Origin of the sequence: Paenibacillus xylanexedens, assembly GCF_017874615.1 — a bacterium.
Taxonomy (GTDB): Bacteria; Bacillota; Bacilli; order Paenibacillales; family Paenibacillaceae; genus Paenibacillus; species Paenibacillus xylanexedens.
This window is the reverse complement of record NZ_JAGIKV010000023.1, coordinates 1-57,671: the sequence shown is the minus strand read 5'-3', so window position 1 is coordinate 57,671 and position 57,671 is coordinate 1. Positions and strand designations below refer to the sequence as shown.

The following is a 57,671-nucleotide window of genomic DNA, read 5'->3' as shown; positions in this document are numbered from 1 at the left end:
CGGAACTAACGGAGACACTTGTGCGTGAGATGAGACTTACTACATTGATGGTGACGCACAATATGGAGCAGGCCATTCGTCTGGGTAACCGTCTGATCATGATGGACAAAGGACGAATTATTCTGGATGTCAGCGAAGAGCGCAAGCGTACGTTGACTGTCCCTGAGTTGCTTGGTGAATTCGAACGGATTAGCGGCAAAAAAATGGCAGATGATCGTGTCGTGCTGGGTTAAGAAAAGGGAACGATTGTTCGTTTTTGCGGGAATCGGACAACATTTTTAATCATCCATCTACAATATAAAGAACAGCCGCTTTCGGTACTCATCCGAAGGCGGCTGTTTGCACGTGGCCTTTGTTATACATCGTTGAACGAATCACACTTCCCACCAAGCAAAATAAGCAGTGGAGGCCATCAGTCCACCAACCGAGAGTGATCCGCTGACAGACAGGTTAATGGCCTGACCTGGAGGAATCACATAACGACCGAACTCATTGGATAGAAACGGCCCTGCTTGAAGGGGCATTGCCATCAATGGGGTCGCACCTGAAGGCGCAGCAGCAGAGAATCGAACCGTGGCTACACTGGTATTGCTGCTGGAAAGGTTGCTATTCACCGGTGTAAGTGTACTTGGGGAAGTGAGCGTTCCATTCGCAGTCAGATTCATGGAACCGCTGAAGGAAGACAACAGGTTAAGTGCCACTGTAATTCCGCCGGAGAGCCGTGATACGTATAGCGTTTTTCCACTCCCCGCTGGATTGGCTAATTGTACGGTGGCGATTACCGTTCCTCCCAGCAATCCCAGTGTTGTGGAGTTGGTGGAACCTGCATTGTACAGATTGCCTGTGTTGCCGGCATCGTTCTCCGGTGGGGCAACAATGCCGGGAGAGGTATATGTGTTGGTATTTGACGTATAGACGGGCTGGCTTAACGGGTTGAATACATTATTGTTTGGCACTGTATACACCACCTTCTTCTACTATTATCAAACTCAGAATTCCCACCAGAACAGGTTAATGGCTCCCGTCTGACTCCCTGTGCCTACACTAATGGATAAAGTTTGTCCCGGTGGAACAATAATCGAACCGTTCAAATCCAGTGAATACATACCTGCGGTAAGCGGAATACTTGCGATGCTCGTGAAGGTTCCCCCAAGAGTACCCGTGTTTTGTCTCGTTGTGACGACACTGGCGTTGGTGTTTCCAAGTAGCGTATTGACGGGCACTGGTGTGCTCCCGGCAGTCACCGTTCCTCCCGAATAGATCACAAGTGTGGCTGCTGCTGTTGTGCCTCCCGTGAGGCTGGATATGCGTAATGTTCTGCCACTACCGGCTCCATTCAGGATCTGTAGAAGAAGGTTTTGGCTGGCAGGAATTGCGGTATTGTTGGTCGTTAAGGCAAAAAAACTGCCTGCAGCAGCTGCACCACTGTCTGGTGACGCTTCAATGCCTGGGGCCGAGAAGGTATTGGTCAGTTGAGTAAACAGGGGACCATTCGATTGGTTGAATATATTGTAGTTGGTGATCTCATCCACCTCCCATAGACCAGTTCATTTGAGCAACATTCCGATTGATTCGCATTTCATTGTACTTGCAGTGTATGTGAAAACAAGCAAAATGGATTGGGGACTGCGCCACAAATCCGGAAATAACGGCAGATGCCGTGCCCGTATTTCCGATCCGGGCATACGATGCGTAAGCACATTTTTTAAGGGGAAATCGAGATGAGTCGAACAGCGAAGCGAAGCAAGAAGAGAACGAAGCAACCAACTAAATATGTTAGCCGTCGTCGCTCCCGTCATTCCTGCCGCGCTAAATTGCTGAAACCCCCTTGTTCCCGGATCACTCGTCCCCGGTTCAAGCAGGGTGCTTCCTCACGTACGAAACTCCCTGGTGCTATTCATTGTTTTACAGAGCATACGTATGTCGGAGCCGAGACCAGTAGCAGCATACACTCACTCCCGGCACAAGACACCTCATCACTCAGTATGTATACCTATGGCGTTGTGAATCGGGGAAAACATCCGGCTCTTGTACAGATCCAGATCAGCCCAAATGCCGTGGATTATGCTGTGGACAGCCAGGAGGTGGTCGCGGGAGGACAGACCAAAGCGCTGGTACCTTTGCGATTTTTGCATTATACCCGGCTTGCAATTCGATCCGTTGAACCGGATCAACCGACCCGGCTCGATGTTTACTTTCAGGCACAGCGTATGCCGTAAGGGAGTATGATCACACAGATTTGACCAGGGAGGAGGACGAGGCACATGCCTAACTTTACAACGTTTAATACGAATCCGGATAATCTGAGGACGTTGATTTTCGGTCAGGATAGTACAGGCACAGTCCAGCCGGTCAGAACCGATACGAGCGGGAACGTGGTTGGCATTATTTTGGACGGAACGATCAGTAACATCTCAGGTCTGACGACCGTTACGATTAACGCCGGAACCATTACCAACATTCTGAACGGAACGATCACGAGTGTACTTGGAGCGACGATCACGGCAGGTACGATCAACAGTGTGCTCGGAGCCACAGTTACCGCAGGTACGTTGACGAACTTGCTGAATGGTACGATCACAAGTGTATTGGGAGCAACGATCACGGCGGGAACCATCACGAGTGTGCTTGGTGCAACCGTGACCGCAGGTACATTGACGAACCTGCTGAATGGTACGATAACCAGTGTGCTCGGAGCCACAGTGACAGCGGGGACGCTGACAAACTTGCTGAATGGTACGATTACGAGTGTACTTGGAGCGACGATTACAGCCGGTACAATTACCAGTGTGCTCGGAGCTACGGTGACAGCGGGAACGCTGACAAACTTACTGAATGGTACGATTACGAGTGTATTGGGAGCAACGATTACAGCGGGAACGATTACCAGTGTGCTCGGAGCTACAGTGACAGCGGGGACGCTGACGAACTTACTGAATGGTACGATCACAAGTGTATTGGGAGCAACAATCACGGCCGGAACGATCACCAGCGTGCTTGGAGCGACCATTACAGCGGGTACCATCACAGGTATACTCGGAGCAACGATTACCGCAGGTACGATCACCAGTGTACTTGGAGCGACCATCACCGCAGGAACGCTGACGAACTTATTAAACGGAACGATTACCAGCGTGCTCGGCGCAACGGTAACAGCGGGTACGTTGACGAATTTGCTGAACGGTACGATTACGAGTGTACTTGGGGCAACGATCACTGCCGGAACCCTGACGAACCTGTTGAACGGAACGATTACCAGTGTGCTCGGAGCAACGGTAACAGCGGGTACGTTGACGAATTTGCTGAATGGTACGATCACGAGTGTGCTTGGAGCAACGATCACAGCCGGAACCCTGACGAACCTGTTAAACGGAACGATCACCAGTGTGCTCGGCGCTACAATTACGGCGGGAACGCTCAGCAGCGTGACGTCCATATCCCAGAAGAGTTTTCAGGAGTCACAGCTCATTAGCACCCCGACGGCTAACACCTTTACACCGCTTCCAGCTGTGACAACCAGTGTATTTGGTACGTATTCTTTCTTTGTATATAACAGGGGACCTGGTGTAAACCGGGTAGATGCGCGCGTTGAGATCAGTGCGAACGGATCGAACTGGTACACGGATGTAACGACGGTGACGGGCATTTTGTCCGGCTCAGTGGATGTATTGGTTCCGCAGCGTTTTCTCAAATATACACGTCTATCTTACCGCTCCAGCCTAGTTGGTGCACCAAGTACGATTGATGTGTTCTTCAATGGACAAGGCACATAACCCATTCACTTGTCATATAGGTACATGGAGTTCCTTTGGTGGACTTCATGTACTTTTTTTGTATTGGAGGTGGTTGCATTTGAAGAACCGTTTACTTGGAATCCATATGATTGTGCAAAATGAAGAACGTCACCTGCCCCGCTGTCTTGACAGCTTGAAGCATATCGGAATGGAATTTTTTATCACCGATACCGGCTCATCTGACCGCACACTCGAGATCGCCAGAATGCACGGAGCAACGTTATTGCACGCCCGCTGGCAAGATGACTTTGCCAATGCACGAAATATCAGTCTGCCTCTGGCAAGCACGGAATGGGTCCTGTGTTTGGATGCCGATGAGTACGTTCCGCAGGGATTGGAAGAACTGCTGAATTATTTACCTAAAGTCCATAAAAGCATTTCCAGATTACGTATTACCATAGAGAATCGATACGGCGAAGGGGTAGAAGAGAGCGTTATCTCTCAGCCAGTGAGGCTGTTCCGTGCTCATCAGGGATATCGATATGCGGGACGCATCCATGAGCAGTTGGTACGTAGCGGCCCAAGCGAGCTTGCCCAGGAAGAGGCTGGTGATATGGATAAGAGCGAGACTTATACAGATGAACAAAGCCAATTGATCGAAACTGAACCGCTTGCTCCACTATGTCTGATTCATGATGGATATCTGGCCTCCACGATTGCGAAGGAACATAAACCAAGACGTAATTTAAAGCTGATTGAGCGGGAACTCGCAGATGAGCCTGCACAGCCTTTTCACCTGTACAATCTGGGAGTAACGTATTGCCAGCTTGGTCAGATCGAACAGGCAACTGAAGCGTTCAGTGAATCATTGCGCCTGACAGAGCTGCTCGCGCCATATCGTTCTACACTGGTTAGAGATTATGCAAAGACCCTTGTAGGATCAGAACGTTATGACGAGGCACATGCAATTCTGGCTGTGGAAAGACAACGTTATCCATCTTATGCCGATCTGCACCTGTTGTATGGGGAGACATTGGAGCTGCAAGGTTTGGAGGAGCGTGCATATCAATCGTATGCCCGAGCAACGGACTGCCGGGAGGGAATGGACCGTGTTGGACACAGTGATGGCGGTAGCACGTTAGACGCGTCATATGTAACGGAAGCGGGTTCTAACAGTTACAGAGCCTATACCGCCATGGCAAGACTTGCACAGAAACGGGGATTCCTGAATGAGTCTGCACATCTGTACGGGCTGGCTCTGGACGGCATGTTCACATATGCTCCGGCATGGACGGGGTTGGCAGATGTGCTGCAGCAATCCGGTGAAACGGATGAGAATATAGCAGAAGCATTGCTTGCCAGATGCCGAAGAATCGAGGAATCGGGCCACGGTGATTCGATTCGTGGTGAAATGCCCCATTCATATGAAGTTACAAATGAGGATCATCTGGTGCAAGTGATTTATGTTCTAGCAGGATGTGGGGCATATAAGCAGGCAACGAAAATGCTGGATACAGATGCGCGTACTGATCGTATCCATGTAGCGGATCGAATACATTGGATGTTGTGTGCGAATAGGGTTTCCGAAGCGCTGCAACTGGCAGAAGAACACTGGAGCGCAGGGTGTGTAAATGAAGCCAATCTGCTGGCTGAGCACAGAATGGATTGGGCACTGGCTTGTTGGGCCAAGGGATTACGATTATCCGAGGCGTTCCTCGCAACTACGCTTCCACAAGAAAAGAACGTATGGAAGGTCATGGATCGACTGCTGAATCAGTTAACTAAAGAGCCACGAAGCATGAAACCTGCTTCACAAGAACAAAAGCTTATGCAATGGGGTCCGCAGGCAGAGATGGTAGCAGAAAAGATTGTGCAGCAAGCCGTAAAGACAGGACAGCTTACACTTGCTGAGCAACTACATGAGTTGCGGGCAATGATGATGTGTGACCATTGGGGAACGGCTGTAACTTTACGGCGGGAGTTTGCAAGTCTGCTGTATCGTCAGGGGTATACCATGGTAGCCGCGAACATCCTGATTCAGTGCATGACCGAGAGTGAGCTGGATGCTGAAGGGTTATTCTGGCTGGGTGAAACGCTGTATGCCAAAGGATATTATGATCAGGCGCTGTCTCTGTTCGAGCAGGCTCTGGAGCTGGAGCCTGATATGCGGCAGGCTCGAGCTGGAGCAGCTGCATGTTACTTGCGAATAGCAATGGAGGCACTTCGACAGGAGTTGGTTCGCTCCTCGTCGGCAGGGGCACTTGCGGCACAACATGCTGCACTGGAACAAAGGCTGCGAACGGCCGAAGGCATCCCATGGCGTACGCTTTTCCATGCGAAGGAAAGGAGGAATCAGCTTGCGAGCGGAACGAATTTCCCTATGCATGATCGTGAAGGATGAGGAAGAGTTACTGCCTCATTGTCTTGCCAGTGTCCAGGGAGCGGTGGACGAAATTATTGTAGTGGACACCGGTTCATCGGATCGCAGCGCGGAGATTGCACAGCAATATGGCGCGTTGGTTGTGCGATTTGAGTGGTGCGAAGATTTTGCCGCAGCACGTAATGCTGGCCTGGAGCGCGCTTCCGGCGACTGGATTCTCTTTCTTGATGCGGACGAGGCACTCGATAGGGCTGCGCGGGAGCAGATCAGGAGCTGGACGGCGGTCAGCGGATGTGACGGATTGTTTTTAAACATTCACAACTATACAGGTACGGGTCAGCAGGGGGTTACCGTGAATCCGGTTTTGCGTCTCTTCCGTAATGCTCCGGAGCATCGGTTCGAAGGTCGAATTCATGAGCAGATTGCGGCGGCGATTTGCCGTAGGAACCCAGAGGCTGCTTTTCATGTGACGGACATGGTCATCCATCATTATGGGTATCAGACGGCGATTGTGGAGCGCAAAGATAAGGTGAACCGCAATGTCCGCCTGCTGCAACAGGCAGTGGAGGAAGAACCGGATCAGCCGTTCCATCACTATAATCTGGGTGTCGAGTATCTGCGTGTGGGGGAATCGGAGCGGGCTTTGGAGACGTTTGGTGTTGCCCGGATGGGGATTGATCCTGCGGTGACCAGTTACGCGCATTTGCTGTTCAAATATGAAGTTCGTTGTCTCCAGCATCTGAATTGCTGGCAGGAGGCATTGGATCGAATCGATGCTGCGCTTGAACTCTTTCCAGAGTACACGGATCTGATGCATCATCGCGGGGTGTGTGCAGACGCATTGGGTGATGCAGATCGGGCAGAATATTCGCTGCGTGAAGCTGTCCGTATGGGACCACCTCCACCCATATATCATACGGAGGAAGGCATCGGCACCTATCAGACGTGCTATACGTTAGGGCGATTGCTGGAAGGAAGGGCAGATCTGGAGGGTGCGGTGGATGCTTACGTGGAAGCGGTGCGCGCCAAATCCAGTCTGTTACCGCCGCTCTATCGGATATTCCGAATTATGCGAGTTTCCGGGCAGGAACATCAGATTCCAGAGCTGGTGAGGGAGCGTTTTGCACTCGGATCGGAAGAGGCTACACACAAAGTATTGGGCATTCTGGAGCAATCTCGTTGTTATGAAGCGGCTCTGCAATTGTTATCGGGTACATCCTCACAACCTTCCGCAGAGATGAGGGAGCGTTTATCTGTGGCGGAGGCGATGCTCCAAATCCAACAGGGAAGATGGAATAAGGCGCGTCTGAAACTGGAACCTGTGCAGCGGAAAAAGGGGTTGCTCGCGATCTCGTCTGCCCGATGGCTCGAACGTTTGGAGTGGATAGAAGGGAAGGAAGTCAACGGAGATGATCCCTTGACCTTGTGGTTGAAGCGTAGTTCTCAGGTAGGTGCAGCAGTAACTAATGATGAGGAACCTGCTGTGCAGACAGGACGAATTGCTGGTCTGAGAGCGACAAAGAAGAAGGACACGGACTCCGGTACGGACGGAACGTATGTGGCAGCAGAGTATGATGGCTGGCAGGCGCTAGGACTGATGATGGAAGGATGTGTACAGTCAGGGAGATGGAAAGAGCTCCATAGCCTGATTCAGATGTGTCGACAGCAATTGGCGGGAGAGAAGGAGAAAGAGATGGAAGGGAAAAAGGAAAACGGGAAGGTGAGTGACATTGATTCGTTCCCTGGGGCTTCGGATACCCTGACGGGAACCAGCTGGCTGGTGAAAGGATTGGTCAGTGCTGCGGACCATCATCTGGAGGTGTTCGCTCAGCATGCAGATGGACAGCGGCACCGTTGTTGGCCTGTCGTTCAGCATATTCGGCTGGAGTTGCCGGGAGCGGACGGGTTTGAGAGCTGAGAGGGATCAGGCAGCGGGAGTTCAACTTAATTCAGTGGGCTAATGGGTGGGGCTGAACTCCGGTGAGGGGTGGTGATGAATATGGGCATAGGGATTAGTTTGTGCATGATCGTGAAGGATGAAGCCGGTTCACTCCAGCGGTGCTTGAATGCAGTCAAGGATGTTGTGGATGAGATTATCGTTGTGGACACAGGTTCGATAGATGATACAACTGAAATTGCGCGTCTCCATGGTGCCGTTGTAATTCGTACGGAATGGAACGGAGATTTCAGTGAAGCCCGTAATCTCTCGCTGGCTGCTGCTACGAAACCGTGGATTCTGGTGCTTGATGCGGATGAGGTATGGGTACAGACCCCTCAGATGAAGACAGAACTCATGCGGTTGTTAGCGGCAAGTAGGGATGACGTGTGGGGGTACTGGATACAGGTCACAAGTCTGTTGGGTGTTTCCGGTGAAGAGCGTGTGACGGATGCGGTATGTCGATTGTTCCGAGCTGATCCCCGAATTGCCTTTCAGGGCAGAATTCATGAAGAGATTGCTTCTTCCATCATGGCACTGATTCCGCAAGGTGTGCTTCATTCTAGACTTGAGGTCATTCATTACGGCTATATGGAGCAGGTGATTACCGCCAAAAATAAAGGTGCACGGAACATGCAGTTGATCCGTTTCGCGTTGAATCAGGAGGGAGATCAACCGGAGCTGTTATATGCTCTGGCAACCGAATGGTTTCAGCAAGCGAAGTATGATGAAGCACTCCGGTTGTTACAGCCATTATTGGCACAGCTTACACCGGAGTGTGGATATCACTCGGATCTGGTGCTGAAAACGGCTTACGCTTGGCGAGAGAGTGGTAGCCCGGAGAGGGCGCTTGCTGTGGTGGAAGCATGGGCGCCCGTGTATGAGGATTTTCCGGATTTGTTGGAGCTTGGTGCTGTACTTGAACTGGATCAAGGGAGAGAGGACGTGGCCTTGAATTGGTTAAAACAGGCTAAATCAGCTGCTTCCACGGCCAGCAGGTATACATCAGTCTCTGGTGCTGGGACCTATCGCAGCCTGACGCTGGAAGGCATGGCATATGAGCGGGCTGGCCGCTGGGCAGAGGCAGAAGCCGCATACACGGCGGCGCTGGGCCTGCAACCCGGTAGCTTGCCTGCATGGCAGCGGCTGTTGTTGCTGGCCGCAGCTACAGGGCGGCCGCATGCCATTGCCAGCGTTGCGGCTCGGGTAAGCTTGCCTCCTGCGGCATGGCAAGCGCTGATCCCGGCGGCGCTTGCCGCGCATCGGCCGGAGTGGCTGCTGCGCCATGCGGCGGCGCTTGCTGGCCCGCTGCGGGCACAGCCGCTGGCCGCCGGGCTTGCGCTGGCCCAGCTGGGCGAGGACGCCGCAGCTCGGGCGGCTTTGCAGCCCTGGGCGGCGCATGCGCAGCGCGGGCCAGAGGCGGCCCTGGCGCTGTGGGCGCTGGGCCACAAGCAGCCCGGCGTGCGCAACGCCCGAGCGGCGGCTCGCCAGCAGGCAGCGCTGCCTGCCGCGGCCCACGCCGCCGAGGCGCTGCTGCTGCGCGGGGCCACGGCCCGCAGCAGCGGCCTGGCGTGCAGTCCGCCCCGCGGCGCAACGCCAGGCCTAGCCGCGCCCGCGCCTAGCGGCGTGCTCGCGGCTGCGCAAGCGCTCGCCGGCGTAGGCGCCTGGGCCGCATGGCTGCGCCTGCTGCAAGCCCTGCCGCCTCGCGGCGCGCTGGCGTTGCTCGCAGCGCTTCCGCCTGCGGCACGCTGCGGGCTGCTGCGCGTACCCGCGAGCGTCCGCGAAGGGCTGCTTGCGCTATGCGGCACGCCTGACGGCGCGCAGCAGCCCCACGCGGACGAAGTGCCCGCCCCGGAGCGCACCGCTCACGCAGTCCTCGCGGGCACGCTCGCGCTGCTCGCCGGGCGGCAGAACCTGGCGCGTGAATGGGCCAAATCGGCCCAACTCACTGCGCGGCAACCTGCCGCCACAGGTCGCCCGGCGAAGACAATCCCGCCGGGCCTGCACACCCTGTTGCGCCTGACAGCACCTGGCGCAGCCTCTGCTGATGAATACACCAACCAGTGCAACATGTTACTGGTACACCTATAATTTCCTTTAATCCTTAATCCTTAATCCTTAATCTTTAATCACTAATCTCTAATCTCTAATCTCTTATTTCTAGTCTCTAGTCCCGAACCTCCAACCCCTGTACATCCCCACATATTCCCGCACTAGCCCATCCAATTGAAATTGCAAAAGCAACGGAGCTACCGGTAATCGGAGCATTGCCCGAACCGTGTATTGTTCCGTTGCTAATGGGTCGAGCCCTTAAGCCCTCAATTTTCCCCCTCTGCATTTAACTCGACGTAACCCAATTCGTCTCAACCTTTGCATATCACTGCTCGAAAACAGCGGATCGGCGTGCCATACATGTCAGACCAGATGGCATCGTCCGGCTCGTTCACGTTCAGCTTATCTTCAATGGTTAATCCGGTGACAGCCATGATTGTCTCCAGCAGATCAGGCCGCATCTCGGGCACATCGAAGGTAGCGATTAACTGTCCGTTTGGTTTCAGCACCCGAGCGAATTCACGAAACGCCCGCAGCATCGTGCCTGTATCCAGATGCTCCAGTACAGAGATACAGAACACCCGATCAAACTTACCCGACTCGTACGGAAGCTGTGCCAGATTAGCCTGTGCACGGTGCAATCGGACGAGAGTTGATTCTGGCAGATCCTGAGCGGCTTGCTCGCCAAAATCAGAAACAATATCCAGTCTTATCGCCTCTTCAGACAAAATACGTTCATCCCAGTCACAGGCGTGAACTTCGCGGCAGTGTTCTGCAAGCCAGAATTTGAACGGATGGGAGATGCCGCAGGCTGCATCAAGGACGACATCATCTGGACGTGCAAACCGCCGGGCCCATTCATATTCGTAGGGACGGCTCCACCATGCCGGATGCAGCGGGAAGACCAATGTGTCCGTTTTAGGGTCACTTTGCCGAATGTATCTTGATTCCATGAATTCCGTTGCCTTGGGCGTATCCATCATCCCCGAATTCCCTCCTTCAATCCTGTCTCTGCCAAAAAAGATTCCAACACCGTGCTCCACCGGCTCCGCCACCTGGTAAGATCATAGGACAGTGCAGTCTCGCGCGCATAGATTCCCAGTCGTTCTCGCTCAGCCCGATCCTGTACAAGGCGTACCAGTGCGGCGGTTAGTTCCTGCTCACCAGGAGGTACCAGGAGTCCATTAAAACCATCTTGAATTAGATCATTCAATCCGCCAACATTGGAGGCAATTACCGGAAGTCCACAGCTCATCGCTTCCAGACAGGCATAGGAGGTGCCTTCCGAGAACACAGTTGGAATCACAGCGATATCTGCCTGATGGTAGGCCTCCCGAATATCCCGGAAATCATACGTGCGCTGGTTAATTCGCTCCGCATGTGGATGAGTACGATGCCAGTAACGAAAGGCTCTCCCGACCGTGCTGCCTTCGACCAGTTCCCCGGCAAATTCAACCTCCAGATCTGGAAAGGCTCCTAGTAGTTTATCCGCTGCCAGCATCATTGGAATAATACCCCGCTCCATGCTGATGCGGCGTGGATAGATAATGCGAATTGGGCGGGGAGAGGTCACACGGGCATCCACAGTTTTCTTTTCAACCTGTCCCTGAATCGGACCATTAACCTGATACTCAGCATCTGCTTCTACTAGAATCTCCGTAGCCCAATCCTTTGAATTCCGGTGATTACGAGCAAACCTATACGTTACGCCATCTGCCTCGACTTCTTCCCGTTTCGATAACTGTAAATGGAAATCTACCGTTTCTTTCCCCTCTCGTTCTTGATCGCTATCTGTATCTCCACCTCCATCTCTGTTAGCCTTACCACTGTTCGCTCCATCACCACTCGTTCCATCCTTGCCTTCTACAGCTTGCACTCCTGATATAACTGCACCAACACTTTCTTCATGACTCGCCAGATCATTCTTCCATGCGGCAAGCCATTCGTCTTCCTGTTCTTGCACGAAGGTACGTGTTGGCGGAGCTGGTGTGAAATAGGACGTATCCACCGCATTGGGAATCAGGACAACCTGCCTTGGATCGGTATAGGTGCACGCAGCTCGGCAAAAGGTCTGAAAATGAGAATCCACGGATACAATGCGCACGAGTCCATCCAGAGCCAGTTGAATATGTTCCGCGACTTGTTGTTTGGTCTCCAATGGCAGTCCGGGACGATCCCAGTTAATGCCGTGACAGATGCCAAGGCTGCCGGGTTTGTAGGTGATGGGTTGCCACAGACAGCTGGCATAGATCACTGGGCCGCGCGCTGCTGCTGCCATCCGGTCAAAGGCTTCCGGTACATTATCCATGTCGTACGAATAACCAAATACGTCAATCTGCTCCGTCCGAGTCTGGAATTCTTCAAAATAAGAGAGCTGATGAACCTCGGGAATATGCCCGAGTCCTCGGATGACACTGCACAGATCCAGAATATAGCGTTCCAGTCCACCACCAAATACACGACCGAATTCCCGATTGTACCCGTCGGTGAAACTATGCGTCAGAATACTCACCACGCCCATCTCACGGTCCCTCCTTCCAGGGAATCAGCCGAGGTTCCGGATCGAGAATCGACTCGTAGTGTGCAAGATTGCCCCATTCACCGCTAGGATCAATGCGTTTGTAGCGCAAATATTTACGAACCCGATCCTCCAGGCTGCCGGCCCAGCCGAGATGCTGAACCTTCAGTTCCGTGCTGACCCCAGGCAATACCGTACAGGACAAGGGAAGACGGGGAACGTGATGATTCTGTTGTGGATAAAAATAAGGATATCCAGGCATATATCGTACAAGTGAAGCGGTATGCCGTTTGTGCAGAGACCAGAGATCATCTTCCCGGTAGTGGGTCCGGCCACCCCACATATCGTAGAATCGGAATGCAAACCAGTCCGCATACTCCTGATTAATCAGAGTGCGTATGGCTTTCTTGGCCTCTGAGCTGTACAGCTCATCCGCATCAACCGAGAGCAACCAGTCGGGACATGTTCCCGCAGCCGCTTGCCATAAGGTGTTGCGAAGCCGCCATTCCTCGGCGAACAGCGGTTTCTCCAATACCTCCAGACGGACTAACTTTGGATAGGCTTTGCATAGATCTGGGGTTCCGTCCGTGCTGGCATCGTCCACAATGACGATCTCATCCACGAACTCACTCAGATCATGCAATACTTCTTCAAGGTATCGGCCACGTTCATTGCGAACCTGCAGCATTGCGGTCAGCTTGTTGCCTTTGCTTTTGCGAACCCGACGAATGGAGAAGGGCTCTTTGAATACACTTGTTTCCTCTAGTGTTATAGCAACACTCTGTTCTGCCTGACCTTGTGAATCATTCCAGTGATGCACTTGGCTTCGGATGTCCTGCGTTGGTTGTGCATGATCCAGGGTGTGATCTCCATTTTCCAATGCGTCTGTATGAGTTCGATCGACTGTTTCGGTTGGCGTGTAAGTGGTTTCGGTTCGGATATTCCTGTGCACCATTGGCCCATTCAACTGTTGTCTACGCTTCTTCGGGTCCAGCATCATGGCACCTCCCCAAGCAATTGCTGTACGGCATGATCCAACAGCTCCAGCTCCACAATCCGGGCGAGCGCATTTTCATCCTCCAGTGCTGTCTCAAGGAAATGTCGGACTGCCCCATGTCGTTCCCCCCGCAGTGCCAGCGCACTGCCGGATAATTGCTGATAATCCCGGCGACTGGCATCATCCTGAATATCGACTGCATGCACCAGAGCCAGTGCTTCTTCCACACGTCCAGTCTCCTGGTAAATGCGGAATTTCCAATGTCTCGCCGTTTCTCCGCCAAGTTCGTCAAGGATACGCAGGGCGTTTCCGTAATCATCATTCATACGCAGTAGTTCCGCTCGTACAAGTTGATCTTCTCCTGCCTCAAACCAGCGACAGAGCTGTTCATAATGATGGCGTTCCTGTTCGTCGGCTGCACTGATTCCATACACCAGCAGGGCGTCTTCCAACTTGCCGGACCGGGCATGAATGGCAGACAGGAATCTATAGTGTGAGACTACACAGTCACTGCGACCATTCAAGACCGCATGGGAGAATGCCTCTTGAAGTGAATTGATAGCCCGAGGATCTTCAAGCAAGTACTCATAGGCTGCCAGCAAAAAGGATATCGTCTCATGAGCACCTGCTTTGGCACGAAGCTGACGGTAGAAGTCGGCACGTACACTGCATTGAAGCAGGGTGACGCTATCTGGAGTACCTGACAGGATCTGCCGCAGCGCATGCAGGAAGAGCAGTTCGAAGTCCCGAAGAGGGACTTCAAAATCATCCTTTTGCATCGTACCTGCAGGTGCAGGGTCTTCGCCGCCCAGCCAGATAGCACGTACGCCTTGGAATAACAGCTTCATATATCGTGTTTCGGAGGATGTGCCTACCAGATCGGCGATGCCTACCAGTTTGGAAATACTGCTCTCCCATAGCGGAGATTCTGCTTCGTTTCCAGCAGGCTCAGGGAGCAGGACAATACATAGCTCAGGCTCCAGCGAAGCTGTAGCCATTAGCCAGTAGGGATGGGCGACCACGGCTACGGTGCGAGGTTCCAGCAATAGCTGCTCGGCCTCAGGGAAGGAGATGACGGTAATGACCGGAGGTACATCCTCTGTTTGCGTCAGGCTACTGACATAGTAGACCTCTCCCTCGATCGATAGCAGCGCAGCAATATCGGGATAGGGAAAGGATGACCAGCCTCCTTTGCGAGGGAAGAGAACATACCGAACAGGGGACTGCGCTGTATTGGCCCCATCCGGGCTGACTTCGGGGGCTGTATCCGGTAACGGCGCAGGATTTTCCATGAATTATTCACCTCACCTTGACTGAATTATGGTGTTTCATTTTCTTTGCATGTGCTTCATGCTTTCACTTCATATGTAAAGCCCTCACGGTACTTCGCATGATATGCCTGAGACTAACATATGGGCATTCCGTCCCAAACATGAGTATCTTCCATGAATAGATGAAGTTGGCAAGCTGTGATAATAGGCTGAATTTTATCTTTTGTGTGACCAGGATCACTTTTTTTTGCTCTAGAGACGAAGATTGTGATAATTCTCACATGTATAAAATAGGTAATCTGGCACAATACGTTCATCAACGTATTTGGCGAACAGACAGCGAAGGTGCAGCTTCAATGCCAAATACGCATACTGCGAAGTGAACAGAAAGAAGGGGTAACGGTATGGATCCGATTATGTTATCGCGTATCCAATATGCACTTACAACGATTTTCCATTTCTTTTTTGTCCCGCTATCCATCGGTCTTGTACTGTTGGTTGCAATCATGGAGACGTTGTACGTTGTTAAGGGTAAGGAGATTTACAAAACGATGGCCAAGTTCTGGGGCAAACTGTTCCTGATTAACTTTGCCGTCGGGGTTGTCACAGGTATTTTGCAAGAGTTCCAGTTCGGCATGAACTGGTCCGAGTACTCCCGATTTGTCGGGGACGTGTTCGGTGCGCCACTGGCTATTGAAGCGCTACTGGCGTTTTTTATGGAGTCTACATTTATTGGGTTGTGGATATTTGGATGGGATCGTTTGTCCAAAAAAGTGCATCTGGCCTGTATCTGGCTGGTGTTTGTCGGCACATTCCTGTCCGCGCTGTGGATTCTGGCGGCCAATTCATTTATGCAGCATCCTGTCGGGTTTGAGATTAACAACGGCCGAGCCGAGATGAATGATTTCTTTGCACTTATCACAAATGGTCAGCTTCTCGTTGAGTTCCCACATACAGTCTTTGGGGCATTGATGACAGGGGCCTTCGTCGTAACCGGGATCAGTGCCTACAAGTTGATGAAAAAGCAGGATGTGGAGATCTTCCGCAAATCGTTTAATATCGCGATCATTATCGCTCTTGTTTCTTCATTTGGTGTAGCTTTCTCGGGGCATTTCCAGGCGCAATATCTGGTGGAGACACAGCCGATGAAGATGGCAGCCAGTGAGGGCACATGGACAACGACAGAAGATCCGGCGCCATGGACGGTAGTCGCTTTTATTGACCCGGATAAACAGGAGAGTACAGGTGAGATCAAAATCCCCGGATTGCTCAGTTATCTGTCCTACAGCAAGTTCTCCGGTAGTGTCAAAGGCATGAAGGAACTGAATGCTGAGTATCAGCAGACGTATGGACCGGGGGACTACATCCCGCCGGTACGGACAACGTTCTGGAGTTTCCGCATTATGATCGCAGCGGGTGGTTTGATGATTGTGCTGGCTCTGTACGGTACGTTTTTGGCTATGCGCAAGAAGCTGGAGGTCGCTGGAAAGTGGTTTATGCGTCTGATGGTGTTCGCCATATCTTTGCCGTTTATCGCCAATACGTCAGGTTGGATTATGACCGAGGTAGGAAGACAGCCATGGACAGTATTTGGCTATATGACAACCGAAGCCGGGGTCTCACCGAACGTATCCGCAGGAATGATCCTGTTCTCGACCATCGCTTTTACCGCTGCGTATACGGTTCTCGGAATCGTGATGGTATACCTGTTCGTACGTGAGATCAAGGCAGGGCCGTTTGCGGTCGAGAAGCCAGAAGATCACGATGAATCGGCCGATCCGTTCGGCGTGGATGGAGGTTATTCCGTTGTCACTAAGTGAGTTGTGGTTTTTGCTGATCGCCGTATTGTTTGTCGGTTTCTTCTTTTTGGAAGGTTTTGATTTTGGTGTGGGGATGTCTACAGGCATTATCGCCAAAACAGACCGTGAACGTCGGACCCTGATCAACTCGATCGGTCCGTTCTGGGATGGTAATGAAGTATGGCTGATTACGGCAGGGGGCGCGATGTTTGCTGCCTTCCCGCACTGGTATGCCACGTTGTTCAGTGGTTTTTACCTGCCACTTGTGGTGGTGTTGCTCGCCTTGATTGGTCGCGGTGTTGCTTTCGAATTCCGCAGTAAAATGAAACAGCAGCGCTGGCGCAAAACATGGGACATCATCATTGTTGTCTCCAGCGCGCTTTTACCGTTCCTGTTCGGGGTTGTTTTTGCCACTTTGATGAAAGGTCTGCCCATTGATGGGGAGATGCAGTTGCGTGCAGGATTCCTCGATATTGTTAATCCGTACACCGTGATTGGTGGCTTGAGCGTAACGCTACTGTGTCTGGTTCATGGATTGCTGTTTGCAACGCTACGAACAGTAGGTGATCTCAGAGCGCGTGCCTTGAAGACAGCGCAAAAATTGATGCTGCCGCTGGCTGCACTGCTCGCCGTTTACGCGTTAATGACGTATTTCATGACGGATGTGTTCGCCGTACGCGGCTGGGCCCTCTGGATTATGGTTGTACTTGGCGCAGTCTCGCTTGCCCTTGCGGCATACTTTGTTCGTCAGAAGCGTGAAGGCTGGGCTTTTGGTATGACAGGTGCAGTGATTGCAATTGCCTTTTCCTCGGTCTTTATTGGACTTTTCCCAAGAGTGATGGTGAGTTCCTTTGGGGCGGCGTATGACCTGACTGTATACAATGCCGCATCGGGTGCATATTCATTGAAAGTAATGACCATTGTAGCTTGCACATTGCTGCCGTTTGTTCTTGGCTATCAGATCTGGAGTTATTATATCTTCCGCAAACGTCTGAACGAGCAGCACCACCTGGAGTACTGATATGGGACGGGGGCTGATGAAGCTGCCGGGCATCCGGCCGGTACTTGCGCTGGCCTCGACGCTGGTGATGCTACAGGCGATGACGATCATTATGCAGGCTAAATGGCTGGCACAGGCCATCACGGCATTGTTTGAAGGTTCATCCGTAACGGAGCAGTACCCGGTACTGCTGCTGTTCCTGGCTGCTTTTGCCGCCCGCTACGCCCTATCCTTCTGGTTACAACTCGTGACTTCACGATATGCGGAGAAGACAGGGACTGATCTGCGTAGACAGATGGTGGAGCAGTGGTTCAGACTTGGACCGCGTTATGCCAAGACGGAGGGCACAGGCCATCTGGTCACACTGGCACGTGAAGGGACAGCCCAATACAAGACGTATCTGGAACTATTCATTCCTCGCATGCTGGGCATGGGGTTCACCCCCATCGTCATTTTGCTGTATGTGTTCAAGCTGGATCTGATGTCCGGGGTTATTCTGATGCTGACACTCCCGATCCTGATCGTGTTCATGATTCTGATTGGCCTCGCAGCCCAGCGTAAGATAGACGGACAATTCAGATCCTACAAAGCACTCGCTAACCATTTTGTTGATACCTTGCGTGGTCTGGAAACGCTGAAAACATTGGGGCAGAGCAAAACACATGAAGGTTCCATTTTGCGGGTCAGTCAGCGTTATCGGAAAGCAACGATGTCTACTCTGCGCATGGCTTTTCTTTCTTCGTTTGCACTCGATTTCTTTACGATGTTGTCCGTTGCTTCCGTAGCAGTTGGTCTGGGATTACGTCTGACAGAAGGGTATATGCTACTTGGCCCTGCGTTGACGGTACTGATTCTGGCACCTGAATATTTCCTGCCTGTACGTATGCTCGGCGCCGATTACCACGCAACATTGGACGGTAAGGAAGCGGGAGCGGCCATTAATCAGGTGATTGAACGGGGGAAAGCTGCTGAACAGCAACAGAAAGAAGCCTATGCAAATGTTGTTGCGCATGCGGACATGGCAGAGGATGGGACGGGATCTGCATCATCATTATCTTCGGGTAAAAGGAAAGCTGCTACTTCGACCATACGTGTCGTGTTGAATGATAAAACGGCTGCGGGGCATCCTGATCCTGCTTCTGTTTCTACTACTCCTGAGCTTGTTTCTTCCTCTTCCTCAGTGTTCTCTTGGAATGAGAATAGCAGATTGGCTCTAACGGATGTACAGGTACGGCATGATGATGAAGGTCCTTATTCGCTAAAGGATGTCACATTTCAGATCACGGGTCTTGGCAAAATCGGTATTATTGGCGCCAGCGGAGCAGGCAAATCCACGTTGATTGATGTATTGGCTGGATTTCAGCTGCCTACTTCGGGTCAAGTACTGGCTAACGGCCAGCCTGTGACACAGGATATGCTTGAATCCTGGCGAAGACAGACGGCAGCTATCCCGCAGCATCCGTATATCTTTAGTGGAAGCCTGGCCGATAACGTTCGTTTCTACATGCCGGAGGCATCGGATGTGGAAGTGGCGAAGGCCATTAGCGCAGCTGGATTAACCAAGCTTCTGACCTCATTATCCAGTGGGTTGCATGAGCTCATTGGGGCTGGTGGCAGACAGCTCAGTGGTGGGCAGGAGCAACGGGTGGCGCTGGCAAGAGCTTTGCTTAGTAAACGAAACATCCTGCTGCTCGATGAACCGACAGCACATCTGGATGTAGAGACAGAGTATGAACTGAAACAGACGATGCTACCGCTGTTTGAAGGAAAACTAGTTTTTTTGGCTACCCATCGTCTGCACTGGATGCCACATATGGATCGAATTATTGTCATGGATGGTGGCACAGTGGCAGAGACGGGAACACATCAGGAATTGCTGGCACGACAAGGCGTATATTATCAGATGATTCAGGCCCAGATGGAGGCGATATAAAATGAAGTCCGGATATGAGCATATGGAGACCGTCCGTAACGGAAAAGAAAAAAATAGCTGGATTGCTCCGTATGTGGCACAGTACCGGTGGAGATTCATTGCAGTCATTGCGCTGGGTACATGTGCTGCACTGTGTGCGGTACTGCTGCTGTTTACCTCCGGATTTCTGATCTCCAAGTCTGCGCTGCGTCCTGAAAATATTCTGATGGTGTATGTACCCATTGTTGGTGTACGTGCATTTGGGATATTCCGTGCCGTCTTTCGATATATCGAGCGATTGGCAGGACATGATGCCGTACTGCGGGTGTTGGCCGATCAGCGGGTGAAGCTATATCGCATTCTAGAGCCGCAGGCCCTGTTCCTGCGTTCTCGCATGCAGACCGGGGATGTACTTGGAGCACTGGCCGATGATGTGGAGCGGCTGCAGGATATTTATCTGCGTACAGTCTTCCCCGCCGTTACCGCGCTTGTGATGTACGGTGCGGCTGTGATTGCCTTTGGCAGTGTTGATCTGGGATTTGCGGTGTGGATGGGCTTGTACATGTTATTTCTCGTTGCCGTGTTACCTGCGATCTCGCTGAAAGTGACGTGGAAATGGCGTGTACGGCTGAAAAAGGAAAACAGCAGGTTGTATACCCGTCTGACCGACGGTGTACTTGGACTGGGAGATTGGCTTGCAAGTGGACGAGCGGCCGAATTTGTTCAGCAGCAGGAAGAAGCGGAGGAACAGGTCGACGCAGTTCGTCGCAAGTTGCGGCGCTGGACACGCTGGCGTGATCTGATGGCCCAGTGCGTCATTGGACTGATGGTATTAACGGTTACATTATGGGCCGGAAATGCCGCTTCTGTCGGGCAATTACCTGCCGTGATGATTGCTGCTTTTGTACTGGTGTTATTTCCACTCACGGAAACGCTCCTGCCTGTAGGGGATGCTGTGGAGCACCTTCCACAGTACCGTGAATCACTGGACCGCTTGAAACAGCTGGAAGGGAAAGCGGATCTTCCGGGGCAGAGTGGAGCGAACGATGTTGATGGAACGGGCGACTCGATCTCTGCAGTAAAAAACGGCAACGTGATGGCTGGACAGACATCGGAGTCCTTGCCGGCCGCGAGTGATATCCCAGACAGACGAATTCGTCTTCGCATTCCACCCAAACTCAGAGCAGACATGGAGATCAATCGCGTTAGTTACCGTTATGCATCTGATGATACTTATGCCGTACAGGAGGTATCCCTTCATCTGCCACAAGGCAAACGTTTAGCCATTCTTGGACGAAGCGGTGGCGGCAAATCGACCTTGTTGAAGCTGATTCAGGGGGCCTTGCTCCCGTCTGCGGGGAAAGTTCTGATCAATGATTTACCTGTGCAGACCCTGGGTGAGAGTGTCACTGATGTCATCGCAGTGCTGAATCAGAGCCCACACCTGTTCGACACCACGGTAGCCAATAATTTGCGGATCGGTCGTCCACATGCAACGGAGGAGGAGATTCGTCAGGTGGCCGCGCAAGTCGGTTTATCCGGTCTGATCGAATCCTTGCCGCAGGGATATGATACGCCGATGCTGGAGACGGGTCTGCGTTTCTCCGGTGGGGAAAGGCAACGGATTGCTCTGGCCCGGGTACTGCTCCGGGAGACACCTGTTGTCATATTCGATGAACCAACCGTAGGGCTTGATCCAGTGACGGAACGCGAACTGATGCGGACCATTTTGGACAACTTACAAGGCAAAACCATGATCTGGGTCACTCATCACCTGATTGGTGCGGAACAGATGGACGAACTTATTTTTATGGAAAATGGAAAGATTGCCATGCAGGGTTCTCACGGACAATTGCTGGCTGGGGAAGAGCGATACCGGCGTCTCATTGAACTTGATCGACCCGGATGGTCTGACTTGCAGACAGTAGAGGGCAAGCTGCCTACTGCCGCTTCCAGATAGCAGGAACTTTCTCGGCAAATGGGAGCGGATAGCGTGTCTCAGGTTCATTAAAACAAAATAACACGAACAAGGGATGTCCCCTGTCATATTCATGACTTATGGGACATCCCCTTTTCGTTTCTTGATGTGGAGTTTTATGAAAAATCGCTATGTCTATGATGTGAATTGATCTGCAGCAGCCAGTCCCAAAGGCTTAACGCTCAGATTTCCTGTGCCAGCAGCATGGCTGTGCCACAGGATTGACGTACAACCAGTTCCGGCTCTACTTTAATGCAACGATTATCCATTTGTTTGTTCATCAGATCAAACAGAATCATGGCGGCAAGGCGTCCGATTTTGTCGGTATCCTGCTTGACGGTTGTTAGCGGTGGATCGGTATAACGGCAGGCTTCGATGTCGTCACAACCTGCCACAGCTATATCTTCTGGAATGCGTAACCCCACTTCCTTAAAGGCGCGAATAGCTCCAAAGGCAAGTAGATCTGTGGCTGCAAACACGGCACGTGGCAGAGTCTTGCAGGCGAGCATTTTCTTGGCCGCTTCGTATCCATCCGCTGCGGCATAATCTTTGCTGTATACAACCCACTCGGGCTTTTCATCAAGACTAAACTGATTTAGTGAACGTTTGAAAGCCATCTCTCTCTGTTGCATCACAAGAGAGGCGCGCTCCAGCCCGATAAAACCAACATCTCGATAACCGTTCATATAAAATTGTTCTACAACTTTGGTTGAGATCTTATCGTTATCGGACATGATGTAACAGGAGCTTTGTCCTGTTAGCTCGATATCTATTCCGATACAAGGAATCGGGCTGGCATCCAGGTCGAATATGCTGCTCTCGACCTCATCCCCCGCAATAATAATACAGCCATCCACTTGAAAATACTTGGATCTCGCCAAGTAGTCCTCACCCTGATCCAGAAACTTCTCATTCGAGAAGAAGAGTAGATCGTATCCAAGCAAGCCAATTTGTTTCTTAAACGCATTGATAACCTGTACGAAGAAAGGGTGGCTGAAATCCACGTTCAGCTTCCCTGCAAACACAACGCCAACGAGGCTGGATTTTTTGGTTGCCAGTGTTTTGGCTGAAGAAGATGGACGATAGCCTGTCTCTTCCATAATTTTAAGCACACGCTGGCGCGTTTCCTCGCTAATATCTGGATAGTTATTGATAATCTTGGACACCGTGGCTACAGATACGCCGGCTAAACTCGCTATCGTTTTGATATTCATAAATATCCCTCGGATTCCTAAACTGGTTTCGTAAACTGGGGCTGTATCGGTTTTTTCGCTTTCTTGCAAGTATTCTATGCTACATAGACCGGAGAGTCAACAGCAGAGAGAGGGTTTCACACTTGAAATGATATGCATCCATAGGTATTAAGTGATCAAGGATGTTTGTTACGAAAATAAAGACTAATTTTAGCTCGTAATCTTAATTGTTTTACAGATTTTTAGTCCATTTAAAGGAATACCGGGCTATCTGGGGCTGTATATGAAATTATGCCATGTGCTGTGTTTCGTAACTATCGTAAAGGTTACCTTGATTTCAACGTATACAGCAATAAATAAAGCTTTTATCAAGCGGGTTGGAGCATAGAAATCAAAAAAACAAAATGACTATTTACAAAATAAAGATCTGAAGTCATAATAAGGGTGGAATTAACGAAACTGATTTCGTATATTTAATTCAAAAATATGGGGGACAACGAAAATGAAGAAAATGACTTTAGCCATTGTACTTGTAACCGCTTTATTATGTGTGCTCGCCGCTTGTAGTAGCAGCTCTTCGGAATCAGAAGGAACTCAGGCTACAGACAGCAGCAAAAAAGTTACCTTGAAGATCATTCACTGGCAGCAAGAGAATATTAACAACTACATCAAAGAGTTTAATACGAAATTTGAAGCGAAATATCCGGACGTAAAGGTGGAGTATACTACCGTTCCGGCAGACGCGACTTACGATCAGTTGATGCAAACACGGATGAACGCCGGAAGTAATGGGGATGTGGATATCATTCCACTCAAATCAAGCTTTGTAGGCGCTCCGCAGGAATGGTCCAGTGGTGCTGCTGATCCGATGTGGAAGCAATGGATCGATGCCGGGTTAATCAGTGATCTGTCTGATCAATCTTTTATCAAAAACTACAATGAAGCAGATGTACAGAACGCAATGACGTATAACGATAAGGTGTACGGTGTAAACATGGGCAAGGTGGCATTTACAGGACTGTTCTACAATAAGGAACTCTTCGCAAAATATAATCTGGAAATCCCTACAACCTGGGATGAATTGCAACATGTTATCAAAGTGTTCAAAGACAATGGTGTCGAAGCGCTGGGTCTGGCGGGTAAAGATGTATGGCCAATAGGTCTTGCGGTGCAAGGGCTTCAGGCCTCTATTCATGAAGATCAGCTTGCTTATATCAAAGGTCTATGGACTGGTGAAACCAAGCTGACTGATCCGGTTCAACTTGAAGTCTTGCAGAAATCTCAGGATCTGATGAACAATGCAATGCCTGGTTTCATGGGTATTGACTACGGAACATTGCCCAGTTTGTTCGCTACAGGCAAGGTGGCTATGATTGCTGACGGCACTTGGGATGCAACAACAATTCAAACGGCCAACCCTGATCTGAAGTTTGGATATTTCCCAATTCCAGGTAGCAATGATGCAGCCAAGAATAAAAATCTGGCGGGTAAATACGATATGACCTGGATGGTGGTGGATAACTCACCGAACAAGGATTACGCAATGAAATGGCTTGATATGTTATCGGAGAAAGAGAACTACACGGAATTTGTGAATGCAGCCGGCTTCCTGCCTACACAGCCTGATGTGGAGATGACAAGTGAGTTTATCCAAGGCATTGAGCCTTACCTGGAGGACTTTAAACTTTCTTGGGATCAGTTGTTCATTAACCGTCAGAATGTAGGACAGTACATTTCGGAGGCCAGCGTTCACGCAGAGATGCTCAAGCCAGCCGGACCGATTGCAACACCGGAAGAGCTTGCAGGTAAATCCCAAGCGGACTGGGATGCTGCTGCTCCAAAATAAGTTAGCATCGATGGTACATATGTGCCGCATACGCCGGAATCACGCTCAGGGTCAGAGCCTTCGGGCCCAGGCCAGACCGCTATTCCGGCTTTCCTTTGTCTTGGTTTTACCACATGAAAGGTGTGAGGATGATGTATCCGTTTGGGAAAGGTAAGGCAAGACTTATTCCTTATCTGTATTTGAGCATTCCGTTGTTACTTTATGTCGTGTTTGGCTTCGGTCCATCACTTGTGACGATACTGTTTTCGTTTACAGATGCTACTGGTGTTCGGGGCCAGGAATGGAGCTTTATCGGCTTGGAAAATTATAAAACATTTTTTGGTGCATCCAATGCTGGAGACCGAATGGATGCTATTGGGCGATCCTTATACTTTGCGTTTGCTGTTGTGATCATACAAAATGCAGTGGGTTTGTTCATGGCGATCTTGATCAACAAGAAGCTTAGAGGCGACAAATTGTACCGTGCGGTATTCTTTTTGCCGGTTGTATTGGGGGTTACGGTGTCCGGACTGATCTGGCAACTCGTTGCAAATCCGCTGGGCGGACCAGCCCAGTCCTTTCTCAATTTCTTGGGTACCAGTTCCAACTTTTTTGGCGATTATAATATCGCCTTCGAACTGATTATTTTTGTTCAGATCTGGATGTACATGGGTTACTCCATGACGATTTTTCTTGCAGGTCTGCAATCCATTCCGAGCGATCTGTATGAGGCGGGTTACATGGATGGTGCTTCGGGGTGGAAAGCATTTACGAACATTACATTCCCCATGATTGCTCCTGCATTCACAGTTAACATGCTCTTGTCTATCATAGGGGCATTGCAAACCTTTGATATTATCTATGTACTTACAGGCGGCAAGTTCAATACAACGACGCTTGCGTTTGATGTTTATGCTACAGCATTTGGCACAGGAACGGCTGATTACGGTTTGGCTTCTGCTGTGGCGATGATTCAGTTCCTCTTTGTATTTACCATATCGATGGTCGCTTTATTTTATCTTCGCAGAAGAGAGGTGGAAGCGTAATGAAACAGAGCCAAACGTCCAGAATGGTCAGCTACGTTATCGTTCTGCTCATGCTTGCGTTGTACGTTTTCCCTCTATTCTATCTGTTCAATGTATCCATGAAGACACAGACAGAGTATCTGCTCGATCCTGTAGCTCTTACTGAAGGGATCCGGCTTGAGAACTTTTCCGAAGCATGGAACAAAGGAAACTTCTCTCAGTATATGTGGAACAGTGTGCTCTATACAGGGATGTCCACCCTTCTGACATTAATGTTGTCCATCTTTGCCGCATTCCCGCTCGCACGCAGATATGTGAAGTTCAGCACACTCATTTATATTTTCTTTTTGATCTCCATGTATCTTCCTAACCCGCTCATTCCGCAGTTTTCCCTGATCAATAATCTGGGTCTCTACAACACTCAGATCGGGTATATTTTGCTGAAGACGACAGGGACAGGGATCGCCTTTCTCATGTTTGTGGGTTATATCAAATCAATATCGCGTGAGCTGGATGAGGCGGCGGCCATGGACGGGAGTGGATATACACGTTATCTGTTCACCATCCTTGTTCCGTTAATGAAACCGATCCTAGCAACAGGTATTATTCTTACCGCGATTGGTGTATGGAACGATATTATCGGGCCGACCATTTATTTATCTGATCCGAATTATCAGCCGGTAACCAAAGGACTCTTTACATTTTATGGACAGTACATGAACAACTGGCCGCTGCTCGCCTGTGGCATTCTGATTGTTACCTTGCCACTGGTTGTCCTGTATGTTGCTTTGCAACGTTTCATTGTTGGAGGTGCTATGGCAGGGGCTGTTAAATCGTAAGTTAGAATCACTCCGCTTTAACTGAAACGAAAAAAAGGCAAGCGATCCAAAAAAACATCATAAGAAAGCCACCCTCAACGCAATGAAGGTGGCTTCTATTATTTTCATCGTTATTTTGGTTTTACAGCTCCACCAGCATCAGAATAATGGAGGAAAGACAGAGGCAGGTGCTGACGAGATACAGCACACCCACCACCTGATTTTGATTCAAACCGGCACGCAGCAAGCGATAATGGGCTTGACTCGCATCGGCTTGGTAGATCGCTTTACCTTGAATGAAACGTTTGATAACGACAAAGATGTTGTCGAAGATCGGTACACCCAGCGCCAGAATCGGAATGAAGATGGACAACATGGTTGCTTGTTTGAATGCACCGTCCAGAGCGATAACCGCCAGAATGAAGCCAAGGAACGTAGCGCCTGCATCACCCATGAACACCTTGGCAGGAGCTTTGTTGTACTTCAGATAACCGATCGTCACACCGACCAGTATGATTGACATGAGTGCGGAATCACTTTGACCTTTGGCAAGCGCCACGATGAACAGGGTAATCGCCGAGATGGCCGATAATCCGCCAGCCAGTCCGTCCATGCCGTCCGAGAAGTTGATGACTGTTGTCACCCCGAAGATCCACAGGATCGTGAGAATGAATTGCAGCCAGATTGGAAGCATGACATATTCCGCGTTGAAGGGATTCACGAATCCGGTGAACGCAATGCCAGAAGCAAATACGAGTACTGCCGCGGAGACTTGTACGAGCATTTTGGGCAGGGCAGGAAAATCTTTGCCTTTTGTTTTGTACCAGTCGTCGACGGTACCAATCGTTAGCAGAAGCATACCACCAGCGACCAGAGCCGCCGTTTCCCATGTGATTTCTTTCGTCAGAGCAATGTATGTCAGGAAAAATCCAGTAAATATCGCGTAACTCGCCGTGAGCGGGATAGGTTGCCTGTGCAGCTTACGCTCCACATCTTCCCGAGGCTTGTCCACAAAATCGAGCCGGTGAGCCAGTCGACCAAGCGGCGGAATAAGCAGAACCACGACAGCAAAAGACACTATAAAAGCCAGTATGTATACCATAAACTCGCTTGTTTCACTCCCATCTACCAATTTCCCCTTATTATACGAGTTAAACAGGAAATCTGTCGATGTCATTATTGTAACCAGACGTACGCAAAGGTGAGCAAAAGTTCAGGTTTTATTGTATTTGATGAAGATAGGAGCCGAAATAATGATTTGTCGCTTCTACACTATATCCATCATCACCTTGCCAGGTCGCCGCAAAGACGAAATCACTGGAACCACCTTTGCCTTTTCTCGGTTTATCTCCAGGAGCCAATATTCCGGCTGCCGCCCAGATTTCCAGCAGGGCATCTCGCTCCTGTTTGCTGGAAGGGAAGAGATCCTTCCACTTTTTCTCAAGTGAGCGAGCACTGTCTTTGGGGTCTTCCGTCTGAGCTGCTTCAAGCAGGTTGACCAGGATGGCTTGGTCTTCAGGAGTTACTTCATAGTTTGTATCGTTGTCCTGAAGCAGTAATTCCAGATCCATCAGGCAATAGATAAGCCAGCCATGACGCACGCCACCCCACTTGATCCGTTCAAAATTAAGGACGTTTAAGTCGACGTTGGAATATTCCTTGTCTGACTGCAAACGCAGGAAGTTGCAATCCCCACAGGAGCTGGTGTTAGGGTGAAGGGCAGGGCGTTCCGCATAGGTATGCAAAGGCATCTTCGATGTTAAAGCCCAGCTGGATAATGCGCTGCGCAGATAGACTTTTTTGGTGGACAGACTATGTAGAAAGGCCGAAATCACCCGTTCTTTAAACGAGTCATCCTGATGCATGTCGTACAGACGCTGGACAATTTCGTCATGCGTGATCGTGAGTGGATCGAACATAACGCCTTTGCTTTTAGCATATTCAAATTCATCTCCAGAGAAGGGTACAGAGGTTGTTTTCCAGCCGCCGCCTCCCCAGAAGGTGCTCAGCAGTATCTTTGCTGCTTTTTTGTCCATGTGGTTAGCCTCCTTTATGGGAATTGCCATCCTGATGAATGTGGTTCTTCAATCTCAAACCTGCTTACTTTAATGTACGTATTCCTCGGTTGTATTCAGAATCATGTCGACGAGGCCTGGAAAACGTACGTTTAATTCTTCCTTTCGTAGGGAATAAAAGTGCTGTTTACCTTCAATGCGTGGCTGGATCACGCCAGCTTCACGTAAAATTTTGATGTGATGGGACAACGTGGATTTGGAGATATGGTCTACTTCGAAGGCGGAACAGTTTTTCTCGCCAGAGCTGGCCAAACAGTGTGCAATTTTCATACGGATCGGATCGCCCAATGCATTGCAGACCGTGGTCAGCTTCAGTTCCGAAGCCATAGGTATCGTTGGAGTTCTCATATCTATGACGTTAGCATATTCGGCTTTCTCTTTCAATGTTTGAAAAATATCGAACTATCTCTTGCAGGCAGTATAAGAAGTATGATACATTTCTTTTCAGTTATTTCGAAATTATTCGAACTGAAAGATTGGAAATCGGATTTTTATTCTAGGAGGAATATGAATGAGTACTACAAGTACCACTGCACTGTTGAACAACTATTTCCGTTTATTTGATGCTTCACGCACAGATGAGCGCGCCATGCAGGACTTATTGTCTCTGTTTACACCGGACGCAGAGATTGTGCTTAACGGAACCAGCAGATCAGGATTCGACGGTTTCATGAAAGCTTTCTACGAGTACAATAAGGATGTAAAACATATGTGGGACGGTTGGGTGCAACAGCCTGACGGCAGCTACCAAACGAACTGGGCAGTATGCGGACAAGCGGCGGACGGAACGGTATATGCCAAAGCAGGCATTGATATCGCGCGTGTAAATGATGCGGGGCAGATCGTGTATCTGGAGAATGTACAGGCCGACCAGAATGCGTTCAGCAAGTATAATCAGTAATAGCGGAGTATAAATAAGTAATACTGCAACGGTTAGGAAACGAAGCTCTACAGTCTTTCAAGCTGTAGGGCTTTTTTTTGTGAAAGGCGCTGAGGACGAGGGCTTTGTCACTCTGGTAGCACAGTATCTACAGGTAAATTGGTACACAAAATCTGTACATGAAGATGTGTACATGAAAATCTTTACATGAAAAAGACCCTACCCCATGTTTTAAACATGGTGGACGGTCCTCATGAACGTGCGTAAGCCGTAGTCCCTAGAGTCGTAGGTTAGTCTGAGCCAGACGCAGCTTAGGAGATGGGGATTCACCGCATGGTGACGATGCTCTGTCAATTCTAACGAACCTGTGACACGCTATTGAAGGATAGTTGGAGAAAATAATTTTCTAACGAACCACAGACACGTTAATAGGCTACATATTAGGTTCTAGAGCAGTTTTGTGCCCATGTAAGCCGATATAAGGTGGCTCAGGTTCGTTAGATTTTGAAAACATGCTATAAACCTTATATAAGATGTCTACGATTCGTTAGCTATTCCATGCTCAACTTTTGACCGTCCAACGTGTTGCAACATCCTAGGCTTTTAACCTTCTAGCCCTCACACCGTCCCGTTCTCCGGTTATCCTGCATGCCGTCCCACGCCTTCCCTACCCTTGCATCGTCTTATTCTGAAAGGCAGCGATATCCGCATACTCTTCTTCGAATTTGCGGGAGATGCGGATGAAGATCGGCAGCAGTTCACGGTACACGCGGACACTGTCCGGGTCTGGTTGGTGCCGATGAGTTGATCCGATCATGCCGGAGACGGCACTTAGGGAATCGATGCGGCCCAGAGCATACAAGCCCAGTACGGCTGCGCCGAGGCAGGAGCTTTCGATACTTTCGGGGATGATGACATCCTGATCGAAAATATCAGCCATCATCTGCCGCCATAACTCAGAGCGGGCGAAGCCGCCTGTCGCCTGGATTTTTTTCGGACGGCCAATCTTTTCTTCAATCGCCAGCATGACCGTGTACAGGTTAAACAACACACCTTCGAGCGCAGCGCGAATCATATGTTCCTTCTTATGATGCAGCGTCAGGCCGAAGAACGAACCCCGTGCATTGGGATTCCAGAGCGGAGCCCGCTCACCCGTCATGTACGGATGGAACAAGAGGCCTTCCGAACCCGGAGGTACATTTTCGGCGACACGAGTGAGCACTTCATACGGATCGATGCCAAGTCGTTTCGCCGTCTCCACCTCGGAAGCCGCAAACTCGTCCCGAATCCAGCGGAAAATAACACCGCCATTGTTCACCGGTCCGCCAATGACCCAGGCATCCTCCGTGAGTGCATAACAGAAGAAACGTCCTTTTGGATCGGTCACCGGTTTGTCTACGACTGTACGAATCGCTCCACTTGTACCAATGGTCACGGCGACGACGCCTGGATCAATGGCGTTCACGCCCAGATTGGAGAGCACACCATCACTGGCCCCGATGACAAACGGTGTGGTGACCGCAATGCCCATCTCCTTGGCGTACTCCGAGTGCAATCCATGTTTCAGCACATGTGTGGTCGGTACCAATCGGGACAAGTGTTCCGGCGTGATGCCCGCCACATGCAGCGCTTCTGCATCCCAGTCGAGTTTTTCCAGATTCATAAGTCCAGTAGCTGAAGCCATCGAGTGGTCGATGAAGTATTCAGAAAATAATTTATAGAAGACATATTCTTTCATGGATATGAATTTGTATGTCTGTCTGAACAGTTCTGGTTGATCCCGGGTGAGCCACATGATCTTGGTGAGTGGGGACATCGGATGAATCGGCGTACCTGTTCTCAGATAGATTTCGTGACCATTCATCTCCGATTTGAGTACTTCCGTCCACTCTGCACTGCGATTATCTGCCCAAGTCATGGCTCGCATCAGCGGTTTGCCGTGTTGACCGACAGGCAGAATGCTGTGCATCGCTGAACTGAACGATACAAACAGGATATCCTCTGGCTTAACGCCGGCTTTGGAAGTGGCCTGTTTAACGGACTTGATGACTGCTTTGAAAATATCTTCCGCATCCTGCTCCGCAATCGCAGGTGTGGGGGTGTACAGCGGATAATCGGCACTGCCTTGAGCCACAATGGTTCCGTTCTGTTCGAACAAGACGGCCTTGGTGGAGGTCGTGCCGATATCTACGCCGATCATATAGGGTGAAGAAGCCATTTTGTCATCCCTCTTTCTTGAATATATAAGTGAATGAATGCTGTTACACGTTAACACTTCGGGTACAGAAAGCCTTCCGATCGCCGTTATCCCCAAATTTCTTGATTCCCTCTTCAAAGGGAGAAATTTGGTTATAAATGCGAACATTCCATTTCTTCAGGCCCTTTCTGTCCCCTTCGTGCACGTGGCGCTATTCATCCAACTTATATGGCATCTGTTATTTCATATATATATTAGAATATCAGACTTGAGGGATGGATCAAAATGCCACAACCTTAGTCCTTCACTGCCCCAGCGGCAATATCCGAGATAAACTGGCGGCTGATGAACAGGAACATGATGATGAGTGGAATGACGGCAAGCAACGTGCCTGCGATGACCATTGCATAGTCTGTGTTATACAGTCCGTTTAATTGAGATAACGCAATCTGCAACGTATATTTACGTGCATCCGTCAGGATAATCAAAGGCCACAGATAATCATTCCATACGCCGATAAAGGTGAACGCGCCGAGGAAAGCAAAGGCAGGTCGCAGAATTGGCAATGCCACGTTCCAATAGAGTCGGAAGAAATTACAGCCGTCGATGCGGCCCGCATCCAGTAGATCGTTCGGAATCGACTCTGTTGCATACTGGCGAATCCAGAAAATGCCGAAGGCGTTCACCATGCCCGGAATAATGAGGGCTTTGAAGGAACCGACCCAGCCGAACGTAGCCATGAGTACGAAGGAAGGCACCAGAGACAGCTGGGAAGGTACCATCATGGTTGCGAGCAGCAAGATGAAGAGCCACTTTTTGCCGGGAAATTCAAACTTCGCAAACGCAAATCCCGCCAGTGAGTCAAAAAACAGCACCAGAATGGTCACAAGGCCTGACACAAACAACGTATTCAGAAAGGCGCCCCAGAAATCAATCTGCTGCAACACCCGCGTGATATTATTCCACAGTTCACCGCCGAACCAGAGCTGGGGCGGGAACTTGTAGATATCGGACGTTGTCCGGGTGGACATTACAATCAGCCAATAGAACGGGAACATGGATATGAGCATGCCCCCGATAAGACCGGTATACAACACCAGCGATTTGAGGTGTTTGGTCGCCATGTGCGCTCCCCCTTATCACATCAGGATGATTTGCCTTGAACAAGCTTCCAGTTCACAATCGAGAACAGGGCGATAATGAGGAACATGCCCCAACCAACGGCAGCGCCATATCCGAAGTAATTGTTAATGAAGGATTCACGGTAGAGGTACAGTACAATCGTCATGCCTGCTGCACCTGCGCCACCGTCATTGCCTACCAATACTTGTGGCTCGGTGAACAGCTGCATACCGCCAATCGTTGATGTAATGACCGTAAACAGGATCACAGGACGCAGCATCGGAATTGTAATTCGGAAAAAGGACTGTATCGCTGATGCGCCGTCAATCTTGGCCGCTTCGTATAACGTTTGCGGGATACTCTGAAGTCCGGCCAGATAGATGACGGCGTTATATCCGGTCCAGCGCCAGACCACCATGGAGGAGATTGCGACTTTAATGCCCCATGGTGCATTAAGCCACTCCACAACCGGTAGCCCGACCGACTGCAACAGATAATTGAGAAAGCCATAATTGTTGGCAAATAAGGCACCGAAGATAATGGCTACCGCCACGATGGATGTGACATTTGGCAGGAAATAACCGACCCGAAATAATGTACGGAACTTCACAAATGGTGCATGCAGCAGAAAGGCAATAATCAGGGCAAAGAAGAGCATTGGAATCGTCGAATAGATCCAGATCATGAACGTGTTACCCACGGCTTGCCAGAACTCGGCATCGGTCAGCATGTATTTGAAATTGTTGAGTCCGTTAAACGTCATGACACCGATGCCATCCCATTTATGAAAAGCCAGATAGAGTGAGAACCCAATCGGGAACAGGCCAAATACCGCGAACAGAATATAAAACGGCGATATCGCAACATAAAGTGCACGATGCTCCCACATTCTGGCCCACAGTGACTTCTGCCGATCCAGATCAGGTCTTGCATTTCCGGGATCGGGAGTAAGACGAGGTTCAGTTACAGCCATATGAATTCCTCCTTTGCGGATAACGAAACCACACGTTCTTCAGGTTAACGCTGCAATTCCCGCTCGACGCGGTGTACCGTATCTGTCCAGACCTGCTGTGGATCGGCATTTTGCTTCGCGACATCATTCAGCCGCCGGGTGATAATGTTGTGTACGGATGGATATCGTTCGCCAAAGAAAGCATCCGGCACATCCTGTGCCGATTCGGCAAATACAGGCCCTGTCGCCTGTCCACCGAAGAAAGGTTCTTTTTCTTTCATGGCAGGATCATCAAACACAACTGGTGCAGAAGGGAACAGATTCAATGTCTGATATTGCTCCAGTTGATTTTCGGGACTTTGCAGCCAGCGAACCAGTTCAAAGGCTTCCTGAGGATGCTCACTCGACTTCAAGATGGACAGGAATGATCCCCCGTTGTTGCCATCTCCCCCTGGTGCCCGAGCGACCCGCCACTTCCCGGAGGTGTCCGGAGCGGCTTCCTGAAGCACTTGTTTCATCCAGACGGCACCTACAAAAGAGGCGATTTCGCCATTATTCATCGCGGCGTTCCAGCTTGGAGTCCAGCCATCTGCATTGGCTAGCAGTCCCTTCTCTTTGAAAGCAACGGCCGTATCCCAGCTCTTGCCCACAATAGGGGAATCCATGCCGATAAAGGACCCGTCCGGCCGGAAATAACGCTCCGCAGACTGCGATATGACTTGATTGTAAACGGTTGCAATATTGTCAGTTAGAAAAACCTTGCCTCCGAATTTCTCTTTGATCTGTTCTCCGGCGGCTGCATATGCATCCCAGCTGTTGATCTGGCGTGTAACGTCATCGGGATCAGATGGCAATCCTGCCTCCTTGAACAGATCTTCTCGGTAGAAGAGGGCTGTTGGCCCCGTATCCATCGGGAACCCGATCATCTGTCCACTTGGCGTAACACCTTGCTTCCATTTCCACGGCAGATATTGGTCTTCAATATCTCCTGCACCGAGATCATACAGATTATAGAAACGGTCCTCACTGGGGAATAGCTCCATGATCCAGTCGTTCAATGCCACAATGTCTGGTTCACCTGAGCGTGCAGCGAGTGTTGTTTTGAGCTTTGCCTTGAAATCACCGCCGATTTTCTGAGCTGTCAGTTCGATATTGGGGAACTTTTCCTTAGCCCTGGCAATCAACTTATCATCGATGGAACGGTTCCAGTACCATAATGTAAGCGCTACCTTTTTGTTGCTCGCTGAATCGTCCTGTCCGGGCCAGATGGAGCATCCGCTTATGAGCAGGACGCAGACCATCAGTATGGCTGTCCAGCATGTTCTTTTCCGGCGGATCATGTGTATTACCCCCTCATCGTTAAGTTCGAGGCATGAAGTGCGTTGGACTACAACATTAGTGTATGAGCAGTTTATAAACTCATACCCAATATTCCTAAAGTGAAACACATATTTGTGTCGATTGCGTAACATAAATTGGGTAGTTACTTTAAAAATAAAAGTTACTTGACACATTATAATTTTTATTCTAAACTAACTTACATAAAGTAACTAATGATGATGAGAATAATATAGATACGTACTATATAACGTCCAAGTGATCCAATTTCACGCTGGATGCGAATCAATCAACAGACAAGTTGGCCTAAACAGGAGGAACGACAATGATCAATTCACATATTATTCAACTGCTTGCCCCCAAAATTCAGACTTTTCCGAGTGGAAAAGAGTTTATATACCTGGTGGGGCCAATCAAGCTTCCGGTTAACCTCGATGGGGAGACCAAGACATTCCAGTGGTACAGCTGGATGAAATCGGACAAAGCGATGGAGAGCGGCGAGTTAATTGAATCTCTTGCTGAAGCTGAACTGGCAGAGCGTCAACAATCCAGTGTTCTGGTATATGGTGACTTTGCCGACGCACAAGAAGCGCTGATTCGGATGCATAGCATCTGTCATACAGGCGACATCTTTGGCAGCAAACGCTGTGATTGCGGCTTCCAATTGGAGCAATCCATGAAAATGATCGCCGCTCATGGAGCGGGCGCACTGTTCTATCTTGCGAACCATGAGGGACGTGGCATTGGTCTGTTCAGCAAAGCCATGGCGTACATTTTGCAAGAAGAAGGTCTGGATACGGTAGATGCAAACTTGCAGCTTGGATTCACAGACGATGCCCGCAATTATGACGATGCGATTGCCGTGTTGCGTGCACTTCGCTCCGCACCGGTTACCCTGATCACCAACAATCCACGGAAGCTGGCTGCCTTGCAGGAAGCGGGATTGAATGTGGGCGGACGTGTACCACTGTGGGGAGATCGCTCTGCATTCAACGAGAAATATCTGCAAACGAAAGTGAACCGTTCTGGTCACTTGGCAGAAAGTGATGGCTGGGCTGGGGCAGAGACGCTGCTTCCGCATGCGCAGGCTTAATCTTTACTCATTGAACATATACGATTAGCTGATTAGCCGTTGTTGTACTCTCCGTTATGGAGAAGTACAGCAGCGGCTTTTTGGTATGGATGATAGGGTAGCGATCAGGTTTTCCTGATTCATGGAATGGCTTGCCGTTCCCACAGTGCGGATTATACAATATAGTCATCTGATGAATGCGGGAGGAACCAAGGTGCCATTTGAGGGACAACGTATGTTGCCGGCTGCAAAGAGCATGAAGCAGTTTGAAGCGATGATTGAAGGCCCTTATACCTATGGGGTGATGCTGGAAACGCATATTTCACAGCTTCAGAGTGTAATGGACGAGGCGCGGCGGTATGACAAAAAGATACTTTTGCATGCAGATCTGGTACAGGGATTGAAGAATGATGAGTATGCGGCAGAGTATCTGTGCCAGCACATTCGCCCGGCAGGACTGATCTCTACGCGAGCGAGTGTCATTCAGAAGGCGAAGCAGAAAGGCATTACAGCCATACAACGTATTTTTCTGCTCGATACCCATGCATTGGAGAAAAGTTATCTGTTGCTGGCCAAAACCCAACCGGATTATATTGAAGTATTACCTGGCGTCATTCCGCATATTATTGCGGAAGTATCTGTGCGTACGGGTATCCCTATTATTGCAGGAGGATTGATTCGATCACCGGAAGAGGTTGAACTTGCGCTTGGCGTCGGGGCTACGGCAGTGACCACATCCAATGCAGATCTGATCCGACACTTTGAGAAATCGCTTACACCGTAAAAATAACCCACAACAGGAGGTTGTCTGTATGGAAAAATATATATTGGCTCTGGATCAGGGAACAACAAGCTCCCGAGCTATTCTGTTTAACCGTGGCGGAGAGATTGTGCACATTGCACAGCAGGAATTCCCTCAATATTTCCCCAAACCGGGCTGGGTAGAGCAGAATGCCAACGAAATCTGGAGTTCCATTCTTGCCGTGATGGCTTCATGTCTGGCAGAGAGCGGAATTAAGCCTGTCCAGATTGCCGGAATTGGAATTACGAATCAACGTGAGACAGTTGTGGTATGGGACAAAGAAACAGGCAGACCCATCTATAATGCAGTGGTATGGCAATCCAGACAGACCGCAGACATCTGTGAAGAATTGAAGACGCAGGGTCTCGGGGACCTTTTCCGACGTAAAACAGGATTACTAATCGATCCCTACTTCTCGGGAACAAAGGTGAAATGGATTCTGGATCATGTCCCTGGTGCCCGGGAGCGGGCAGAGAAGGGTGAACTGCTGTTTGGCACGATTGATAGCTGGCTGATCTGGAAACTGAGCGGGGGTACACATGTCACAGATATATCCAATGCCTCACGTACTCTGATCTATAACATCTATGATCTGCAATGGGATGACGAATTGTTGGATATCCTCGACATTCCCAAGGCTATGCTACCAGAAGTGCGAGGTTCATCCGAGGTGTATGCACATACAACAGACTATCATTTCTTCGGTCATCGGATTCCGATTGCGGGAGCAGCAGGAGATCAACAGGCAGCGATGTTTGGTCAGGGCTGTTACACCAAGGGCAGTATGAAAAATACATATGGTACCGGTTGTTTTATGCTTATGAATACGGGAGAGAAGCCGGTACAGTCCAATCACGGACTGATTACAACGATTGCCTGGGGCATGAATGGCAAGGTTGAATATGCGCTCGAAGGCAGCATTTTTGTTGCAGGTTCAGCGGTTCAGTGGCTGCGTGATGGATTAAGGATGCTTCGCTCTTCAAAAGATAGTGAGGATTACGCCTCACGCGTGCCTTCGACAGACGGCGTGTATATTGTACCTGCATTTGTGGGATTGGGCAGTCCGTATTGGGATAGTGAGGTTAAGGGTGCGGTGTTTGGCCTGACCCGAGGCACGACAAAGGAACACTTTATCCGTGCTACACTTGAGGCGTTGGCGTATCAGACCAAAGATGTACTGGAGGCAATGGAATCCGACTCGGGTATTCCCGTTCATGCTCTGCGTGTGGATGGCGGGGCGGCGGCCAATGATTTTCTCATGCAGTTCCAGAGTGATATTCTCGGCATTCCTGTCGAACGCCCAACGTTGAATGAAACAACTGCATTGGGTGCGGCTTATCTGGCAGGATTGGCAGTTGGATATTGGACGAGTGCGGATGAATTGACCGATCATGAAAATACGGAGCGTGTCTTCCAGCCTGTTATGGCTGAGCAACAACGAACAGAACTTTATGCAGGCTGGAAGCGTGCAGTGAACGCAGCAATGGCTTTTAAATAAAAGGAATGAAATGAATATTCCTTGGTGTGGGTATTTGTACTTTTTAACTAAACATATGTTATAAATGATATTTACTGGTTGAAAATGATGCATGATTTACAGGGTTATTCTTCCTGGAGAAGGCAAAATATATAGCCACTATAAGGAAAAAAACAAGGTTAGTGGATTCATTTGAAATTACATCCTTTGGCAGAACAACTTTTTGAATTTTTTTTGAATAATGTGTCATTTCAGGACTTCACGCCGTCAAAAATCTGTGATAGGATAAAGGCACAAGTTAATAAAATGATGTCTGGAGATCGGGAGGGACCACGTGCCGCTCAGCAATTGCTGAGCGAATGACGTGGTCCTTTTTTTGTCTTTTTACGGAAATATTAAGGATATCAATGGGAGGTTCAAGAATGACAGAAACGTTCTCGTCAGCACACCGGACCGAATATTTGCAAAGCATGGCGAATGCACATTTTGACGTATTGATTATTGGCGGCGGGATTACAGGCGCAGGGATTGCATTGGATGCATCTTCGCGTGGATTGAAGACGGCACTTGTAGAAATGCAGGATTTTGCAGCAGGTACATCCAGTCGTTCGACCAAACTTGTCCATGGCGGATTGCGTTATTTGAAGCAATATGAAGTGAAGATGGTTGCTGAGGTAGGACGGGAGCGGGCTGTAGTATATGAGAATGGGCCACATGTGACAACACCGGAACCGATGTTGTTACCAATCTATACGGCTGGCACGTTCGGCCGCTTCAGCACATCCATTGGACTGATGGTGTATGATCGGCTCGCCGGGGTGAAGCGCAGTGAACGGCGCCAAATGTTGAATGCTGGAGCGGTGTCAGACAGTGAACCTTTGTTACGCAAACAGGGGTTGTTGGGTGGTGGACTCTATGTGGAGTACCGGACTGATGATGCCAGGCTTACCATTGAAGTCATGAAAGAAGCTGTCAAACGTGGGGCACAGGCAGTGAACTACGTCAAGGCGAAAGGTTTCCTGAAGGAGAATCGCAAGATTACAGGTATTGAAGCTATGGATCAGATCGATGGGCGGACCTATACGCTAAAAGCAAGCAAGGTGATCAACGCTTCCGGTCCATGGGTGGACGGTCTGCGGGAATTGGATGGTTCACGCCAGGGGAAAACGCTACAGATGACCAAAGGTATTCATTTGGTCTTTGATGGTGAACGATTCCCATTGAGACAGGCCGTCTATTTTGATACACCAGATGGTCGAATGGTATTTGCTGTCCCACGTGATGGTAAAACCTATGTAGGAACAACCGACACCGTATATCAGGATGATCCTGCGCACCCGCAAATTTCCGACTCGGACCGCGATTATGTGATTGATGCAGTTAATGGCATGTTTCCAGATGTACACATTGGTACCGAGGACGTGGAATCCGGATGGGCGGGTGTACGTCCACTAATTCATGAGGAAGGCAAGAATCCTTCCGAAATACCACGTAAAGATGAAGTCTGGGTATCCGAATCCAATCTGATTACGATTGCCGGGGGCAAGTTAACCGGATACCGTAAAATGGCTGAGATGGTTGTTGATCTGGTCGCACGCCAGATGGAGCAGGAGAGTGGACATTCCATAGGCCCTTGCGTAACGAAAAAGATGCCGATTTCCGGCGGTGATGTAGGGGGATCGGCTGGATTTGTATCGTATGCGGAGCGCAAGATCAAGGACGGTGTTGCTCTCGGGCTTGCCCGGCCTGCTGCGGAGCGGCTGGTCCGCACGTATGGTTCCAATGTGAAGGCACTGTATGAGCGAATGCCTGACCCACGCACCAAGGCTGAGCTTCATGACATGCCACAGGAGCTACTGTTGATGCTGCGTTACGCGATTGATGAAGAGATGGCTGTAACCCCGTCTGACTTTTTGGTACGAAGAACAGGTGATTTATTCTTCCGTATTGATGAAGTCCGTCGCTATAAAGCAGCGGTTATCTCATATATGGCAGGTTGTTTGAACTGGTCTGAAGAGCAAGAGGTTAAGCATACACAGGAACTGGATCAGCTGTTGCTGGAAGCATCCGGCAAAATCTGAGGCAGGATTTCAAGATCGAGAGTCGAATGGAACATGTAAGCGTGTAACATAGAGAGGGGATTACATCCATGACATTACAGATCGGAATCATTGGAACAGGCTGGTTCAGTAAGGTACACGCGGATATTCTCGCACGGATGGAAGGTGTTCGTGTTGCGAGTGTCTGTGGAACATCGCTCGAAAAGGCAGAGGCTATGGCCTCCGTTTATGATGCTGTTGGTTACGGGGAACTTGAACATATGCTGGATGGTGAGAAGCTGGATGCGGTGTATATCTGTGTGCCTCCGATGTCTCACGGATCGATGGAGTCGGAATTAATCCGCCGCGGTATTCCATTTCTGGTGGAGAAACCGTTGAGCACCGGAATGGACGTTCCGCGTCAGGTATTGGATCAGGTACAAAAGAGCGGATTGTTAACCTCTGTCGGTTACCATTTCCGTTATCAGGAGGCTGCGCAGGTCCTGCAGCAAGCGATGAAAGAACAGACGGTCGGCATGGCTCTTGGCCGCTGGATGGGCGGAATGCCAGGAGTCGCTTGGTGGCGGCGTCAGGACGGTTCAGGAGGGCAATTCGTAGAGCAGACTACACATATTGTAGACTTGCTTCGGTATTGTGCAGGAGAAGTTACGGAGGTATATGCTGTAGCAGCTCAGCGAAGCATGCATGAGAAGCATGAGCATGTGACCGTAGCCGATGTGGCGAATGTGACGCTTAAGCTGGAAAGTGGAGCGATTGCCAGTATCGCCAATACATGTCTGTTGCCAGACGGAGAGGGCGGCGCAGGGCTCCAGTTCTACACGGATGCAGGCGTGTGGGATTGGACGCCAGAACGTTTGCTTCTGCCAAGTGCCGCAACACATGCGATGGCAGGTCTGGAGATTCCGGCAGGACATAATCCATACGAGCGTGAGAATGAAGCGTTCATTCACGCCCTGCGTACGGGAGACCGTTCACGAATTCTGTCCGATTATGCGGATGCCTGCCGTACACAGGAGATTACGACGGCGGCCTTGGCATCGGCAGATTCCGGTCTGCCGGTACAGCTTCAGCCTTCAAAACATCTCTCTCATTAAAAGGTTGAAGGTAATATAAATACGCCTGAATCAGGGAATGATCCGCAGATCAACCTGATTCAGGCGTATTTGTGTTGAGTAGAGATTATTAAGCAGCAATTCAACTACTCGGATTTCTGCTGTTTCAACCAGTCAGATGACCAACTGTAGATCTGATCAATGACAGGTTCAATGGCTCTGCCTTTCGGTGTCAATTCATACTCTACACGGGGAGGTATCTCGGGAAACATGTGTCGGGTTACGATACCTTCCGTCTCCATTTCCTTCAATCGCTCCGATAAAAGTCGTCCACTGATCGCCATCTCTGCTTCAAGCTCCGTAAACCGCTTGGGTCCAGACAACAGTTGGTACATGATTAACAGTACCCACTTCTTGCCTATGATGTCTATGGCTTGAGTGATCATACAGGGACTTGGTGATTTTACTTTTTTAAGCTTCAACGTGTTCACCTCGATTCATAATTATTTTCTTCAAAGTTGTATATGAAAGGACATGATTTCTGCCGCTTTAAGAATATAGGACATCCAAGTAAATGAGGGTTACTACAAAATATACTGTAACATACCTTTTGTATGTATTATACATCATACAGTGAAAAATTACTTGAAGAAATTATATTATTATTATATACTAACTTCACAAAAGTAAGTTGGTGATAAATAATACGTATAATATGAACGCGTACTATTCTGAAAATTGAACGGGGCTGAACGGTTGAAAACAGAGTGACCTTTGGGAACTTTTACATAGATTCTTTTTTTACAATGTGCAGCAAAAATAATCATTACATAGTAGGAACATATAATTTGTTACAGGAGGAAATACATATGAACAAGATTTTGGGTTACGTTTTTCTGGTTGTGTTAGCAGGTGTCTTCGTCATGACGGGGTTTAACAAGATTAGTGGAGCAGACATGATGATTCAGACCTTCGAAAGTTTCTCTTATCCGACATGGACCATGTATCTGCTGGGCGCCGCGGAGTTGCTTAGTGCTGTAGGACTGCTGATTCCACGGACTCGCATTCTGGCTTCTGGCATACTGACATTCATTCTGATTGGGGCCGTTGGAAGTCATCTGATCTATGCACAATACGCTGCTGTTCCGTTCCCGGCTGTGTTGTTGGTAGCTAACATCATTGTCCTGGTTGTGGGCATGCGCAGATTGGAAGCGGAAGAAGAAGGCCAGATGGACGCGGTTCAGGCGTGAGTTAAAGATAAGAGGGAACGTTATTGGGCTATTTACCGAGGAAAAGGTATTCCTGTCAAAAGGAATGTAAACGCGGATGCCTATGCAGAAGATGACCACTGCCAGTGAGCCGTGGCCATCTTTTTTTATGTTAGACTTCGCATGGCACGTGTAACGATTCGCCGCGTATGTTGGGTATCCGACTGCTGCGTCCAAGTGGCACAGACCTGCCGCACCCACTCTGGATTCGTCTTGCTGGCGTCGTTCAGCCAGTTACTTACCGAATCCTGCACATACTTATGGGCATCGGATTTCACCGCGTCAAGCAAGGGAAGGGCCATGGCCGGATTTTCTTTTAACTCCTGAATATGCTTGGCCCAGACCCCACGAGGTCTGATTGATTCTATTGCAAAGCGACGGATCAGTGGATCAGGGTCAACGCTCCATGGGATTAACTGCTGCAAGGCTAAGGATAATTCGGCAGAGATGGACTCCCGTACAGCCATCCAGGCGATTTCTCTTACACCAAAGTGATGATCTGCTGCAAAGGACCGAATATGCTCCAACTTTTCAGTCAGGTCCAGACCGGAATCCAGCCCAATGATATAAGCCGCCCAGCAGCGAACACTGTCTGAACGATGCTCTGCAATGGAACGAAAGAGATTCGTTTTTTCATTGACTGATGGACGTTTCAACAGATCAAGCCATTGCATGGCTATGGCCGGGATGATTTTCATGATCCGCTGCTCATCCATCTGTGTTAACTGCTCTGTAATTGCTCTGGTTTCGGCATCCATTCCCCATTCATGGGTAACCTTCTGAAAAAGAGAAACATGATCTACAGCCAGCCATTCGGTCAGATTGACCGATTCGATATGTCCTGCTTGTAGCCGATTGCGGATATGCTCAGGGATTTCCGATGCTTTACGGGCACCTTTGCGAAGAAGAATGTTTTCAGGGATAAACAGATCTGACTTAGCATCCAATGTATGTACTCCTCCTTGGTTGTATAGACTCATGAGCTATACAATACAACTTGCTGGAGAACAGAGATGTAAGGCATCTTACAAGTGGGGGGTGATTTTCCGAAGGGTAGCGATTTCGTCACGATGAAGGGAGACTGATTTGAATCCGGTACGAATACGGCCAGCTTTTGCCAAGTCTTGCATGACAATCGTAACCGATTCCCGTGTGGCTCCCGCCATCCAGGCAATCTCCTGATGGGTAAGCCCGAGTTGAATCCGGTAGTACTCATCTTCTTGGATGCATCCCATCTGTTCAGCCAGCCGGAAGAGATTATGTATCACCTTTTCATGCAGGCTTCCGAGTGCGAGCGTCTGTGTCAACTCGCTCATTCGTTTGATCCGCTCGCTTAGTACGTTCATCAGTCTCATCATAAATTCCGGATGTTCAATCAGAAACTGTTCAAATCGTTGTTTGTTCATCAGGCAAATATCACACTCCTCCATCGTTTCGATATAAACGGCACGTGTTCCGAGTGAGATTCCGTTCATTTCTCCAAACACGTTACCTTCCGTCAAAATATCGAGAGTGAACTGCTTGCCCTCCGGATTTAATGTATATAAACGAACCTTTCCCCGTTTTACAAAATAGAAACCTTCTGTAAACGTATCGGGTGTCTGGATCTGTCTGTTTTTGGCTATGGTCGTAATAGAAGTCATCCCATCCATTTCAATCAGGTCTGCCTCGGATAAGGAGGACATGAGGTCGAATTGTGATAAATACAGAATTTTATCCATAGAACTCCTTTCCATTACAATATGAATATAAAAAAAGAAGAACCCACGAAAAACAACGGGTTCTCTTGCAGCGGGACTTCCTGATCGGAAGGTCTTCTGACTATAAATGATCGAATGCCATTTTGATTATAGTAACTTTTTTAATTGAGAGACGCGTCCTTGGCTAATGCCAAGCTTTTCCGCAATTTGCTGTTGAGCCAAACCGGGATTCTGTTCAACAATTTCTTTCATCTGTTGCAGCATGCGTGCCGTCTTTGGCCGCAGGTCCGGGTATTCTTGGTTGTCAGCAGCGGTCCCTTCTTCCCTAGCGGGAGATGAGACGGAGGCGGATTTGGAAGCAGGACGCTCCACGGGTGCAGGAGCCTGTTTGTTCTGAGGTACGAACCAGTTGGGAGAGTCATCCGGGTGTTTTAATTGAATTGCACAAGTCCGGCAGATGAATTGTTCTTTGAAATACATTTGTGTATCCATGTCACCGCAAAAAATACATAATGTTGATTTGTACTTTCTTAAAATCAACTCTTTCCCTTCAATGAAAAACTCAAGCGGATCGCCGATATGGATTTCCATCGTATCCCGCATTTCTTTGGGAAGGACAATTCGTCCAAGACGGTCCAGAGATCTCTTCATTCCGGTTCTTTTCATCGCATCTCCCCCGCAATATTCACAATTAAAACCTGTCCTTATTGTAAGGAAGAAAGGGCTTTAATACAACAATAATATTTCAAAAAAGTGGGATAATGCCATCTATTATGGGAAAATAAGTTTGGAAAGCACGGGTGCAACGGCTAAAGTGAACAATGCAGCGAGCACCATGGAGATGCTGGAGATGGTACCGGTCAGGGAACTCAGTTCAAACGCCTTGGATGTCCCTGTGCCGTGGGCACCGGTTCCAAACAGTGTGCCTCGTGCAATCTCCCCATCAATGCGCAGCATTTTGACGATCGAAGGTCCCATAATCACCCCGAGCAGGCCTGTCATAATAACAAAAACAGCTGTCACTGCGGGTATGCCACCGATGGTAGCCGAAACGTTCATGGCAATGGGTGTAGTAATGGAGCGCGGGATCAAGCTGTGGACTAGCCCTGAATCCAGGCGCAACCATTTGGCGAGCAGGGCAGAAGAGAGTACCGCAACGACCGAACCGGTCATGACACTGAAGACAATCTCGGAAATATGTTTTTTGAGTACATGGAAAAAGGTATAGAGCGGTACGGCAAAAGCCACGGTGGCCGGTTGAAGCAGCAGACTCAGCCATTTGCCACCACTACTATAAGTGGTATAATCCGTTCCCGTTGCGAGCAATATGCCAACGACGAGGAGCGGCGTAATGAGCAGTGGAGACAGATATACTTTCGGCAGATTGCGATATATTCGTTTGGTAACCCAATAAATACCGACGGTTAACAACAGGCAGAGGAATCCAATCATCCGGTGTGACGCTCCTTTCGTTTCGCAATTCGTGTAGCAACCAGGCCTGTGCAGGACATGACCAGGAATGTACTAAGAAGTACGATGAATAAAATTTGCAATCCGTCATGCTCTAACATGGGCATATAGTTCATGATGCCAACGGCTGACGGGATAAAAAATAACAGTAGTTCACCGAGCAGCCAGGCAGCTCCAACTTCAATCCAGCGCAGCTTCACGACACGAGTCTGAAGCAGAATGAATAATACAACCATACCGATTATTGAACCGGGTACAGGAAGATGGAGAGTGCGGGCCAGCAGGTCCATGAGCAGTGAAAAAACCATTAAGAGCGCAACTTGTGCAATACCGAGGCCCCATTTTTTCACTTCAATCCCTCCTTGTATAATCAACGTAATCGTTTAAGTTATTATGAAAATGAAAATGATTCATTTAATATCACAAATTTTACATGGCATTCTTTCATGAGTAAAATGCATATTAAGAATGTTTACTATTCCATTTGTCTATGAGAGGTGGGGATCAAGCGATGGATATCCGCCATTTGCAATATTTTCTGGAAGTTGCCCGGCAGCAGAGCTTCACAAAAGCCGCTGAAGTTCTGTATATCACCCAACCTACGATCAGCAAGACGGTCAAGAGTCTTGAAGAGGAATTGGGTATCACGTTGTTGGACCGCTATGGCAAGAAAGTTGAACTAACCGATGCAGGTCATGTGTTTTTTCGTCAGGCACTTGAGATTGAAAAATCATTCCGCAGTCTGTCATCCGAATTGGACGACCTGATGAACTTGAAGAAAGGCCATCTGCGGATTGGCTTGCCGCCGATGGTGGGGTCAAGCTTTTTCCCCATGATCATTGGTGAATTTCACAAAGCCTACCCGCAGGTGACCATTCAGCTGTTTGAGGATGGTGCCAAAAAAGTGGAGGCCGATGTGATCAGTGGTGCATTGGATATCGGTGTTGCCGTACTGCCAACTGTGGATGAGCTGTTGGATCATTTTGTGTTTGTGAAAGAGAAGCTGAACTTGCTTGTACACCCTTCACATCCACTTGCGGGGAAAGAGTCGGTTGCACTGCACGAACTGGAAAACGACGCCTTTGTACTGTTTCGGGAAGATTTTGCGTTGCATGACCGGATTATCGTGGCTTGTCAGCATGCGGGGTTCCAGCCCCGGGTGGTATATGAGAGCTCCCAGTGGGATCTGCTCAGCGCGATGGTTGCCGCCAATCTGGGGGTAGCCTTACTGCCGGAAACGATTTGTCGTGAGGTGGACCATATGCGTGTACGCATCATACCCGTGGTGGAACCGGTAATTCCATGGCAGCTCGGTATGATCTGGCGGAAGGACCGCTATCTGTCTTTTGCCACGAGAGAGTGGATTGGATTCACTCAGTCGATGCTGGGTGAGTAAGGGAAGCGATCGGAGGGTTATTCTGTCATTGTAGTGCCCAGTGTAAATACTCTTTTGTTGACCCCGGATCGTTGTTACAATGGAAGCATAATCATGATGGAGGTGTACGAACATGAAACTGCGGGTATCCGCTGTACAATACCAATTGCACACAATCAGCTCGTTTGAGCAGTTCGCCGCTCAGGCTGAGCATTACATACGGACAGCGAACGAATACGGAACCGAATTTGTGCTGTTCCCGGAATTTTTCACAACGCAGTTAATGTCCATTGGGGACAAACAAGGCAATGCACTGACAATTGAGGATCTGCCGAACTTTACGGAGCAATATGAACAACTGTTCACATCACTTGCTGCCAAATACGGTATGCACGTTATCGGGGGAACCCACGTCATTCGCCGTGAAGGGAAGCTGTATAATACAGCCCATATGTTCTACCCGGATGGTCGTATCGCGCGGCAGGACAAGATCCACATTACACCAACCGAAGTCCAGGAATGGAATATGGCTCCCGGAGATGGACTTGATGTGTTCGACACCGATAAAGGCCGTATTGCCATGCTGACCTGTTACGATATTGAATTCCCGGAAATTGTACGGATGGCTAAAGCCAAAGGCGCTGACGTGATTTTCTGTCCTTCCTGCACGGACGATCGTCACGGGTTCTACCGTGTGCGTTATACGAGTCATGCCCGCGCGGTGGAGAATCAGGTGTATGTTGTATTAACCGGAACAGTGGGTAACTTGCCGACCGTTGATTTCATGCGTGCCAACTACGGACAGGCTGCAATTATTACGCCGAATGATATCCCATTTCCGCCACGTGGCATTCTGGCCGAGGGTGAGATTAACAACGATATGATTGTGACCGCCGATCTGGATCTGGATTTGCTGTATGAGGTACGTGAACGTGGATCGGTAACGACCTGGCGTGACCGCCGGACCGATCTATATACCGATTGGGAGTAGCGAACTGCTTTTATAACCGAAAAGGACAAAGGAACTTTTATTAGAATTCATTTTGTCAGTGGAAAGGGGGGACCCGGCAACATGTATACCAAAGAAATGCTGATCACCGACCCGGAGCGAAGTGGCAAAAGGGTAAAAGTAGTCGTTCGCAATTATGTTGCATCCGACTTTGAGGAACTCATTCGCATTCAGGCGGAGAGTTTCCCTCCTCCTTATCCGGAAGAACTGCTCTGGAGTCACGAGCAGCTCACCAGTCATGTGCAGCATTACCCGGAGGGTGCCATCTGTATTGAAGTGGATGGAGAGTTGGCTGGCTCAATGACTTCGCTACGGATGCAGTGGGACCCTGCACATCCAGCAAGTCATACCTGGGCCAAAGTAACGGATGACGGATATATTCGTAACCACCAGCCAGATGGCAACACGCTGTATATTGTGGATCTCTGTGTTCGTCCAAAGTATCGCAAGTGGGGACTGGCTCAGCTTATGATGCAGGCGATGTACCACCTTGTCATCGCTCAGGGGATGGATCGGTTACTAGGTGCGGGTAGAATGCCCGGTTATCACCTGGTTGCAGACCAACTGTCTGCGCAGGAATATCTGGATCAGGTAGCAGCGGGAGAGAGACGTGACCCGGTGATATCGTTCCTGCTTCGCTGTGGCCGCATGCCTGTTGGTGTGACCGCAGACTATCTGGACGATGAGGAATCCTGCAACTATGCAGCCCTGATGGAGTGGCAGAATCCGTTCAGATAAAGAAATGTTAAATGAAATACATTATCAATCGAGGGGGTATTTATTCATGGAATTCACGCGCATTACATCCATTAAAGATCCATTGTTTGCCCAAATGCACAAGTTGATGCAGGAGATTTTCCCGCGGGAAGAAGTGCTGGACTTCCCCCTGTGGGAAGAACCCCTGGAAGATCCGGGTATTCGGGTGTTCGTGGCTGTGCATGAGGGACAGGTTGTTGGAGCGACAGAGTACCGTTATTACGAGGATTGGAACGTAGCCATGACGGACTTTACGATTATTGGGCGCGAAGGACTGGGGATCGGCAGTTTCCTGGCGAATCACCGCAAGCGTGATCTGCAAAAGCTGGCTGCAGCAAACGGGAAAGAATTGTTCGGCATGTTTGCCGAAATCTATAACCCTTATCTGAGTCAGGATCACGAGTTTGGCGGCATCAAGCCGATGGACCCGTATGTGCGTCGCGAAGTGCTGTCTCATCTGGGATATCAGCGTCTGGACTTCCCATATGTTCATCCATCTTGGCAAGGTGACGGTGAAGCGGTTGGCGGCTTGGACCTGTGCTTCATGCCAGGCGATGAGTCGCTCGGTGAACTGCCAGCAAGCCTGGTGGCTGATTTCCTGAATCGATATTATGCTGTGCTTCCTAACAAACCGCAGGAATGGCTTGCCATGGTAGAGCAATTGACTGCTCGCAAGTCGGTTGCGCTACTGCCGTTGTAATCATATGAACGACCCGAGCCCGGACTAACAGGGTTCGGGTCTTTTTTTGTTTATTTTTCAGAATAAACAAGATAGTATTTTCTTTTGTATGGGATATGTTACCATAAATATGGAAGATATGTGTTTCTATTCATTATTATTAAGGGGGGGATTAGATGAGAAAAAGCAGAATCTTGTTGATATGGATACTCGCTTTATTTTTAACAGCCTGTAATTCGAGTGACGATGCTTCACTACCAGATGTACAGGAGAAGGAACGCAAGGATGCCATAAATACCGAACAAATGCGGAAGGAAAATGAACTGCTGAAGGAGCAGGTACGGAACAACCAGAAGAAAAAAGATGAAAAAGACGCAAAAGAGCAAGAAGAAATAGAAAGTTTAAGAGAAACGCTGAACATAACGTTTAAACTGATGGCGGCGATGCAATCCAATAACTATACATATCTTGAATCGGTGTCTTCTCCGAACATAGAAATATCGCAGCAGAACAATATCATTATTTCGAAACTGGAACAGGGGGATTACGAAGTCCCTTTTCTGCATAACGTTAGCCTGAATAATTTGGAGTACCGTGGATTTAATCCTCTGGATTCAGATCGTGTCATGTTACATATGGCTACAGTATGGTCTGATGGAAACGGTGCATTGGATTTCTATTTCATTCGTTCTGAGGAAGGCAACTGGCTCTTTGATGGTCTGCTCACGAATGGATGAGTTCGAGTGAAAAGATTCAATTATTGTGTAGCTTTTCGATCCGGTAACTGGCTCAAATAACTGTTGGACAAGTGCGCAAGATCCAATGCCCGATCATATTGTTCCTTCGTTATAAACCGTGAAGAGGGCACCACACTGTTATTGGGCGTGGCGATAGTTGGAAATTCCTCATCTCCCGAAATCTTCGTCGTATCTTCTGACGGAACATTCATCTGCTGTTGCCCTTCATCCTGTCTGCCCGCATCAGCTAGGGAATAATGTGTTCCGTCCCCGTATCCTTTCGCCGGTATGAAGAGAGAAGCATCGTTTAGCACTGACCCGGAAGGAAGGTAATAACGTTCGGGTAGGAGATTTCCGCCTTCGTGTAACAAATCCTGTCCGAAGTGTAATTGGTCCTTCAGTGATACTCCGGTGAGTCCGGCAATCGTTGGCAGAATGTCCACCTGGCCTCCGATCTGTTCCAGTTGTACACTCGGGGTAACGCCCGGGGCCGAGATAATGAGTGGAATATTAATCATATCTGCTGATGTGTATTCCCGACCATACAACTCTTTCATAAGGACTTCGTCATCCCGATCCAGTGAGTAGATGGGAAGCCCCAGGTGATCCCCGTACAAGACGAACAAGCTATTTTCCCATAATCCTCGTTCTTTCAATCCAGCAATCAACTGTCCAACTGCCTCATCCGCATAATACTGTGATATCAAATAATCACCGGGCAACGTATCCTTGTAACGCTCTGGCAGCGTCAGCTTCACTTTGTTTTTAGGTAAAGTGTACGGGTGGTGGGCTGACATGGAGTTGATATGGGCATAGAAGGGATCACCCGAAGACTGCATGGATTCCAGCTTATCCAGTGTTTTGGAATACAGAACCTCGTCCGAGGCCGAAAAGGCGATAGAGTCCTGTGTGCCGAAATAATCAATATCATAATACTGGTCGAATCCAAGTGCCTTGTATATCTGATCCCGATTCCAGAAACGAACATCATTTGTATGGAATGTAGCTGTCTGATATCCGTTTGCTGACATCAATTTGGGTAGACTCGGCAGAGCTTTATCCGCATATACAGTCGTTGCTGCCCCGTTCGGTGGGGTGTAGAACGATGTGTTCACAACAAATTCTGCATCTGATGTATTTCCCTGTCCCACTTGCTGATAGAAGTTCGGAAAATACAGGCTCTGTCTAGCCAATTGATTCAGATTAGGCGTAATCTCTTGTCCATCTACCTCTAATCCAATCAGAAAGTTCTGGAACGATTCCAACTGGAGCATAATCACATTGCGTCCGTTCGCGGCACCCTTCTCCACAATCGCAGGAAGTTCGGTCGTTTGTTTCAGTTGGTCGATGTCAGTCTGATCAATGTGAGCGATGGGCACAGGTTTATCAGGTCGATCCAGGATGGTATACGCCTCGTAACCGAGGATGCCCATCTGTTCTGCTTGTGTAAGCTCACTCATGCTGGCCCGATTGGGATAGATGTTAAGCATGCACAGGATCATGGACAAGGTCAGTATGACCGAGGCAACCCTTCTTCTGGCACGTCGTTCAAGCGGAATGCGGTTCGGACGTTCTGTACTCCCGAGCTTGATCCGACGACGAATGAGTATCCCCCCGATAATCAGAACGTCTGCAAAAATAAACAAATAATAGGGGTCGAGCAAAGAAAACATGCTGCTCTTGACCGAGGTCACCTGATTCACCTGTGCCAACGCGTGATAGTTAACGATTACGCCATAGTATTTGTAGTACATGATGGCTGCAAAGAAAATCCCTGAGAGCAGCAAATTCATGGCAAGGTATATCCACATTCGCCGCTTGGCAGCAAACCACTCAATTAGACAGAAGCCGATCCAGATGAGCGGCAATTCGGTCAGCAGTGGTTTCCAGACAGGGATGTCATCGAAGATAACAATCCAGGCCAGTGAACTTTTGATCATCATGATAATGGTAAAGAATATAAACGGTCCGCTTAGAAATCGGGTGAGTGAACTGCGTGACAAGGTACCGCCTTCCCTTCCGAAGTTTCATTTAACAAGTATTATCCTATCTGAGCATGGCTGTGTCAAAAATGAGAGCCTTCTACAATTGACGGCAAAAAACCTCTTCCATGCAGGAAGAGGTTTGAAAAAACATGGGCCACTGTGATAAAAGCCAGATGCGACCCAATTTCGTTATTCTATAGTGTACGTTGTGACGTAAGAAGGTCTGGGGAACATGGTAGGCTTCTGTGCGGTCAGCCCTTCGCTAGTACTGCGGTTACGGTGAGCGTGACTATAAGCTTGGGATTCCTGCCAGCCTTTGAAGTTTTCTTCCGACTGCCAGAGTGTAAGTACGACATATGTGTCATCCTTCAGAGGACGAAGCACACGAATACCAACAAAGCCAGGCTCGTCTTCTACCTTGCGGGCACGGTTCTTGAACCGTTCTTCGAAGTCGTTACGACCATCCTCTGTGACAGGGATATTGTTGAGAACAGCGTAACCTCCGCCAGTCCAGGAGCCTGCGGCATCAAAAGCTTCATATGCGGCTATTTTATCATCAGACTCGATATTCATCAGGCGTTCTGCGGATTCAATAGCCAGACGCACGTGCTCTTCGCTTCGCAAAGTCAGATGCGGGTATGCAGCAAGTGCATCCGGAATCGGTGAAGGAACCAAATAGATATACATAGAAGCTGCCTCCTTATTTAACTTATATATCTCAACATAGCATATGGGATTGTGCGAGTCCAATCAGCGAGTCAACTGGTTTGAGTACGTCTTTTCATGATAAAGTATAATCACTACAAACAGAACGGGTGATCGTATGACAACAACAATTCGGATATCGGTTAGACCTTTGGTGGAGTATGTGTACCGCAGCGGCAGCATACGTCCAGGGTTCCGGACCAATGCCTCGATGCAAGAGGGAACTCGAATTCACCAGCGGGTACAGAAGGAGTACACGGAAGAGGATCTGAAAGAGATTGTGCTCGAAGCTGAGATTCAACATGGGGATCTGACCTATGTGGTGGAGGGACGATGTGATGGCCTGATCCGGTTGGAGGGTCAGTTGACGGTGGATGAGATCAAATCAACTGCGGGCAATCTGGATGATCTGGGCGAGGGGCTTCCCGTGCATTGGGCGCAGGCCATGATGTATGCCTACATGTACGCCGTTCAGCAAGATGAACCACGCATGCAAGTGCAGTTGACGTATGTGCATTCGGTAACCCATGAAGAAAGACGGTTTCGCCGAATGGCAGAGCGACAGGAACTGGAGCAGTTTGCGGCAGAAGTGATTGCCGGTTATGCGCCATATGCAGAGATGATCGCTGCATATGAAGAAAAGCGTGATATCAGTGTGAAAGAGCTGCCGTTTCCTTTTCGCAAATACCGGGAGGGGCAACGGAAGCTGGTAGGAGCCGTATACAAGACAATCCGTGAGGGTCAGGGATTGATGGCCAAAGCACCAACAGGCATTGGTAAAACGATGTCCGTGCTGTTCCCCACGGTCAAAGCGATTGGCGAAGGCGAAGCGAGCCGATTGTTCTATCTGACCGCGAGGACGACGACACGGGTGGCGGCAGAAGAAGCTTTTGCCCGGATGCAATCGGAAGGATTGAAGATGCATGTGATCAGTCTGACCGCGAAGGACAAGATATGTTTTAAAGAAGAGGAAGCTTGTGATACGGGGCAATGCGGCATGTGTGAAGGATATTATGACCGTATTAACGAGGCCGTGCTGGACATGCTGGAACATGAGACGTTGATGACACGTCCGGTCATCGAGCAGTATGCGCGCAAACATCGGGTGTGTCCGTTTGAGTTTTCCCTGGATGCGGCGTATGCAGCCGATGCGGTGATCTGCGATTATAACTATATTTTCGATCCAAGGATCTCTCTGAAAAGAATGTTGGAGGAGCAGAAACGCAAGACGGTGTTACTGGTGGACGAGGCGCATAATCTGGTCGATCGTGGCCGAATGATGTTTTCCGCCGAGCTGGAGAAGGCAGTATTTCTGGATGTGAAAAGAGAGTTTCAGTCGCTGGACAGCAGTGTGCCTGCTGCCAAAGCCATTGTTGACTACACCGGGGCCATTGATAAGTATCTGATTACCCTTCGTAAAAACGGTGGAGAAGAAGGAAAGATCATCCAGCAGGAAGCACCGGAGGAACTGATTGAACGACTGGAACCTTTTGTCATGGTTGCGGAGCAATGTCTTGTTGAAGGTGGCTCGGGGAATGCCGAGACGGATCAGCTGCTGTTGGATGCCTACTTCACGGCACAGAATTTCCTGCGTATTGCCAAGCTGTATGATGAACGTTTTATTACGTATGCAGAGTGTGTTCGAAGTGAAGTGAGAGTGAAGTTATTTTGTCTCGATCCTTCGGTACTGCTTCGTCAGACGGCCAAAGGATTCCGCTCCCTCATTCATTTCTCGGCCACATTGTCACCCCTTCGCTATTATCGGGATATGCTGGGTGCAGAGGAAGAGGATTATACATTGCAGATTCCATCTCCATTTCAGCGCGAACAATTGGATGTGAGACTCCTGCCCTTATCCGTGCGTTATAAGGACAGGGAGCAATCCCGGCGCCCCATTGCGGAGATGCTGCAACAGCTGGTAAGTGAGTGGCCGCGCAGCAATTTAATGGTCTTCTTCCCTTCTTATCCTTATATGCGGGAGATATACGAAACCTATGCACAGCTGCCAAGTGAAGCGGATACGGTCATACAAAAGCAAGGCATGAACGAACTGGAACGGGAGCAGTTTTTGGATGGATTTCAGCCGAATCCTGAACGAACACGCTTGGTATTTGCCGTTATGGGTGGTGTATTCTCGGAAGGTGTCGATCTGCCGGGAGACCGCTTGAATGGCGTCGTTGTGGTAGGTGCGGGGCTGCCGCAGATTGGTCTGGAGAACAACGTATTACGTGATTACTATGATCGGACAGGACGCAACGGATTCAATTACGCCTATATTTTCCCGGGTATGAACAAGGTGCTGCAAGCGGGTGGACGGCTGATTCGGACGGAGGAAGACAGGGGTGTGTTGGTGCTGGTCGACGATCGTTTTATCCAGGAACCTTATCGTTCCCTGTTGCCCGAGGAGTGGCGGGACTATAAACGAATTTGAATATGATGCATTTCCACAGCAATTTCAATGGAATCAGGCAAATGCTGAACCAAGAAGTTTAACATTTTTCTCAGATTTCTTTCCTTTATATGATTGAAGGGTAGGGTGAAAGGGTTATAACTTGGTTAGCAACGAACGAACAACGGCGATTACCCTATCCGTTCCGCGGTCCGCTTCGAAAGCAATCAAGGAGGTCGGTTATAATGAAGAGAAATCATACCATGATGCAGTTTTTTGAATGGCACCTGGCTGCAGACGGAGATCATTGGAAGCGACTGGCTGAAATGGCCCCGGAATTGAAAGCCAAAGGCATTGATACGGTATGGGTGCCTCCTGTGACCAAAGCCGTATCAGCTGAGGATACAGGTTATGGTGTATATGATCTGTATGATTTGGGTGAATTTGACCAGAAGGGTACCGTACGCACCAAATATGGCACCAAGCAGGAACTGATAGAGGCCATTGCTGAGTGTCAGAAGAACGGAATCGCCGTCTATGTGGATCTGGTTATGAATCACAAGGCCGGAGCAGATGAGACGGAAGTTTTTAAAGTGATTGAGGTTGATCCCAATGATCGAACGAAGGAAATTTCTGAGCCGTTCGAAATTGAGGGCTGGACCAAATTTACATTCCCGGGTCGCGGGGATCAATACTCCTCTTTTAAATGGAACTCTGAACACTTCAATGGCACGGACTTTGATGCCAGGGAAGAACGAACAGGTGTATTCCGCATCGCAGGAGAGAATAAAAAATGGAATGAGAATGTCGATGATGAGTTTGGCAACTATGACTATCTGATGTTCGCCAATATAGATTATAACCACCCGGATGTTCGGCGCGAGATGATCGATTGGGGGAAATGGCTGATCGATACCCTCCAGTGTGGTGGGTTCCGGCTGGATGCGATTAAGCATATCAACCACGAATTCATCAAGGAGTTCGCAGCAGAGATGATCCGCAAACGCGGTCAGGATTTCTACATCGTAGGTGAGTTCTGGAACTCGAACCTGGATGCATGTCGTGAATTCCTTGATACGGTAGACTATCAGATCGACCTGTTTGATGTGTCTCTTCACTACAAGTTGCATGAGGCTTCGCTTAAAGGCAGAGACTTTGATCTTTCCAAAATTTTTGATGACACCTTGGTGCAGACCCATCCTACCCATGCGGTAACTTTTGTAGATAATCATGACTCCCAACCTCATGAGGCGTTAGAATCATGGATTGGTGACTGGTTTAAGCCGAGCGCCTATGCGTTGACGCTATTACGCCGCGATGGTTATCCGGTTGTATTTTACGGGGATTATTATGGCATTGGTGGTCCTGAACCTGTGGATGGCAAAAAAGAAATTCTGGACATTCTGCTGTCTGCCCGTTGCAACAAGGCGTATGGAGAGCAGGAAGATTACTTCGATCACGCGAATACCATCGGCTGGGTACGTCGTGGCGTAGAGGAAATCGAAGGTTCCGGTTGTGCAGTGGTCATCTCCAACGGGGATGACGGTGAGAAGAGAATGTTCATCGGTGAGCATCGTGCTGGTGAAGTCTGGGTGGATCTGACGAAGAGCTGTGATGATCAGATTACCATTGAGGAAGACGGATGGGCCACCTTCCATGTGTGCGGTGGAGGCGTCTCGGTATGGGCCCTTCCTGAACAGAATGAGGACTGCGCTGACGTTGAGTAACGGCATGTGCCAGGCAATATAATAAAAGATACACGGATTGATATGAAAACAGTATACCGACCGTATAAAAACAGTATATATAGATCGTTGAATCACCTGAACAGGAGAGCATGCATGCCTGTGTTCAGGTGGTTTTTTGCATTTTTCTAGGTACAACTAAAACTCCATCCTAACGAACTCAACACGCCTTATTTGCACTGAATTAGCGTTATTGGAATTCTAACGAATCTCAGTAACCTTATTACTCTCAAAAACGATTGAAATAGCGCCAATTGGAGGAACATCACCAGATTAACGTGTTTGAGATTCGCTGCTATGAACGTTTTTGTCAAGCCCATCACAAAATGCTGCTTTTCGCCGAAGCCCTAAGCGCGGGAGTCCATATGCGAGCGACGGTTGGCACGCT

General features: G+C 49.3%; 49 protein-coding genes (1 of these 49 running past the window's edge). 27 read left to right on the top strand and 22 right to left on the bottom strand.

Annotation, left to right across the window (positions count from 1 at the left end; translation table 11 throughout):
• Positions 1–233, top strand: partial view of an ABC transporter ATP-binding protein gene (locus J2Z28_RS24655; protein ID WP_036606660.1) — the end only. The gene continues 562 nt to the left of window position 1, outside the view; only the last 233 of its 795 coding nucleotides appear in the window; its start codon lies beyond the left edge, outside the window; the stop codon is at positions 231–233.
• 141 nt (positions 234–374) lie between these two features.
• Here J2Z28_RS24655 and J2Z28_RS24650 read toward each other — a convergent pair whose 3' ends face one another.
• Both J2Z28_RS24650 and J2Z28_RS24645 read right to left on the bottom strand, forming a co-directional pair.
• Entirely contained in the window at positions 375–956 is a 582-nt protein-coding gene (locus J2Z28_RS24650) for a hypothetical protein (RefSeq protein ID WP_211084664.1), read from the bottom strand.
• A 33-nt stretch (positions 957–989) separates the two neighbouring features.
• Positions 990–1,532, bottom strand: coding sequence for a hypothetical protein (locus J2Z28_RS24645; RefSeq protein ID WP_342357549.1), 543 nt, complete (start codon positions 1,530–1,532; stop codon positions 990–992).
• A 189-nt stretch (positions 1,533–1,721) separates the two neighbouring features.
• On the opposite strand from J2Z28_RS24645, the gene J2Z28_RS24640 reads away from it, so the two are divergent.
• The 5 genes from J2Z28_RS24640 to J2Z28_RS24620 all read left to right on the top strand — a co-directional run bounded on the left by J2Z28_RS24640 (position 1,722) and on the right by J2Z28_RS24620 (position 10,141).
• Positions 1,722–2,219: a DUF6385 domain-containing protein gene (locus J2Z28_RS24640; protein ID WP_169479932.1), complete on the top strand. Its 498-nt coding sequence runs from the start codon at positions 1,722–1,724 to the stop codon at positions 2,217–2,219.
• A 45-nt stretch (positions 2,220–2,264) separates the two neighbouring features.
• Positions 2,265–3,773 (top strand): DUF6385 domain-containing protein, encoded by a 1,509-nt coding sequence (locus J2Z28_RS31380; RefSeq protein ID WP_244988513.1) that lies wholly within the window; start codon positions 2,265–2,267, stop codon positions 3,771–3,773.
• Between the two features lie 79 nt (positions 3,774–3,852).
• The gene (locus J2Z28_RS24630; protein ID WP_211084663.1) at positions 3,853–6,135 is read left to right on the top strand and encodes a glycosyltransferase; all 2,283 of its coding nucleotides are present in this window, start codon (positions 3,853–3,855) and stop codon (positions 6,133–6,135) included.
• The gene (locus J2Z28_RS24625; RefSeq protein WP_211084662.1) at positions 6,092–8,032 is read left to right on the top strand and encodes a tetratricopeptide repeat-containing glycosyltransferase family 2 protein; all 1,941 of its coding nucleotides are present in this window, start codon (positions 6,092–6,094) and stop codon (positions 8,030–8,032) included. The genes J2Z28_RS24630 and J2Z28_RS24625 overlap by 44 nt, the downstream gene beginning before the upstream one ends.
• Before the next feature lie 75 nt (positions 8,033–8,107).
• Positions 8,108–10,141, top strand: a complete 2,034-nt coding sequence (locus J2Z28_RS24620) for a glycosyltransferase family 2 protein (protein ID WP_211084661.1) — start codon at positions 8,108–8,110, stop codon at positions 10,139–10,141.
• A gap of 272 nt (positions 10,142–10,413) precedes the next feature.
• Here the strand turns inward: J2Z28_RS24620 and J2Z28_RS24615 are convergent, their stop codons facing one another.
• Genes J2Z28_RS24615 through J2Z28_RS24600 form a run of 4 tightly spaced genes read right to left on the bottom strand, consistent with a single transcriptional unit; the run spans position 10,414 to position 14,909 of the window.
• Positions 10,414–11,085, bottom strand: a complete 672-nt coding sequence (locus J2Z28_RS24615) for a class I SAM-dependent methyltransferase (RefSeq protein WP_211084660.1) — start codon at positions 11,083–11,085, stop codon at positions 10,414–10,416.
• The gene (locus tag J2Z28_RS31375) at positions 11,082–12,623 is read right to left on the bottom strand and encodes a glycosyltransferase family 4 protein (RefSeq protein ID WP_244988512.1); all 1,542 of its coding nucleotides are present in this window, start codon (positions 12,621–12,623) and stop codon (positions 11,082–11,084) included. Before J2Z28_RS31375 ends, J2Z28_RS24615 begins: the two co-directional genes overlap by 4 nt.
• A gap of 1 nt (position 12,624) precedes the next feature.
• The gene (locus J2Z28_RS24605) at positions 12,625–13,620 is read right to left on the bottom strand and encodes a glycosyltransferase (RefSeq protein WP_244988511.1); all 996 of its coding nucleotides are present in this window, start codon (positions 13,618–13,620) and stop codon (positions 12,625–12,627) included.
• Positions 13,617–14,909, bottom strand: coding sequence for a tetratricopeptide repeat protein (locus J2Z28_RS24600; protein WP_211084659.1), 1,293 nt, complete (start codon positions 14,907–14,909; stop codon positions 13,617–13,619). Before J2Z28_RS24600 ends, J2Z28_RS24605 begins: the two co-directional genes overlap by 4 nt.
• A 383-nt stretch (positions 14,910–15,292) precedes the next feature.
• Here J2Z28_RS24600 and J2Z28_RS24595 point away from each other — a divergent pair, with 383 nt between their 5' ends.
• The 4 genes from J2Z28_RS24595 to cydC are packed head-to-tail and all read left to right on the top strand — an operon-like array spanning position 15,293 to position 21,559.
• Positions 15,293–16,708 (top strand): cytochrome ubiquinol oxidase subunit I, encoded by a 1,416-nt coding sequence (locus J2Z28_RS24595; protein ID WP_211084658.1) that lies wholly within the window; start codon positions 15,293–15,295, stop codon positions 16,706–16,708.
• On the top strand, positions 16,653–17,708 hold the full coding sequence (gene cydB / locus J2Z28_RS24590) for a cytochrome d ubiquinol oxidase subunit II (protein ID WP_244988510.1): 1,056 nt from the start codon (positions 16,653–16,655) through the stop codon (positions 17,706–17,708). Before J2Z28_RS24595 ends, cydB begins: the two co-directional genes overlap by 56 nt.
• 1 nt (position 17,709) lies before the next feature.
• Positions 17,710–19,620 carry a thiol reductant ABC exporter subunit CydD gene (gene cydD, locus J2Z28_RS24585; protein ID WP_211084657.1) on the top strand — a complete coding sequence of 637 codons (1,911 nt, stop codon included), beginning with the start codon at positions 17,710–17,712 and terminating at the stop codon, positions 19,618–19,620.
• Position 19,621: 1 nt separating this feature from the next.
• The gene (cydC, locus tag J2Z28_RS24580) at positions 19,622–21,559 is read left to right on the top strand and encodes a thiol reductant ABC exporter subunit CydC (RefSeq protein ID WP_211084656.1); all 1,938 of its coding nucleotides are present in this window, start codon (positions 19,622–19,624) and stop codon (positions 21,557–21,559) included.
• Positions 21,560–21,759: 200 nt separating this feature from the next.
• Here cydC and J2Z28_RS24575 read toward each other — a convergent pair whose 3' ends face one another.
• Complete coding sequence (locus J2Z28_RS24575; RefSeq protein WP_036667984.1) at positions 21,760–22,791, bottom strand: LacI family DNA-binding transcriptional regulator; 1,032 nt, start codon at positions 22,789–22,791, stop codon at positions 21,760–21,762.
• A gap of 481 nt (positions 22,792–23,272) precedes the next feature.
• On the opposite strand from J2Z28_RS24575, the gene J2Z28_RS24570 reads away from it, so the two are divergent.
• The 3 genes from J2Z28_RS24570 to J2Z28_RS24560 all read left to right on the top strand — a co-directional run bounded on the left by J2Z28_RS24570 (position 23,273) and on the right by J2Z28_RS24560 (position 26,459).
• The gene (locus J2Z28_RS24570; protein ID WP_211084655.1) at positions 23,273–24,616 is read left to right on the top strand and encodes an ABC transporter substrate-binding protein; all 1,344 of its coding nucleotides are present in this window, start codon (positions 23,273–23,275) and stop codon (positions 24,614–24,616) included.
• 131 nt (positions 24,617–24,747) lie between these two features.
• Positions 24,748–25,641 (top strand): carbohydrate ABC transporter permease, encoded by an 894-nt coding sequence (locus J2Z28_RS24565; protein ID WP_211084704.1) that lies wholly within the window; start codon positions 24,748–24,750, stop codon positions 25,639–25,641.
• Positions 25,641–26,459 (top strand): carbohydrate ABC transporter permease, encoded by an 819-nt coding sequence (locus tag J2Z28_RS24560; RefSeq protein WP_211084654.1) that lies wholly within the window; start codon positions 25,641–25,643, stop codon positions 26,457–26,459. Before J2Z28_RS24565 ends, J2Z28_RS24560 begins: the two co-directional genes overlap by 1 nt.
• A 121-nt stretch (positions 26,460–26,580) precedes the next feature.
• On the opposite strand, the gene J2Z28_RS24555 is transcribed toward J2Z28_RS24560, so the two are convergent.
• From J2Z28_RS24555 to J2Z28_RS24545, 3 genes are all read right to left on the bottom strand, one after another.
• The gene (locus J2Z28_RS24555) at positions 26,581–27,540 is read right to left on the bottom strand and encodes an MraY family glycosyltransferase (RefSeq protein WP_036613004.1); all 960 of its coding nucleotides are present in this window, start codon (positions 27,538–27,540) and stop codon (positions 26,581–26,583) included.
• 118 nt (positions 27,541–27,658) lie between these two features.
• On the bottom strand, positions 27,659–28,474 hold the full coding sequence (locus tag J2Z28_RS24550; protein WP_211084653.1) for a hypothetical protein: 816 nt from the start codon (positions 28,472–28,474) through the stop codon (positions 27,659–27,661).
• A gap of 69 nt (positions 28,475–28,543) precedes the next feature.
• Positions 28,544–28,861, bottom strand: coding sequence for an ArsR/SmtB family transcription factor (locus tag J2Z28_RS24545; RefSeq protein WP_076209651.1), 318 nt, complete (start codon positions 28,859–28,861; stop codon positions 28,544–28,546).
• A gap of 163 nt (positions 28,862–29,024) precedes the next feature.
• Between J2Z28_RS24545 and J2Z28_RS24540 the strand changes: the two genes are divergently transcribed.
• Entirely contained in the window at positions 29,025–29,414 is a 390-nt protein-coding gene (locus tag J2Z28_RS24540) for a nuclear transport factor 2 family protein (RefSeq protein ID WP_211084652.1), read from the top strand.
• Positions 29,415–30,060: 646 nt separating this feature from the next.
• On the opposite strand, the gene gntK is transcribed toward J2Z28_RS24540, so the two are convergent.
• The 4 genes from gntK to J2Z28_RS24520 form a co-directional block, all read right to left on the bottom strand.
• Entirely contained in the window at positions 30,061–31,611 is a 1,551-nt protein-coding gene (gene gntK, locus J2Z28_RS24535; protein ID WP_211084651.1) for a gluconokinase, read from the bottom strand.
• Between the two features lie 275 nt (positions 31,612–31,886).
• Positions 31,887–32,714, bottom strand: coding sequence for a carbohydrate ABC transporter permease (locus J2Z28_RS24530; RefSeq protein ID WP_211084650.1), 828 nt, complete (start codon positions 32,712–32,714; stop codon positions 31,887–31,889).
• 20 nt (positions 32,715–32,734) lie between these two features.
• Positions 32,735–33,601 carry a carbohydrate ABC transporter permease gene (locus tag J2Z28_RS24525; protein ID WP_036613110.1) on the bottom strand — a complete coding sequence of 289 codons (867 nt, stop codon included), beginning with the start codon at positions 33,599–33,601 and terminating at the stop codon, positions 32,735–32,737.
• Between the two features lie 128 nt (positions 33,602–33,729).
• On the bottom strand, positions 33,730–35,004 hold the full coding sequence (locus J2Z28_RS24520; protein ID WP_211084649.1) for an ABC transporter substrate-binding protein: 1,275 nt from the start codon (positions 35,002–35,004) through the stop codon (positions 33,730–33,732).
• A 323-nt stretch (positions 35,005–35,327) separates the two neighbouring features.
• On the opposite strand from J2Z28_RS24520, the gene J2Z28_RS24515 reads away from it, so the two are divergent.
• The 5 genes from J2Z28_RS24515 (at position 35,328) to J2Z28_RS24495 (ending at position 41,507) form a co-directional block, all read left to right on the top strand.
• Positions 35,328–36,095, top strand: a complete 768-nt coding sequence (locus J2Z28_RS24515; protein ID WP_076329272.1) for a GTP cyclohydrolase II — start codon at positions 35,328–35,330, stop codon at positions 36,093–36,095.
• A 193-nt stretch (positions 36,096–36,288) separates the two neighbouring features.
• Complete coding sequence (locus tag J2Z28_RS24510; RefSeq protein ID WP_211084648.1) at positions 36,289–36,858, top strand: glycerol-3-phosphate responsive antiterminator; 570 nt, start codon at positions 36,289–36,291, stop codon at positions 36,856–36,858.
• Between the two features lie 28 nt (positions 36,859–36,886).
• Positions 36,887–38,374: a glycerol kinase GlpK gene (gene glpK, locus J2Z28_RS24505; protein WP_211084647.1), complete on the top strand. Its 1,488-nt coding sequence runs from the start codon at positions 36,887–36,889 to the stop codon at positions 38,372–38,374.
• A 401-nt stretch (positions 38,375–38,775) separates the two neighbouring features.
• A complete protein-coding gene (locus tag J2Z28_RS24500; RefSeq protein WP_280530856.1) occupies positions 38,776–40,434 on the top strand; it encodes a glycerol-3-phosphate dehydrogenase/oxidase in 1,659 nt (552 codons plus the stop codon).
• A gap of 68 nt (positions 40,435–40,502) precedes the next feature.
• A complete protein-coding gene (locus tag J2Z28_RS24495) occupies positions 40,503–41,507 on the top strand; it encodes a Gfo/Idh/MocA family protein (RefSeq protein ID WP_211084646.1) in 1,005 nt (334 codons plus the stop codon).
• A 104-nt stretch (positions 41,508–41,611) separates the two neighbouring features.
• Here J2Z28_RS24495 and J2Z28_RS24490 read toward each other — a convergent pair whose 3' ends face one another.
• Complete coding sequence (locus tag J2Z28_RS24490) at positions 41,612–41,911, bottom strand: winged helix-turn-helix transcriptional regulator (RefSeq protein WP_026081419.1); 300 nt, start codon at positions 41,909–41,911, stop codon at positions 41,612–41,614.
• A 423-nt stretch (positions 41,912–42,334) separates the two neighbouring features.
• Here J2Z28_RS24490 and J2Z28_RS24485 point away from each other — a divergent pair, with 423 nt between their 5' ends.
• Positions 42,335–42,715, top strand: coding sequence for a DoxX family protein (locus tag J2Z28_RS24485; RefSeq protein ID WP_211084645.1), 381 nt, complete (start codon positions 42,335–42,337; stop codon positions 42,713–42,715).
• Between the two features lie 125 nt (positions 42,716–42,840).
• On the opposite strand, the gene J2Z28_RS24480 is transcribed toward J2Z28_RS24485, so the two are convergent.
• From J2Z28_RS24480 to J2Z28_RS24460, 5 genes are all read right to left on the bottom strand, one after another.
• Positions 42,841–43,644 (bottom strand): DNA alkylation repair protein, encoded by an 804-nt coding sequence (locus tag J2Z28_RS24480; RefSeq protein WP_211084702.1) that lies wholly within the window; start codon positions 43,642–43,644, stop codon positions 42,841–42,843.
• Positions 43,645–43,758: 114 nt separating this feature from the next.
• Positions 43,759–44,454, bottom strand: a complete 696-nt coding sequence (locus J2Z28_RS24475) for a Crp/Fnr family transcriptional regulator (protein ID WP_211084644.1) — start codon at positions 44,452–44,454, stop codon at positions 43,759–43,761.
• A 126-nt stretch (positions 44,455–44,580) separates the two neighbouring features.
• Positions 44,581–45,099, bottom strand: coding sequence for an AbrB/MazE/SpoVT family DNA-binding domain-containing protein (locus J2Z28_RS24470; protein WP_211084643.1), 519 nt, complete (start codon positions 45,097–45,099; stop codon positions 44,581–44,583).
• A 105-nt stretch (positions 45,100–45,204) separates the two neighbouring features.
• The gene (locus J2Z28_RS24465; RefSeq protein ID WP_211084642.1) at positions 45,205–45,885 is read right to left on the bottom strand and encodes a CidB/LrgB family autolysis modulator; all 681 of its coding nucleotides are present in this window, start codon (positions 45,883–45,885) and stop codon (positions 45,205–45,207) included.
• Positions 45,882–46,253, bottom strand: a complete 372-nt coding sequence (locus J2Z28_RS24460; RefSeq protein WP_211084641.1) for a CidA/LrgA family protein — start codon at positions 46,251–46,253, stop codon at positions 45,882–45,884. Before J2Z28_RS24460 ends, J2Z28_RS24465 begins: the two co-directional genes overlap by 4 nt.
• Before the next feature lie 161 nt (positions 46,254–46,414).
• Between J2Z28_RS24460 and cidR the strand changes: the two genes are divergently transcribed.
• The 5 genes from cidR to J2Z28_RS24435 all read left to right on the top strand — a co-directional run bounded on the left by cidR (position 46,415) and on the right by J2Z28_RS24435 (position 50,459).
• Complete coding sequence (gene cidR / locus J2Z28_RS24455; RefSeq protein ID WP_047840818.1) at positions 46,415–47,299, top strand: cidABC operon transcriptional activator CidR; 885 nt, start codon at positions 46,415–46,417, stop codon at positions 47,297–47,299.
• Positions 47,300–47,411: 112 nt separating this feature from the next.
• Entirely contained in the window at positions 47,412–48,269 is an 858-nt protein-coding gene (locus J2Z28_RS24450; protein ID WP_211084640.1) for a carbon-nitrogen hydrolase family protein, read from the top strand.
• Positions 48,270–48,350: 81 nt separating this feature from the next.
• On the top strand, positions 48,351–49,025 hold the full coding sequence (locus tag J2Z28_RS24445) for a GNAT family N-acetyltransferase (protein ID WP_211084639.1): 675 nt from the start codon (positions 48,351–48,353) through the stop codon (positions 49,023–49,025).
• Between the two features lie 46 nt (positions 49,026–49,071).
• Positions 49,072–49,743 (top strand): hypothetical protein, encoded by a 672-nt coding sequence (locus J2Z28_RS24440; protein WP_047840815.1) that lies wholly within the window; start codon positions 49,072–49,074, stop codon positions 49,741–49,743.
• 155 nt (positions 49,744–49,898) lie between these two features.
• Complete coding sequence (locus tag J2Z28_RS24435) at positions 49,899–50,459, top strand: hypothetical protein (RefSeq protein ID WP_211084638.1); 561 nt, start codon at positions 49,899–49,901, stop codon at positions 50,457–50,459.
• Between the two features lie 20 nt (positions 50,460–50,479).
• On the opposite strand, the gene J2Z28_RS24430 is transcribed toward J2Z28_RS24435, so the two are convergent.
• Positions 50,480–52,402, bottom strand: coding sequence for an LTA synthase family protein (locus J2Z28_RS24430; protein ID WP_211084701.1), 1,923 nt, complete (start codon positions 52,400–52,402; stop codon positions 50,480–50,482).
• Positions 52,403–52,633: 231 nt separating this feature from the next.
• A complete protein-coding gene (locus J2Z28_RS31560) occupies positions 52,634–53,131 on the bottom strand; it encodes an antibiotic biosynthesis monooxygenase family protein (protein WP_211084637.1) in 498 nt (165 codons plus the stop codon).
• A 136-nt stretch (positions 53,132–53,267) separates the two neighbouring features.
• On the opposite strand from J2Z28_RS31560, the gene J2Z28_RS24420 reads away from it, so the two are divergent.
• Together J2Z28_RS24420 and J2Z28_RS24415 are read left to right on the top strand one after the other, a co-directional pair.
• Positions 53,268–55,580 carry an ATP-dependent DNA helicase gene (locus J2Z28_RS24420; RefSeq protein ID WP_211084636.1) on the top strand — a complete coding sequence of 771 codons (2,313 nt, stop codon included), beginning with the start codon at positions 53,268–53,270 and terminating at the stop codon, positions 55,578–55,580.
• A 203-nt stretch (positions 55,581–55,783) separates the two neighbouring features.
• Positions 55,784–57,265, top strand: a complete 1,482-nt coding sequence (locus tag J2Z28_RS24415; RefSeq protein ID WP_211084635.1) for an alpha-amylase — start codon at positions 55,784–55,786, stop codon at positions 57,263–57,265.
• Positions 57,266–57,671 lie beyond the last annotated feature (406 nt).

Coding starts and splice junctions, on each gene's coding strand:
- J2Z28_RS24485 (WP_211084645.1), top strand. CDS start 42,335: ATGAACAAGATTTTGGGTTACGTTTTTCTGGTTGTGTTAGCAGGTGTC.
- cydD (WP_211084657.1), top strand. CDS start 17,710: ATGGGACGGGGGCTGATGAAGCTGCCGGGCATCCGGCCGGTACTTGCG.
- J2Z28_RS24615 (WP_211084660.1), bottom strand. CDS start 11,085: ATGATGGATACGCCCAAGGCAACGGAATTCATGGAATCAAGATACATT.
- J2Z28_RS31375 (WP_244988512.1), bottom strand. CDS start 12,623: ATGGGCGTGGTGAGTATTCTGACGCATAGTTTCACCGACGGGTACAAT.
- J2Z28_RS31560 (WP_211084637.1), bottom strand. CDS start 53,131: ATGTATATCTATTTGGTTCCTTCACCGATTCCGGATGCACTTGCTGCA.
- J2Z28_RS24435 (WP_211084638.1), top strand. CDS start 49,899: ATGAGAAAAAGCAGAATCTTGTTGATATGGATACTCGCTTTATTTTTA.
- J2Z28_RS24515 (WP_076329272.1), top strand. CDS start 35,328: ATGATCAATTCACATATTATTCAACTGCTTGCCCCCAAAATTCAGACT.
- J2Z28_RS24555 (WP_036613004.1), bottom strand. CDS start 27,540: ATGGTATACATACTGGCTTTTATAGTGTCTTTTGCTGTCGTGGTTCTG.
- J2Z28_RS24520 (WP_211084649.1), bottom strand. CDS start 35,004: ATGATCCGCCGGAAAAGAACATGCTGGACAGCCATACTGATGGTCTGC.
- J2Z28_RS24525 (WP_036613110.1), bottom strand. CDS start 33,601: ATGTGGGAGCATCGTGCACTTTATGTTGCGATATCGCCGTTTTATATT.
- gntK (WP_211084651.1), bottom strand. CDS start 31,611: ATGGCTTCTTCACCCTATATGATCGGCGTAGATATCGGCACGACCTCC.
- J2Z28_RS24560 (WP_211084654.1), top strand. CDS start 25,641: ATGAAACAGAGCCAAACGTCCAGAATGGTCAGCTACGTTATCGTTCTG.
- J2Z28_RS24540 (WP_211084652.1), top strand. CDS start 29,025: ATGAGTACTACAAGTACCACTGCACTGTTGAACAACTATTTCCGTTTA.
- J2Z28_RS24605 (WP_244988511.1), bottom strand. CDS start 13,620: ATGATGCTGGACCCGAAGAAGCGTAGACAACAGTTGAATGGGCCAATG.
- J2Z28_RS24550 (WP_211084653.1), bottom strand. CDS start 28,474: ATGGACAAAAAAGCAGCAAAGATACTGCTGAGCACCTTCTGGGGAGGC.
- J2Z28_RS24430 (WP_211084701.1), bottom strand. CDS start 52,402: ATGATGATCAAAAGTTCACTGGCCTGGATTGTTATCTTCGATGACATC.
- J2Z28_RS24640 (WP_169479932.1), top strand. CDS start 1,722: ATGAGTCGAACAGCGAAGCGAAGCAAGAAGAGAACGAAGCAACCAACT.
- J2Z28_RS24565 (WP_211084704.1), top strand. CDS start 24,748: ATGTATCCGTTTGGGAAAGGTAAGGCAAGACTTATTCCTTATCTGTAT.
- J2Z28_RS24575 (WP_036667984.1), bottom strand. CDS start 22,791: ATGAATATCAAAACGATAGCGAGTTTAGCCGGCGTATCTGTAGCCACG.
- J2Z28_RS31380 (WP_244988513.1), top strand. CDS start 2,265: ATGCCTAACTTTACAACGTTTAATACGAATCCGGATAATCTGAGGACG.
- J2Z28_RS24475 (WP_211084644.1), bottom strand. CDS start 44,454: ATGGATAAAATTCTGTATTTATCACAATTCGACCTCATGTCCTCCTTA.
- J2Z28_RS24440 (WP_047840815.1), top strand. CDS start 49,072: ATGGAATTCACGCGCATTACATCCATTAAAGATCCATTGTTTGCCCAA.
- J2Z28_RS24545 (WP_076209651.1), bottom strand. CDS start 28,861: ATGAGAACTCCAACGATACCTATGGCTTCGGAACTGAAGCTGACCACG.
- J2Z28_RS24570 (WP_211084655.1), top strand. CDS start 23,273: ATGAAGAAAATGACTTTAGCCATTGTACTTGTAACCGCTTTATTATGT.
- J2Z28_RS24445 (WP_211084639.1), top strand. CDS start 48,351: ATGTATACCAAAGAAATGCTGATCACCGACCCGGAGCGAAGTGGCAAA.
- J2Z28_RS24595 (WP_211084658.1), top strand. CDS start 15,293: ATGGATCCGATTATGTTATCGCGTATCCAATATGCACTTACAACGATT.
- J2Z28_RS24620 (WP_211084661.1), top strand. CDS start 8,108: ATGAATATGGGCATAGGGATTAGTTTGTGCATGATCGTGAAGGATGAA.
- cidR (WP_047840818.1), top strand. CDS start 46,415: ATGGATATCCGCCATTTGCAATATTTTCTGGAAGTTGCCCGGCAGCAG.
- J2Z28_RS24465 (WP_211084642.1), bottom strand. CDS start 45,885: ATGATTGGATTCCTCTGCCTGTTGTTAACCGTCGGTATTTATTGGGTT.
- J2Z28_RS24470 (WP_211084643.1), bottom strand. CDS start 45,099: ATGAAAAGAACCGGAATGAAGAGATCTCTGGACCGTCTTGGACGAATT.
- J2Z28_RS24415 (WP_211084635.1), top strand. CDS start 55,784: ATGAAGAGAAATCATACCATGATGCAGTTTTTTGAATGGCACCTGGCT.
- cydB (WP_244988510.1), top strand. CDS start 16,653: ATGAATCGGCCGATCCGTTCGGCGTGGATGGAGGTTATTCCGTTGTCA.
- J2Z28_RS24490 (WP_026081419.1), bottom strand. CDS start 41,911: ATGATCACTCAAGCCATAGACATCATAGGCAAGAAGTGGGTACTGTTA.
- cydC (WP_211084656.1), top strand. CDS start 19,622: ATGAAGTCCGGATATGAGCATATGGAGACCGTCCGTAACGGAAAAGAA.
- J2Z28_RS24500 (WP_280530856.1), top strand. CDS start 38,776: ATGACAGAAACGTTCTCGTCAGCACACCGGACCGAATATTTGCAAAGC.
- J2Z28_RS24600 (WP_211084659.1), bottom strand. CDS start 14,909: ATGGAAAATCCTGCGCCGTTACCGGATACAGCCCCCGAAGTCAGCCCG.
- glpK (WP_211084647.1), top strand. CDS start 36,887: ATGGAAAAATATATATTGGCTCTGGATCAGGGAACAACAAGCTCCCGA.
- J2Z28_RS24420 (WP_211084636.1), top strand. CDS start 53,268: ATGACAACAACAATTCGGATATCGGTTAGACCTTTGGTGGAGTATGTG.
- J2Z28_RS24450 (WP_211084640.1), top strand. CDS start 47,412: ATGAAACTGCGGGTATCCGCTGTACAATACCAATTGCACACAATCAGC.
- J2Z28_RS24530 (WP_211084650.1), bottom strand. CDS start 32,714: ATGGCGACCAAACACCTCAAATCGCTGGTGTTGTATACCGGTCTTATC.
- J2Z28_RS24495 (WP_211084646.1), top strand. CDS start 40,503: ATGACATTACAGATCGGAATCATTGGAACAGGCTGGTTCAGTAAGGTA.